General features: G+C 57.4%; 55 protein-coding genes and 2 tRNA genes (2 of these 57 cut by a window edge). 29 read left to right on the top strand and 28 right to left on the bottom strand.

Annotated elements, in window-relative coordinates; all coding sequences use genetic code 11:
* Positions 1-323 carry the end of a 1-deoxy-D-xylulose-5-phosphate synthase gene (dxs, locus tag ACR0EZ_RS07200; protein ID WP_480611973.1) on the top strand. The gene continues 1,606 nt to the left of window position 1, outside the view, so 323 of the gene's 1,929 nt are visible here — the last part of the coding sequence; the start codon falls outside the window, past its left edge; its stop codon occupies positions 321-323.
* Between the two features lie 145 nt (positions 324-468).
* A complete protein-coding gene (locus ACR0EZ_RS07195) occupies positions 469-681 on the top strand; it encodes a hypothetical protein (RefSeq protein ID WP_480611972.1) in 213 nt (70 codons plus the stop codon).
* Between the two features lie 531 nt (positions 682-1,212).
* Here the strand turns inward: ACR0EZ_RS07195 and ACR0EZ_RS07190 are convergent.
* Positions 1,213-1,851: a DedA family protein gene (locus tag ACR0EZ_RS07190; protein WP_480611971.1), complete on the bottom strand. Its 639-nt coding sequence runs from the start codon at positions 1,849-1,851 to the stop codon at positions 1,213-1,215.
* 213 nt (positions 1,852-2,064) lie between these two features.
* Here ACR0EZ_RS07190 and ACR0EZ_RS07185 point away from each other — a divergent pair, with 213 nt between their 5' ends.
* The 3 genes from ACR0EZ_RS07185 to ACR0EZ_RS07175 all read left to right on the top strand — a co-directional run bounded on the left by ACR0EZ_RS07185 (position 2,065) and on the right by ACR0EZ_RS07175 (position 5,395).
* Positions 2,065-2,643 (top strand): SH3 domain-containing protein, encoded by a 579-nt coding sequence (locus ACR0EZ_RS07185; RefSeq protein WP_480611970.1) that lies wholly within the window; start codon positions 2,065-2,067, stop codon positions 2,641-2,643.
* A 178-nt stretch (positions 2,644-2,821) separates the two neighbouring features.
* Positions 2,822-3,406 carry a hypothetical protein gene (locus tag ACR0EZ_RS07180; protein WP_480611969.1) on the top strand — a complete coding sequence of 195 codons (585 nt, stop codon included), beginning with the start codon at positions 2,822-2,824 and terminating at the stop codon, positions 3,404-3,406.
* Positions 3,407-3,556: 150 nt separating this feature from the next.
* On the top strand, positions 3,557-5,395 hold the full coding sequence (locus ACR0EZ_RS07175; protein ID WP_480611968.1) for a hypothetical protein: 1,839 nt from the start codon (positions 3,557-3,559) through the stop codon (positions 5,393-5,395).
* A 374-nt stretch (positions 5,396-5,769) separates the two neighbouring features.
* Here the strand turns inward: ACR0EZ_RS07175 and ACR0EZ_RS07170 are convergent, their stop codons facing one another.
* Positions 5,770-6,300: a hypothetical protein gene (locus tag ACR0EZ_RS07170; protein ID WP_480611967.1), complete on the bottom strand. Its 531-nt coding sequence runs from the start codon at positions 6,298-6,300 to the stop codon at positions 5,770-5,772.
* Between the two features lie 41 nt (positions 6,301-6,341).
* Between ACR0EZ_RS07170 and ACR0EZ_RS07165 the strand changes: the two genes are divergently transcribed.
* Positions 6,342-6,575 (top strand): hypothetical protein, encoded by a 234-nt coding sequence (locus ACR0EZ_RS07165; protein WP_480611966.1) that lies wholly within the window; start codon positions 6,342-6,344, stop codon positions 6,573-6,575.
* A gap of 7 nt (positions 6,576-6,582) precedes the next feature.
* Here the strand turns inward: ACR0EZ_RS07165 and ACR0EZ_RS07160 are convergent, their stop codons facing one another.
* Positions 6,583-7,578: a helix-turn-helix transcriptional regulator gene (locus ACR0EZ_RS07160; RefSeq protein ID WP_480611965.1), complete on the bottom strand. Its 996-nt coding sequence runs from the start codon at positions 7,576-7,578 to the stop codon at positions 6,583-6,585.
* 361 nt (positions 7,579-7,939) lie between these two features.
* On the opposite strand from ACR0EZ_RS07160, the gene ACR0EZ_RS07155 reads away from it, so the two are divergent.
* Together ACR0EZ_RS07155 and ACR0EZ_RS07150 are read left to right on the top strand one after the other, a co-directional pair.
* Entirely contained in the window at positions 7,940-9,274 is a 1,335-nt protein-coding gene (locus tag ACR0EZ_RS07155) for an HNH endonuclease (protein ID WP_480611964.1), read from the top strand.
* Between the two features lie 181 nt (positions 9,275-9,455).
* A complete protein-coding gene (locus ACR0EZ_RS07150; protein ID WP_480611963.1) occupies positions 9,456-10,880 on the top strand; it encodes a tetratricopeptide repeat protein in 1,425 nt (474 codons plus the stop codon).
* A gap of 421 nt (positions 10,881-11,301) precedes the next feature.
* Here ACR0EZ_RS07150 and ACR0EZ_RS07145 read toward each other — a convergent pair whose 3' ends face one another.
* On the bottom strand, positions 11,302-12,234 hold the full coding sequence (locus tag ACR0EZ_RS07145; RefSeq protein ID WP_480611962.1) for a DUF2971 domain-containing protein: 933 nt from the start codon (positions 12,232-12,234) through the stop codon (positions 11,302-11,304).
* Between the two features lie 539 nt (positions 12,235-12,773).
* Here ACR0EZ_RS07145 and ACR0EZ_RS07140 point away from each other — a divergent pair.
* From ACR0EZ_RS07140 to ACR0EZ_RS07100, 9 genes are all read left to right on the top strand, one after another.
* Positions 12,774-13,193: a hypothetical protein gene (locus ACR0EZ_RS07140; RefSeq protein WP_480611961.1), complete on the top strand. Its 420-nt coding sequence runs from the start codon at positions 12,774-12,776 to the stop codon at positions 13,191-13,193.
* Between the two features lie 31 nt (positions 13,194-13,224).
* On the top strand, positions 13,225-13,878 hold the full coding sequence (locus tag ACR0EZ_RS07135) for a DUF7255 family protein (protein WP_480611960.1): 654 nt from the start codon (positions 13,225-13,227) through the stop codon (positions 13,876-13,878).
* 207 nt (positions 13,879-14,085) lie between these two features.
* Positions 14,086-15,267, top strand: coding sequence for a tyrosine-type recombinase/integrase (locus tag ACR0EZ_RS07130; protein WP_480611959.1), 1,182 nt, complete (start codon positions 14,086-14,088; stop codon positions 15,265-15,267).
* Positions 15,264-15,929, top strand: coding sequence for a hypothetical protein (locus ACR0EZ_RS07125; protein ID WP_480611958.1), 666 nt, complete (start codon positions 15,264-15,266; stop codon positions 15,927-15,929). The genes ACR0EZ_RS07130 and ACR0EZ_RS07125 overlap by 4 nt, the downstream gene beginning before the upstream one ends.
* Positions 15,930-15,995: 66 nt before the next feature.
* Positions 15,996-16,190, top strand: a complete 195-nt coding sequence (locus ACR0EZ_RS07120; protein ID WP_480611957.1) for a helix-turn-helix transcriptional regulator — start codon at positions 15,996-15,998, stop codon at positions 16,188-16,190.
* Positions 16,180-16,443 carry a hypothetical protein gene (locus tag ACR0EZ_RS07115; RefSeq protein WP_480611956.1) on the top strand — a complete coding sequence of 88 codons (264 nt, stop codon included), beginning with the start codon at positions 16,180-16,182 and terminating at the stop codon, positions 16,441-16,443. Before ACR0EZ_RS07120 ends, ACR0EZ_RS07115 begins: the two co-directional genes overlap by 11 nt.
* Entirely contained in the window at positions 16,436-18,868 is a 2,433-nt protein-coding gene (locus ACR0EZ_RS07110) for a bifunctional DNA primase/polymerase (RefSeq protein WP_480611955.1), read from the top strand. The genes ACR0EZ_RS07115 and ACR0EZ_RS07110 overlap by 8 nt, the downstream gene beginning before the upstream one ends.
* 102 nt (positions 18,869-18,970) lie before the next feature.
* Positions 18,971-21,187, top strand: a complete 2,217-nt coding sequence (locus tag ACR0EZ_RS07105; RefSeq protein WP_480611954.1) for a DNA/RNA helicase domain-containing protein — start codon at positions 18,971-18,973, stop codon at positions 21,185-21,187.
* Positions 21,188-22,246: 1,059 nt separating this feature from the next.
* Positions 22,247-23,173, top strand: a complete 927-nt coding sequence (locus tag ACR0EZ_RS07100) for a DUF2971 domain-containing protein (RefSeq protein WP_480611953.1) — start codon at positions 22,247-22,249, stop codon at positions 23,171-23,173.
* A 90-nt stretch (positions 23,174-23,263) separates the two neighbouring features.
* On the opposite strand, the gene ACR0EZ_RS07095 is transcribed toward ACR0EZ_RS07100, so the two are convergent.
* From ACR0EZ_RS07095 to ACR0EZ_RS07080, 4 genes are read right to left on the bottom strand one after another with little or no spacing between them, the layout of a single operon-like run.
* A complete protein-coding gene (locus ACR0EZ_RS07095) occupies positions 23,264-23,980 on the bottom strand; it encodes a competence protein CoiA (RefSeq protein WP_480611952.1) in 717 nt (238 codons plus the stop codon).
* Positions 23,965-24,417, bottom strand: a complete 453-nt coding sequence (locus tag ACR0EZ_RS07090) for a ubiquitination-like system serine protease family protein (protein WP_480611951.1) — start codon at positions 24,415-24,417, stop codon at positions 23,965-23,967. The genes ACR0EZ_RS07095 and ACR0EZ_RS07090 overlap by 16 nt, the downstream gene beginning before the upstream one ends.
* Complete coding sequence (locus ACR0EZ_RS07085) at positions 24,396-25,592, bottom strand: ThiF family adenylyltransferase (RefSeq protein ID WP_480611950.1); 1,197 nt, start codon at positions 25,590-25,592, stop codon at positions 24,396-24,398. The genes ACR0EZ_RS07090 and ACR0EZ_RS07085 overlap by 22 nt, the downstream gene beginning before the upstream one ends.
* Positions 25,567-26,244, bottom strand: coding sequence for a multiubiquitin domain-containing protein (locus ACR0EZ_RS07080; protein WP_480611949.1), 678 nt, complete (start codon positions 26,242-26,244; stop codon positions 25,567-25,569). The genes ACR0EZ_RS07085 and ACR0EZ_RS07080 overlap by 26 nt, the downstream gene beginning before the upstream one ends.
* 169 nt (positions 26,245-26,413) lie before the next feature.
* Here ACR0EZ_RS07080 and ACR0EZ_RS07075 point away from each other — a divergent pair, with 169 nt between their 5' ends.
* Together ACR0EZ_RS07075 and ACR0EZ_RS07070 are read left to right on the top strand one after the other, a co-directional pair.
* Positions 26,414-26,803 (top strand): MbcA/ParS/Xre antitoxin family protein, encoded by a 390-nt coding sequence (locus ACR0EZ_RS07075; protein WP_480611948.1) that lies wholly within the window; start codon positions 26,414-26,416, stop codon positions 26,801-26,803.
* The gene (locus ACR0EZ_RS07070) at positions 26,784-27,500 is read left to right on the top strand and encodes an RES family NAD+ phosphorylase (RefSeq protein ID WP_480611947.1); all 717 of its coding nucleotides are present in this window, start codon (positions 26,784-26,786) and stop codon (positions 27,498-27,500) included. The genes ACR0EZ_RS07075 and ACR0EZ_RS07070 overlap by 20 nt, the downstream gene beginning before the upstream one ends.
* A gap of 280 nt (positions 27,501-27,780) precedes the next feature.
* Here the strand turns inward: ACR0EZ_RS07070 and ACR0EZ_RS07065 are convergent.
* Positions 27,781-27,856, bottom strand: a tRNA-Thr gene (locus ACR0EZ_RS07065).
* Positions 27,857-28,204: 348 nt separating this feature from the next.
* Between ACR0EZ_RS07065 and ACR0EZ_RS07060 the strand changes: the two genes are divergently transcribed.
* From ACR0EZ_RS07060 to arsB, 4 genes are read left to right on the top strand one after another with little or no spacing between them, the layout of a single operon-like run.
* Positions 28,205-29,038: an arsenate reductase/protein-tyrosine-phosphatase family protein gene (locus ACR0EZ_RS07060; protein ID WP_480611946.1), complete on the top strand. Its 834-nt coding sequence runs from the start codon at positions 28,205-28,207 to the stop codon at positions 29,036-29,038.
* A complete protein-coding gene (locus ACR0EZ_RS07055; protein WP_480611945.1) occupies positions 29,035-30,033 on the top strand; it encodes an ArsJ-associated glyceraldehyde-3-phosphate dehydrogenase in 999 nt (332 codons plus the stop codon). The genes ACR0EZ_RS07060 and ACR0EZ_RS07055 overlap by 4 nt, the downstream gene beginning before the upstream one ends.
* Positions 30,030-31,295 (top strand): organoarsenical effux MFS transporter ArsJ, encoded by a 1,266-nt coding sequence (gene arsJ, locus ACR0EZ_RS07050; protein WP_480611944.1) that lies wholly within the window; start codon positions 30,030-30,032, stop codon positions 31,293-31,295. The genes ACR0EZ_RS07055 and arsJ overlap by 4 nt, the downstream gene beginning before the upstream one ends.
* Positions 31,292-32,335: an ACR3 family arsenite efflux transporter gene (gene arsB / locus ACR0EZ_RS07045; RefSeq protein ID WP_480611943.1), complete on the top strand. Its 1,044-nt coding sequence runs from the start codon at positions 31,292-31,294 to the stop codon at positions 32,333-32,335. The genes arsJ and arsB overlap by 4 nt, the downstream gene beginning before the upstream one ends.
* Before the next feature lie 18 nt (positions 32,336-32,353).
* Here arsB and ACR0EZ_RS07040 read toward each other — a convergent pair whose 3' ends face one another.
* The 3 genes from ACR0EZ_RS07040 to ACR0EZ_RS07030 form a co-directional block, all read right to left on the bottom strand.
* Positions 32,354-33,271, bottom strand: a complete 918-nt coding sequence (locus tag ACR0EZ_RS07040) for an endonuclease/exonuclease/phosphatase family protein (protein WP_480611942.1) — start codon at positions 33,269-33,271, stop codon at positions 32,354-32,356.
* 116 nt (positions 33,272-33,387) lie between these two features.
* The gene (locus tag ACR0EZ_RS07035) at positions 33,388-34,410 is read right to left on the bottom strand and encodes an aspartate-semialdehyde dehydrogenase (RefSeq protein ID WP_480611941.1); all 1,023 of its coding nucleotides are present in this window, start codon (positions 34,408-34,410) and stop codon (positions 33,388-33,390) included.
* Positions 34,411-34,522: 112 nt separating this feature from the next.
* On the bottom strand, positions 34,523-35,560 hold the full coding sequence (locus ACR0EZ_RS07030) for a glycosyltransferase family 4 protein (RefSeq protein ID WP_480611940.1): 1,038 nt from the start codon (positions 35,558-35,560) through the stop codon (positions 34,523-34,525).
* A gap of 171 nt (positions 35,561-35,731) precedes the next feature.
* Here ACR0EZ_RS07030 and ACR0EZ_RS07025 point away from each other — a divergent pair, with 171 nt between their 5' ends.
* Positions 35,732-36,874, top strand: coding sequence for a DUF3095 domain-containing protein (locus tag ACR0EZ_RS07025; RefSeq protein WP_480611939.1), 1,143 nt, complete (start codon positions 35,732-35,734; stop codon positions 36,872-36,874).
* Between the two features lie 4 nt (positions 36,875-36,878).
* Here ACR0EZ_RS07025 and ACR0EZ_RS07020 read toward each other — a convergent pair whose 3' ends face one another.
* Positions 36,879-37,649 carry an HpcH/HpaI aldolase family protein gene (locus ACR0EZ_RS07020; protein ID WP_480611938.1) on the bottom strand — a complete coding sequence of 257 codons (771 nt, stop codon included), beginning with the start codon at positions 37,647-37,649 and terminating at the stop codon, positions 36,879-36,881.
* 213 nt (positions 37,650-37,862) lie between these two features.
* Here ACR0EZ_RS07020 and hpaR point away from each other — a divergent pair, with 213 nt between their 5' ends.
* Positions 37,863-38,297 (top strand): homoprotocatechuate degradation operon regulator HpaR, encoded by a 435-nt coding sequence (gene hpaR, locus ACR0EZ_RS07015; RefSeq protein WP_480611937.1) that lies wholly within the window; start codon positions 37,863-37,865, stop codon positions 38,295-38,297.
* Between the two features lie 688 nt (positions 38,298-38,985).
* Here hpaR and ACR0EZ_RS07010 read toward each other — a convergent pair.
* Positions 38,986-40,200 carry a winged helix-turn-helix domain-containing protein gene (locus ACR0EZ_RS07010; RefSeq protein ID WP_480611936.1) on the bottom strand — a complete coding sequence of 405 codons (1,215 nt, stop codon included), beginning with the start codon at positions 40,198-40,200 and terminating at the stop codon, positions 38,986-38,988.
* Between the two features lie 4 nt (positions 40,201-40,204).
* Entirely contained in the window at positions 40,205-41,230 is a 1,026-nt protein-coding gene (locus ACR0EZ_RS07005; RefSeq protein WP_480611935.1) for a LacI family DNA-binding transcriptional regulator, read from the bottom strand.
* A gap of 115 nt (positions 41,231-41,345) precedes the next feature.
* Here ACR0EZ_RS07005 and ACR0EZ_RS07000 point away from each other — a divergent pair.
* Positions 41,346-41,422: transfer RNA gene (locus ACR0EZ_RS07000), tRNA-Arg, on the top strand.
* Positions 41,423-41,552: 130 nt separating this feature from the next.
* On the opposite strand, the gene ACR0EZ_RS06995 is transcribed toward ACR0EZ_RS07000, so the two are convergent.
* Complete coding sequence (locus tag ACR0EZ_RS06995) at positions 41,553-42,089, bottom strand: SRPBCC family protein (protein WP_480611934.1); 537 nt, start codon at positions 42,087-42,089, stop codon at positions 41,553-41,555.
* A 76-nt stretch (positions 42,090-42,165) separates the two neighbouring features.
* Complete coding sequence (locus ACR0EZ_RS06990; RefSeq protein ID WP_480611933.1) at positions 42,166-42,816, bottom strand: carbonic anhydrase; 651 nt, start codon at positions 42,814-42,816, stop codon at positions 42,166-42,168.
* 143 nt (positions 42,817-42,959) lie between these two features.
* Between ACR0EZ_RS06990 and ACR0EZ_RS06985 the strand changes: the two genes are divergently transcribed.
* From ACR0EZ_RS06985 to ACR0EZ_RS06975, 3 genes are all read left to right on the top strand, one after another.
* Entirely contained in the window at positions 42,960-43,349 is a 390-nt protein-coding gene (locus ACR0EZ_RS06985) for a hypothetical protein (protein ID WP_480612396.1), read from the top strand.
* 64 nt (positions 43,350-43,413) lie between these two features.
* Positions 43,414-44,793 (top strand): leucyl aminopeptidase family protein, encoded by a 1,380-nt coding sequence (locus tag ACR0EZ_RS06980; protein ID WP_480611932.1) that lies wholly within the window; start codon positions 43,414-43,416, stop codon positions 44,791-44,793.
* On the top strand, positions 44,790-45,527 hold the full coding sequence (locus tag ACR0EZ_RS06975) for a C40 family peptidase (RefSeq protein WP_480611931.1): 738 nt from the start codon (positions 44,790-44,792) through the stop codon (positions 45,525-45,527). Before ACR0EZ_RS06980 ends, ACR0EZ_RS06975 begins: the two co-directional genes overlap by 4 nt.
* Here the strand turns inward: ACR0EZ_RS06975 and ACR0EZ_RS06970 are convergent.
* From ACR0EZ_RS06970 to ACR0EZ_RS06920, 11 genes are all read right to left on the bottom strand, one after another.
* The gene (locus ACR0EZ_RS06970) at positions 45,524-45,874 is read right to left on the bottom strand and encodes a DUF2794 domain-containing protein (RefSeq protein WP_480611930.1); all 351 of its coding nucleotides are present in this window, start codon (positions 45,872-45,874) and stop codon (positions 45,524-45,526) included. The two genes, ACR0EZ_RS06975 and ACR0EZ_RS06970, sit on opposite strands and share 4 nt — an antisense overlap.
* Positions 45,875-45,947: 73 nt before the next feature.
* Positions 45,948-47,612 (bottom strand): ABC transporter permease, encoded by a 1,665-nt coding sequence (locus ACR0EZ_RS06965; protein ID WP_480611929.1) that lies wholly within the window; start codon positions 47,610-47,612, stop codon positions 45,948-45,950.
* Positions 47,613-47,732: 120 nt separating this feature from the next.
* The gene (locus ACR0EZ_RS06960; protein ID WP_480611928.1) at positions 47,733-48,953 is read right to left on the bottom strand and encodes a phenylacetate--CoA ligase family protein; all 1,221 of its coding nucleotides are present in this window, start codon (positions 48,951-48,953) and stop codon (positions 47,733-47,735) included.
* A gap of 19 nt (positions 48,954-48,972) precedes the next feature.
* Complete coding sequence (locus ACR0EZ_RS06955) at positions 48,973-49,806, bottom strand: ABC transporter ATP-binding protein (RefSeq protein ID WP_480611927.1); 834 nt, start codon at positions 49,804-49,806, stop codon at positions 48,973-48,975.
* Positions 49,807-49,877: 71 nt separating this feature from the next.
* Positions 49,878-51,161, bottom strand: a complete 1,284-nt coding sequence (locus tag ACR0EZ_RS06950; protein WP_480611926.1) for an ABC transporter substrate-binding protein — start codon at positions 51,159-51,161, stop codon at positions 49,878-49,880.
* A gap of 72 nt (positions 51,162-51,233) precedes the next feature.
* On the bottom strand, positions 51,234-52,310 hold the full coding sequence (locus tag ACR0EZ_RS06945; RefSeq protein WP_480611925.1) for a branched-chain amino acid ABC transporter permease: 1,077 nt from the start codon (positions 52,308-52,310) through the stop codon (positions 51,234-51,236).
* Positions 52,311-52,313: 3 nt separating this feature from the next.
* Positions 52,314-52,571 (bottom strand): hypothetical protein, encoded by a 258-nt coding sequence (locus ACR0EZ_RS06940; RefSeq protein ID WP_480611924.1) that lies wholly within the window; start codon positions 52,569-52,571, stop codon positions 52,314-52,316.
* Positions 52,572-52,574: 3 nt separating this feature from the next.
* The gene (locus tag ACR0EZ_RS06935; RefSeq protein WP_480611923.1) at positions 52,575-53,561 is read right to left on the bottom strand and encodes a branched-chain amino acid ABC transporter permease; all 987 of its coding nucleotides are present in this window, start codon (positions 53,559-53,561) and stop codon (positions 52,575-52,577) included.
* Between the two features lie 29 nt (positions 53,562-53,590).
* Positions 53,591-54,409, bottom strand: a complete 819-nt coding sequence (locus tag ACR0EZ_RS06930) for an ABC transporter ATP-binding protein (RefSeq protein ID WP_480611922.1) — start codon at positions 54,407-54,409, stop codon at positions 53,591-53,593.
* A 4-nt stretch (positions 54,410-54,413) separates the two neighbouring features.
* A complete protein-coding gene (locus ACR0EZ_RS06925) occupies positions 54,414-54,965 on the bottom strand; it encodes a hypothetical protein (protein ID WP_480611921.1) in 552 nt (183 codons plus the stop codon).
* 65 nt (positions 54,966-55,030) lie between these two features.
* Positions 55,031-56,331, bottom strand: the 3' portion of a protein-coding gene (locus ACR0EZ_RS06920; protein ID WP_480611920.1) for an AMP-binding protein. Its footprint extends 643 nt past the window's final position; the window shows 1,301 of its 1,944 coding nt (coding positions 644-1,944); its start codon lies off the right edge, out of view; its stop codon occupies positions 55,031-55,033.

The following is a 56,331-nucleotide window of genomic DNA, read 5'->3' as shown; positions in this document are numbered from 1 at the left end:
TAACGCCGACCATCGCCGATGCCCGCTTTGCCAAACCGCTGGACCGCGACCTGATTCTGGATCTGGCCGCGCACCACGAGGCGCTGATCACCATCGAAGAAGGCGCCATTGGCGGTTTCGGCAGCCATGTCGCGCAGCTATTGGCGGAAGAAGGCGTGTTCGATTCCGGGCTGAAGTATCGCTCGATGGTGTTGCCGGATATCTTCATCGACCAAGCCAGCCCCGCCGATATGTACGCGGTGGCCGGCATGAATGCGGAACAGATCGAAGCCAGAGTGCTGGATGTTCTGGGCGTCACCTCGATCGGCGAAAAACGCGCTTAAGGGCCGTCAAACGTCGGGTAGATCCCAGCGCACCGGGACCGTTTTTGGCCAAGCGGACACCGGACGAAAAAGTAACCGACATTTTGGCAAAATTTCACAATCCCAATTTACCCTGCGCCACGACAATCCGCGCAGGAGAAATTGAATGCCCGGACAGAAAAAGCCAAAAGGATACTGGAACAAGAAGCGCTGCCACGCAGTCGCTCTGACCTACGCCACCCGGGCAGAATTCGCGCGGGGCGACAAGACCGCCTACAACGTCGCAGCCGACGCCAGCTGGCTGGACGAGATTTGCTCTCACATGCCCAAAAACGTCAAACGCAGCGGCAATGCCGATCAGGGAACCCAACGCGGTTGAGGCAAAGCCGGAAATGGCGGGTTCTTGGCAAACCGGGCCTGCGATGCGCTGAACGCATACGCCTCACTCACGAACGTATTGATGTCGGATTGCTGCAGTCTCGTCGGACAAGGCCCCGAGACGATGCAGCGTTTACGCCCCGGATTCAGAGCGCATTCATATGACAGAAATCAGGACGCTTGCAGCCCCGGCAAACCCGGCCAGCGCCACAGCGCCGGCTATGGTGATGCAAAATACTTCCAGTGCGCTCATCTTCATTTTGACCCCCACCAAAATGGTCAGAACGCCTTATAGCAATCCCGATCAGCCGCATAGAGAACGCGTTGGCGCTTTGCGGAAACTCGCTGTGCAACTGGCGCGAATTCGCTCAGGCTATGGGGCGGGCCGCTCGGGCAAGGTCATGACGGAATGGTTTGGGCCTTGACCCGTGTCTGCCTTGCATCACTTCGCGGGCGCATCCGGCACCATCTGTCTTCCTATGGCGGCACGAACATAAGCCGGGGCTTCTGCGCGCACTGGTTTCACAGGAAGTCAGTCTTGGTCAGATTGCCCTTGTGCCAACGCGCTGAGCTTTTTCATCGCGCTGCGCCCGAAGACAAACACCAGCACCACGGCCACAGGTATCAACACCGCGCCTATCAGCGAGACCTGATGCAGAACCTGATGCAGCTGGGAAACGTGCTGCCCGAACTGATAGGCAAGTGTCGTCCAGATCAGAACCCAAAGCGCTGAACCTACCACGTTTGCGATAAAGAACTTTGCCCATGGCATGTTCGCCGAGCCCGCGACCAGCCCGTTGAGCTGCCGCAGCAAGACGAAGAAGCGCGCGCATACCACCACATAGGCACCATATGTCTCGGTCGCGCGTTCTGCGGCCTGATACTTAGACTCGGTGATGCCGAAACGCGCCCCATAGGCCAGAATGACCGCCCGGCCATATCTGCGCCCGATCAGGTAGGCAACGTTGTCGCCCGCAATTGCCGCAAGGGTTGCAACCACCGCAACCGCGATGATGTTCAACGACCCTTTCGCCGCAAGCGCCGAAGTTGCGACCAAGGCGCTTTCACCGGGGAGCGGCAGGCCAAATGTCTCAAGGAAAATCGTGGGAAACAAAATGATCAGCCCATAGGTCTGGACGAGACTTTCGAAATGTTCTGTGAGGGTATGCATCCTGAAAACAGACCCTAACAAAAACGACCGCAAGTTCCAGATGGTTGACCGGACCCTGATGCGGTTCAGAAACCCGAAAAGCTTCGGAAGGTTCGTCAATCGGCTGAGCCCGCGCCGATTGAAAACAGGCGTAAGGGCGGATTAGGGAGCCTTGACTGAAATCGCCCGGAGCGATCTAGTTTTCACAAAACCCAAACAAAGACAGGGAAGCCAATGAAACAGTTACTGTTCATCATCAAGATCGCTTTGTTCGTGCCGCTGCTGGCAACCGCCGCCCTTTCCCAGACACAGGGTTTCACAACCACATCCGTCCACATGCGCGCCGGACCGGGCACCAATTACCCGGTGGTCGCGACATTGCCACAAGATGCGACGATCGAGATTTACGGCTGCCAGACGGGCTATAGCTGGTGCGACACAGGATGGAACAGTGCCCGGGGTTGGATTTCATCCAACTACATTCTGACAGAAAGCGACGGCACGAAGAAAGTCATGAACCCGGTTGTGGCCGCTGCTTTGGGCATTGCCATTGTGGAATTCAGCCAGGCCTATTGGGAAAACCACTATCAGGCTTACCCGTGGTTCGCCTATTGGAACCAATATTACCACCCGTATCACCCCTACCATCCGGTTCCGGGACCCTATTGCTATCACGCGCCTCAGGACCCGGCCTGCCACTATGGCCCGTATTACCCCAATCGCCTCTATCAAGCTGCGCCCCATCAATATCCGCAGGGCAACGGCCACGGGCATCCGCACCATCACGGAGGGCACGGCCATCATCACCATTGATGCAAGGCACTGGATTCCGCAAAGCCCAACGGCTTTCTGGCCGTATCGCTCTTCCCGGCCAATGCGCCCAAAAACAAGGGCGCGCTCAACCACCAGCGCGCCCTGTCTTAGGGTAGGGAGATGAAAAAAACCTGCGCTCGAAACCGAACAAGAGCGCCAACTCTTTAATACACCCAATATGGCCGATTCTGGTGGGGCGGTCAGTGACGTTGGTTACATAGGGTCGCTGAATTTCGCCGGTCGGGGCCGTGGTCTGGTGCAGCTATCCGTCAGTCCTGAAGTCAACGTGAATGTGGTTGCCGTCACTGTCGTGGAGATTGACCTGCACAATCGCCATCCCCGGAACCGCATCAACCGTGTGGGCTATGCCCATCCCATCCAATTTGCCGACAAACTCGTCGAAACCCTCAGCCTTGAAGGCGAAATGCTCCAGCGAGGGATTTCCACCAACGGCGGGCTCATCACTGACGCCGACCAAATGCACCACCGCTACGTCATTCAGGTAAAGCCACGCTCCGGGGAAGGTAAAATCCGGTCGTTTCCCCGGCTTCAAGCCCAGAACCTCTCCATACCACTCAACCATGTCATCCAGATTCGAGGTACGTATGTTTACGTGGTCAAAAGCTGTCAGTGCCATGGCGGGTTTCTAGCAGGTCACCGGGTCGAAATACACCGGGACTACGCTCTTGGGTTTTCCAAAACCATTAGCTGTATCGTCTTCGTCCAGAAACTGGACTCTTTGAGCATCGAGAAGACATTCTGAACGGTTGAAGCTATTCTGCGGCCCTTGCCACTTTGTTCGTTCTGTTTCGGTGCAGCCCGGCCATTTCAGCTTTCAGCCAATCGCACTCAAATCCCGCATTCCGGCTTTTGTTGACCTTGGGTCATCCCGCGTGCACTCTATCGAAACTGAATGTTTGATAGTGTTGAGGTTGACGTGCAGTTTCTGTTTCTGATTGCAGCCATATTCATTGGTCTTCCGGCAGTAGCTTCCGCTCAAATGGATAATGAAAGCGAAGCGCAGCTGCATTTCATAAGGGATCAAAACATCCCGGTCATTGCAAAGGAATTGTATCGATTCAGACCGGACGGTTGGATCAAAGGGCGCACAAGGGAAGGCAACACAGCGTATTGGGCTCTGACGGCTCCGCAATCTATCGACAACATCGCGTTTCTCGAACCGGAACTGGCGGAAGATCTCGGGAAAATGGCGCAGCTGCTTGGGCCAGATGGCGCGTATCGAAAGCAAACACTGGCTCTGCTGGCCCAAGCGGGGTTTGCGGGCAGTGACCTGGACAGCGCCCTGGAAGCCGGAAACTTCGTTTGGAGCACCAAAATGGGGCCGGACAATGCCCTTCAGGTGGGTCTTAAGGATGGTCACGTATTTTTTGTGATCTTTTACGGCAAGCATTGCTGTCCGACCGAGGCAACGAATGTGCCCGTTGATGGCGCGATTGTCGTTCATCCGGACTATGCGCGTCCGGAACCAGATCCCATGTTTGTGTCTTCTCCTGAGGCTTTGGAATTCAAAGCAAGCAGAGAGTATGCGCGTTGCGGGCAGCAGGCACTGCTTGATGCCGGGTTCGATCCGAACGGAGTTGACGGTGCTCCGGGCGGGGGCGCGACACGCGCCATTTCCAAATGGGCCGAAGATGTCGGGATCTTCCCGGCACCCGTTTTCACGCGAAGCACCGCATCGCAAGTGTGCCATGTGCTGACCGCAGCAGAGCATAGGTTCACAGGCAGTAAACGGTACGCGGAATGGACACTTTGGCCGCTTTGGTCAGGAGATATAGTCTACAATGAAAACTCTGTGAAAATGACGGCCTTGGAGGATGGCCTCACAGACGCCAAAGCCAACGTCGTTCAGTTTTCTCGTGTCGATTTTGGTGACGGACCACGGTTTGGAGACCGAAACAACGCTGATTTGCCCGCACCGTGGACGCCGGTTGGCAGCACCATCTTACATGGTCAGGATGGAATCGACGGAATTGGCGGCGACCCGGAAGCCTATACGCTTTATGCGACAGAAATGCTTCGGCTGGTTGACGCCGCGTCTGACACTGCCGGTATGAACAGTCTCGAACAGATGTTTTCGACCAGAGGTGACCACTTTCCAAACCTGCGAAAGGCTCTGGGCGCAACGGATATTGGTCGCCCGCTCTCACCGGAATCGCAGGTTTTGTGGACCATCGTAGACGAGACGCCAAACGGAGAGGTTGTGGCGGCAGATGTTCGGTTACATTCGACACAACCAGACAGGCGCCACCTTATCTTCATGGAGTTTGATCCTTCTGGTGAGATGTCGCGCCTTCTGTACGCCTCGGTCGGAGCATTCAGAAACCCCCAGGTTAAGCCCGGAAATCAGTTTCCAACCTTTGACTTGCGCGACCAAATCGTTGTCGGCCTCTTTGACGCCGATTGCCGGGCAACAACAGCTTCGATAAGAAGTCAGGCGATCAGAGCGCACGATGGATTTTCTGGATTCCCTGTTCGGCTCTGCTTCAACGATGCGCAAGTTTTAGAGGTCATTGTCTGGACAAAAACCAGCGAGGGCGGAGATCAGCTGTTCACAACAATTACACTCCCCAATGGCGATCCGCTTCCAGTATTGAGTTCTTACTTTGACGAACAAGACGGTTCGAATGTGATTGAAGTTGGCGGAATCGCGATTGATGGCGTGGACAGGACATGTGTGGTCGTCAAACCCAGCGGGGGAATAGCTGTTTTGGGTGAGGCGCAGTGCAGTTAGGGTATGTTCCCCAAACGATGAACCGCTGACAGTTATCACATAGGTGAAACTTGGTGGTGCCGCTGAAGGGACTCGAACCCCCGACCCCATCATTACGAATTTTGCCGTCTATGACTTGGACCTGACCAGACAAAGCCCTCTGAAGTAGCATAAATCATTACGATTAAATCACTATTTTCGTTGGCCTTCTTGGACGGCGCCGGACCTAGCCAGAGAACGTTTGACGTACATTCCCTACTAATCCCCTACTAGGTCGACAGCCGTCACCTTAGTATTCCGTGAGCGGGTTCCTGGGATTTCCTGCGATCCCAGCCTGCCGAACAGAGGTAGGATGGGCTGGAGGCTGCGACACGCGCTGCCTGTATCGGCGTTGCTCATCCCGCACGAAGTTGCGCTGAGAAACTGACGTCTACACCGAACTTAAGCCCGCTGGCTCGACACAAAGCCTTCATTGCGCGCTTTAGGTCATCCTGGCCGATGTTCTTGCTGATCCACCAACCGGAGGATGTTAGTTTGACTGGAAGTCCTGGGCTGCCCGGGTGGATCGCCTCTGGCTTTCTGGCAATGTAGCGTCTGGAGTAGGCGCGCATGTCAGCCAGCGCCTCAAGGGCTTCCGGGGCGAGCTCGTTGGTGAGGTCAACCAACTGGGCGAAGACCTCGGGCAATGTGTTGCCGCCAACCGGCGCGCCTAGGTATTCGGCGTGGTATTTTTGGCGGTGCGATGGCGTCCGGACACGTGGTTGCGTTACGGCGACTTCTCCCATTTCCTTCTGTTGTGGGGATAAGCTAGCCTTCAGGAGCTCAGTCAGATCTCCGTTTAGGCTATCCCGCACCTGAAGTAGTGCGTTCACAAAGTGAACGGGAACACGCACGGATACCGTTGGTTCTTTCATGGAGCGGTTCATTGGGACCTCTTTGACCTGTGGGAGCTTTGTTGTGGGCGCCGTTGCGTTACGCGGTACACGGTTATGAGCGTTTCGCCCTCGACGATGACTTTGCTGCCGCGCAAACGTTCCAACTGCTGGATTTCGTGCTTGAGCTTCCGGATTGCTCGTGCGGCGTCCTTGTCGGTGAGCAGAAAAGCGTCATCGGCAACGCGCGTACCGACACGGAAAACAAGATCGACGTCGTCTTCGCGATACCCCCGTTGCCGTATCCGCGCCGTCGCATGGTGTGTTAGCTGTAGTTCAGGCATCTTGACCTCCCGAACTCGACGTGTTGGGTCCCGCACTGTGATCTTCGTTGATACGTATCAGGGACATGAGATTTTCACGCTCTGCTCGGCGTTCGGCCAGTTCCTTTGCGGGGATTTGGTCTATCATCCAAGCAGCCCGCTCGGCGGCTTTATCGTCGCCCAAGAGTGCTTCTGGTATATCGCCGATCCGGACGTGACCGCGTAGCAGTGCATACTCCGCGTCAGGATCTTCCCCAGTCAGCCGAGAAATATTCTCGGCTCCGATGCGATAGCTTGGCAGCCCTTCACTAGTCTTCCAGCCAAAATCTCCGTCGAAGCTGACAGACGCTGCGCCCACCTTTTGGGCGAACTCTGCAAGGTAGTCTGCAAAGGGATTGTTAGCCGATCGATCATAGCCACAATCGAATGCTTGCTCAGAGGCATCGACCCCGAAGAGGTCTTTCTTCTCGATAGACTCGCGTTCAGCTGCGATGCCTTCATCTACGCGCCAGGCAGTATAGACATAGGAGGAATGTCCCCCGCCAAAGCTCTGCAGCGCATCCGAGGCTTCTTCAATTTCAGCCACCCGCGCTCGGCGCCAAGAGAGACTCCCTTCAGCAAGCAACGTCATAAACAAGGGCGCCATCTCGATCTGAGATCGGATTGGAATTCCGTAGATGTTCTGCACCATGTTGAAGGCCAGGGCGGTTTCGGCTTCAATCATTGCCCGCAGGGGCCGGTAACCAACCTTCCGCAGCGACTCTTCAAGTTGTTCGCGTTCAGTGGGCGCTTTACCCAGCTCTTCGGCGCTAACGCCAAGGGCCTTTGCCAAGGTCTGTGCCACACGGTCATTCGCCTGATACGGGCCTTCTTTGGCGCTTTCGATGCGTTTGATCGTTGGCAAGCTCACTTTGTTGGGGCCAAGCGTTGCTTCGCACAGATCGTCTTGTGTCCAGCGCTTATGGGCTCGAGCGGCCTTAAGGGCTTCAGGGTGTATCGGAGTAGTCATATCGTCCTCCCAAGGTATCGTATGTACAATATGATACTGTTTTTTTATCTTATATAGTATCAACTTTACTCAACTAAGGGGCAATTTGCTCGCACAAGGTGCCAACGGAGCGTTTTTGAGGATCAAGACCCGACACTTTCGCCAGGCTCTGGCGGTAACAGGCTTCTGTGTGACCTTCCTAGTGATACCAAAGGGTCTCAAATACACTATTCGCAAAAGGAGCTGCAGGCAGTCACCTTTCACCCCGCTCGACTTCTCTGTTGACCCATTCTAGAGTTGGGGCTTGCCGACCGGCACCTGCTTGCAGAACGAGAGGTTCACGGCAATCCTCATTTGGAGAGCAATCAGGTAATCAGGTTTTATGAACGAATTTCAGTTTGAGTTAGCCCGCTTCCTCGCTTCCAGGGCAAAGCAAGGACAGCGCACCACCTATCAAGAGCTGGCAGCTGCGGTCGGCTGGGCACATCCAACGGGGCGAGGACTGGGCAATAACCTTTATGCAGTACTTCACTACATGCATGATACAAAGTTGCCGCCTCTAACGACGATCCTTGTGAGAAAAGGACATCGCCACCCAGATAACGATGCGCTGGAATACATTCGTGAGGTCATTGGCGACGTGGACATTGATGACGCCCAAAACGAGGTGTTTGCCTACGATTGGAGCAAGGTACCGGAACTACGTTCGGTCTCAGACGGGCTTCCCGGTGGACAGCAAATCTGGCAGGCATCGCTCAAGGGCCCCTCGGTTGCCGACGGCGATACTGGGCGGAACGCATTTCTACTGAAGTTCAACGGAGAGCTTCACGGTCCCGACGGCATCGCTCGGCCACAACGACTGGCAGACTGGAACGACAAGGTCCTGCGCATGCCGTGGGAGAGCTCTAGAGCAAGCTCACGCAGCGACAAGTCGCCCGGCCCAAAAGTTAATGTCGGCGATCACCTTTATCTTTGGGCCCACGAAGATGAGGCTTTCGGGTCCGGTTTGGGTCTAACTGGTGTCGCGAACGCGAAGCGCGTCACTGAAGAAGAAGGTATTTTGCAGATTCAACTTGGTGACCTTGCATTACTTAAGCATCCGTTTGGCTTCAGGATCCTCGGCAATGAAGGTTGGCGTTCAACGGTTCTCGACCGAATAAATGAGGATCGCAGCCCGAGGGCTTGGGCTATGACCTCTGACGAGCAGGCGGAAATTGACAAGGTTATTTTGGCCTACGGCTCAAGGAAGACTGAAGCACTTTCGCGCGTTGAGAATGTGCATTTGTCGCGTTTGGATCGCGCGCTTGCCGAAGACCGTGACGCCGTCCTGGCCGCCGAAAACGAGCGAAAAACCACGACCGTCAAAGCCAGACCCGAGCAACAGAAATTCCGGGAGGAAGCAATGAATCGTCACGCAGGGCGTTGCGTGGTTACCGGCTTCAACGTCCCTGTCGTCCTAGAGGCTGCGCATGTCATACCCCACACCGGAAACCCGGCATTCGAAGTTCCGGAGAATAGCCTGATCCTCAGGCGAGATATCCACGCGTTGTTTGACGCAGGCATGATCGCAATCAACCCAAAATCGGGGATGCTAATGATTTCTTCCACCCTACGGGCCACGGCATACAGGAAGCTTGAAGGCAAGCCTATCGATCACAAGTTGGAGTCGGTTTCCTTGTCGTACCAGTATGCGCGTTTCAAGAAATCAACGCGGTAGACTTGTAACGCATCGGACGGCGTTTGAGCGGACGCATCGCGCAAGCGCCTCTGTTTTCACGCTGGTTCCAGTAGCAGCAACGGCCGCCGAAAATCTGAGAGCGTTCGCCCGGACACGGGCTTGACGCCTCACCAACTTCGTTCAATCATCAAAGGCGTTGTAAGATTGGAGTTTTCTGGAAATGAGCGATACGCAAGTCGCCGAGTATCGAACCTGCAGGCAAAACTTCGATCAGTTTTGTACCGAAGTTAAACGAATACTCGTCAGCTCTTTCTCGCAAAACAGCCTGAGGACCCACTCAATAGAAGCGCGCGCTAAGTCCATCGACAGCTTTGCACGGAAAGTTGAGAAGACAAACGAGGACGGAACGCCCAAGTACACTCAACCTCTAACCGAGATTACTGATCTAGCGGCTGTAAGGGTGATTACGTACACAATTGATGACATCCGAGAAATTACAAATTTCATAGATAACCATTTTGACATTATCGAGAAGAGAGATGTGGGTGAAGAAAGAGCTGAAAAGGGCCAGTTCGGCTACCAGAGTATTCACTATCTTGTCAAATTAACTGACGATCGATTGGCGTTGCCGGAAAATTCCATTTACCAAAATTTGGTCTGTGAAATTCAAGTTCGAACTGTGCTTCAACATGCATGGGCAGAGATGGAGCACGACATCCAATACAAGGGAAGTGCAAACATCCCCAAATCAGTAAGGCGAAAGTTTTTGGCTCTTGCGGGTTTGCTGGAAATTGCAGATCGAGAATTTGCTTCGATTCAGCGTGAGGACAAGAGTCTAAAGTTGAATGTCCTATCTGACTTGCAACGAGACCTGACGCTAGATCAGATTGAGAGTACCAGTGGAAGCAAACCAAAGGCCAAAAAATCTGTCTCTTCTCAGCCAGAAGCCGACTCAGGACTGCAAGTCAGAGATCTATTGGCAGCCGGAAGGCTTAAGGAAGCAATCGAAGTCTACAACAAAAAGATAGAGTTTGAGCCTACGAGCTATACGCTTTTTATTGGTCGAGCCAGAGCGCTCTTCCTCTCCGGAGAAACTGAGCAGGCCTTGAAGGATATTAATCGCGCGGATGAGCTACAGCCAAATAACCCCATGATTGAAGGACTTCGATCCAAAATCATGGAAGGCAGTCTGACTGCGCCAAAGCCAGGGAACGTTGAGGACTATAAGTCAAAGATGGACCTTGGCGATACTTCACTAGTCAAAGGTAGACCAGAAGCAGCATATCGACTGTATCTAGAAGCGCAATCAATGGGGGCTTCGTGGCCATTTACGACGTTTAGGTTGGCGCTTGCCAGTATGGTGGCCGGCGATCTGACTGGATCTGAACTTCACTTAAATGAGCTAAGGATTCACCGTGGAACGCCGATGGAGATTAACATTGCAGCGCTAAGGGCAATCTTGTCCGCAATCAAAGGCGCTGATGATCTTACGGAAAAGACCGAACATCTTGTATCGCTTAGGAAGGCCATGGAGGATTTTAACGTTGAGTATTCTCCTTTGAGCCTACTACAAAAAATAAACGGAAAGCGTTTCTGGGGTGAAAGAAACGCGCAGGTTGAGCAGGTACTTGAGATCTTGAGATAATACCTGAATTGGCCGTTGGGTCGGCGGTGGGCATTAGAAGTAGAACTAGCCAAACAAAACTCTACCTGGGCTCAATAGGGGTGCATACGCAGCGTCAAAGGAGATGAGACACGCCTATCCTGTTATTCCAAGATTCTTGAGTAAATAGAACTGCCCCTGCAAAAAATCGCTCCGCCATGATCATTGGTGACATACACCTATGAGCGCGGGATATTGCAGAAGGCAACAATGAACACGCTTCCCACATTCGAAGATGACGGTATATTCGGCTCCCCGACCAACTGCTACTATTTGGGACTAATGGCTGCCGTTTGAGCGATCGCATTGGATGTCCGAGAGTACCATCGTTCAAACTGAGTCGAGGCCGGCGATGACTGGTGACCAAAACCTATCTAGACAGATTGGTTGTCCAAATTTTTGTTCAAGGATTAAAGTCGATTGAGTCCTTTGTACGTTCGTATTTGATGTTTGGGTCCAAGAGTTCCATCGCGGTGTAGAGTTTTGCTTCCGACACATATTGATGAAAGTCTTTTGTGCCAGGAAGAAATTTGGAATCAAAAGCGTAGTCAGCTTGTCTTAACATCTCACCCACGGCGGTATCGATGTCCATGGTGAACGCATCAGCGTCAAGGGTTGCTGCGAGCTGATGCACAACTCCATAATCTCTTAGGACCTCGAAGACTTCATCACGTAATTTGTCGGGTGTTCTTGCACCCAGAACAACGCATCGAACGGACTGTTTTTCGAAGGGTGCAACAAATACTGTTTCCGAAGCTTGTTGGAGGTTTCCGAGCCGCCTTATGACACGCCATTCTTCTTCATAAGACCAGCAATTATCCTTGGTGTTTAGTGCTGAAAAGAAGCCATAATCGTTTGGAATCGATGCTTTTTCAGTGGAATAAATAATAGGTGCGGAAGAACAGATCAGATCTGACTTCTTTTCTTCATGAGTTGGTCCAATCCCGTGATCCAAATTGAAGCCAATAGCCAATCCAGTGTGATTTTCCGCGTAGTGAGACCACATAAGGGGTACATCGCTTTCGTGGCTCAAGCTCAGTACACCGTACTCTTCGGTGGTTCTCGCAAATTCTTCAACATATCGCCTTACGACTTCCCCAAACTGCTGCTTCAAAATCTCCCTGCGTTTTTCTGGGGAGATCTTCCTGCTTCTCGTAATCTTACCGAGGTACTCTTTTTTCAGCCTTTCGACATCGATTGATGGGAAGAATTCGAATGGATCATTAAAATACTTGGGCTGAGTGAACCGAATTGTCTGATCGCGCAGCACTTGCAGAGCCCGTTCCCCTGTCAGGTACTTAAAGAGCGGTCGAGGGGGTACGGGATGTTTTTCCAAGAAATATTCCTTGATTTGATGGGTTAGAAAATCTGTCTCGCCCCGGCGAATAGATCGACGCGAGAACACCGTGAGCTTGATTCAGAAGCTTGTCGCATGCAAGAGGAGCCGAGAAGACAGCCACGATATTTAGGACTACTGCGACTGGCATAGAGGGCCTTGAAACCCTTTGTTGCCTAAGTCAGAGCTCCTCACAGTTGCCGAAAAGCTGGCCCGAACGACAGTAGACGCACGTAAGCGCCCTTATGTATAGACTGGTATGTAGTGCTGTTTGGCTACCCCGTAGCGCCGGCGCCAGGGCAGCGCCAAACCCGGTAAACGCTGCAAACCCGGGCAACCCCACCCCATCGACGGCTCTATAGAAGACCAGCCTGCAGGGCTATCCCGTTCCGACGGAATTGGCGAGTAATTTTGAACTGACCAAGCGGCCAGTTGAGCCAGATATTCCACATTGTTAAAGTCACACCATCTGACCGAGGTTTTGATCATTGGATATCCAAAGAATTGCGCGAAAACACCCGAAGCTTTTAGAAAGAATTATGGCAAAGTCGACTGGTGCCATTGGTGAGATCCTTGTGGCAGACCGGCTGACAGAGCTCGGCTACAGTGTCATTCCGACCAACAATAATGCTCGCCAATGTGATCTGATCGTACGCAGTCCAAGTGGCGCCACCTTTGGCGTGGAGGTGAAGGCGGACCGCCAAAGACGACCAACTTGGTTCGTTCGCACCCAGCCTAGCATAGATCGAAGTGCTATTTGGGTGCTTGTCTCGGCACCAAGAGATCCCACCCAACTTCCTGATCCAGAAGACGTAGAAATGTACGTGCTTACTTCTGTGGAGATTCGCGAACTGTGGGATGCCTCCGAGTGGAACCAAAAGAACCCAAGTAATGGAGATATTCGTAGATGGCAGGTTCCTGACTCTGCCCTGAACAGCTGGGAGAAACTTCCAAAGTAGCGTTTTCAATTGAAATTGCTTGAGGTCAAATATGCCGGCAAGGGAAGATGCTCTGAAGGAAGCGCTTTCACGCCAAGGTTCTGTTGGTGGGCGCAAGCTGCGACGCCTAACTGAGCACGACATACGTGGGTCGACCTACTTTGGGGCCGCACAAGAAGTCTATCGAAGACTGGGCGGTATCAAATCCGATTTCCCGGTCAACCCAAGGGCTACCTGGGATATTGAATTTGAAGGCATCGCAGTCGAGTTAGATGAACAGCTGCATTTCAATAGGTACCGTGCCATTACCCTCTCTGCACAAGCCTATGAGGCTTTGAAGTGCTTTCCTTTGAACTCCTACCGTTCATACTGCTCGCGCCATGAAGATGCATGCCTGCGTGCTGGTAAACATGGTAAGAAATGGACAAACCCGAGCTGCGAAAGGCAATTTGGAGCCTCACCAATCAGAGGTCAGCTGGATGGGGCCGGGCCCGCAAGATGGCGACAACGCGCTTTCTACGATTTTTTGAAGGAAGTTTCGTCACTAATCATTGGGTTTCCGATTGTTCGCCTAGCGATATGGGATGAAGTCGATCTCGCAGGAAAAACGCAGACGATTGATTGGATACTCCGCAATCCCAGCGAACAAGGAAGTCGGGCGATTTTGTCCCTCGTTGAGAGCCGCCTTCCAATGAAGAACAATTGATTTCGTTTCAGACTGGCAGTTACGGCGGTCAAAGCGAGAAAACATACCCATCGTCGCTTGCCACATCTGTTTATCGGGTGATCCTGTGCCTCTTTGCTCGTGCGTGCGCGTGCGCGAACACGCCGCCTTAAACAAGATAAGTATCTGATAATGATTGTAATTTCGAGATTTTATGCCTAAGTTGAGTTGAGGCCATAGGAGGTCTCAATGCCAACACTTAGATTTACGAAACGCGCGATCGAAGCGCTTCCACATACTCACAAAGGTCAGATTCTTTACCGCGATGAAATGTTGCGCGGGTTCGGGTTGCGGGTTGGCTCCAACTCCAAAGTTTACTTTGCTGAAGGGCAAGTACAGAACCGTACCCGGCGTGTGACCATTGGGCGGGCTGATGTGCTCGGCGTCGATTCAGCTCGCAAACGAGCATTGGGCATTCTTAGCGACATGGCCGCGGGCATCGATCCAAATGCCGAAAAGCGGCGCATAGCTCAAGAGGGCGTTACGCTAGGCCAAGCATTTGACAACTTTTTCGAAACTAGGCCCAACCTCGCGGACAGCACACGTGACAGGTATCAACGTAGCATCAACCTTTATCTGAAAGATTGGAAACGTAAGCCTGTTACTGGAATTAGCCGTCAATCGGTTCTGAAGCGTCATCAGCGTATCGCCAAGAACCATGGTGAAGTCACTGCAAACAACGTTATGCGTCACTTCCGGTCAGTCTACAACGTCACGGCCGCCGCACACGAGGAGTTCCCTCCCAACCCTGTAAATATCCTGACGCAAGCGCGCGCGTGGTTCCCGGAGAAACGACGGCGTACTGTAGTCTCCGCGTCTGATCTCCCATCATGGTGGCTGGGCGTCATGGCAGAGCCTGACTGCTCACGCGACTTTCTTTTGGTCGCTCTTTTCACTGGTATGCGCCGCAACGAAATTGCTTCGCTTCGATGGGAATACATCGATCTGGAAGAAAGGGCCTTGCATATCCCAAAGACCAAAAACGGAGACCCGCTGGACCTTCCGTTGTCAGACTATCTCGTGAGTTTGTTGCGGGACCGGCGAATGCATACCAAAAAGTCGCCCTGGGTTTTTCCTAGCACGAGCCGTAAGGGCCACGTCGTTGAAACCAAGAAGTTCACTGCGCGCGTGAGTGAGCGTAGCGGCGTTAAGTTCACCCTGCACGACCTGCGTCGCACCTTCATCACCATCGCGGAAAGCCTCGACATCCCGCACTACGCTTTGAAGCGTCTTCTGAACCATCGGCTGTCCGGAGATGTCACAGCCGGCTATATTGTTAGTGATATTGAGCGCCTGCGCGGCCCTGCCGAGGCAGTCGCGTCGAGGATATTGGAAATGAATGATTGGGAAAATTTGGAGGTGGCATCATGAGCATTACCCCAAGCGACGACGAGTGGTGGATATTTGGCGATCACATTGACAACGGAGACTGGCGAGGCAGCCCCCTTACCAACGCGTTTATCGATGTTGTTCTTCTCGCGTTTATTCGAGCGCACCCGATGCAAGAAGTCGACGAACCGGAGCAGGCAGCCCAAACAGAAAACGCGCCCCATGTTCGCAGTCATTATGGCGAAGCAAAACGCCTCAGCGCAGCGAAGGAAGCGTTGTTCGGGATAAAGCCTAGCACCGGCAGTTACAAAAAATACTTTGATCTACCGGAGCTCGTTTGGATGGGCAAAGCCTACCTCGAAGACCGAAACGGTAGCGTTCCCACAGACAATGAGGGCCATTTTCTCTACATTGCGTTGGATGATCCTAAACACCGCACGGTCCAAACTCTGGCTGAACTTGCCCTTCAAATTAAACAGGAAAGCGGCGGTCCAAAGGAAGTCGCAGCAGACCGTAGCGCGGCCACACGCCTTAGCGTCAAGTTCAGGGAAGGATTTCACGAAATAATTCGATTCGCCTACGAAGGCGGTGATCTTCCCATGCTTGTCGAGAGGTTTAGAAAACTACGTGCGGTTCTTGGACCAGTGGGAATACCAATGTCGGAACCAGCTGATTTTATTAGAGATTTATCTCGGGCCCCTTAGATCTTTTCCCTTCGAGGAAACGTCTGACTAATAGGTAGGCCTCCACACTAATAAAGGAGGTTTACTGTGGTACACGATCATGAAGAACTGCTGTCGACTAAGTTGGCAGCTCGTTATTTGGGCCTGAGTCCTGCAACGCTTGAAAAGTGGCGCAGCCAGGGTAAGGGCCCGAAATACGTCAAACTCGGCAACAAGGCGGTGCGTTATCGCAAGTCTGGTCTCAATTCCTTTCTGACAGATGGGGGTTGTGATGGCTGCTGAGACTCCCTGCGTCACTTGGGACTTTTTTGTCCTATGCGTCGAAGCATACCATTTTCGTGAAACGACGCTGCTGCACACCAGCGCGCTCGCGAAACTGACCGCAACCAGCGCAATTTACTGGGAAACCAAGCGTGTCATGGGCATCGGTCCCAAGTACACCGAAAAACTCGGTGAATTTTGGTACACGCTCAAGGACGTCCAAGACTGGCTTGAAGACAATGTTTTCGCCAAACAGGGGGGTGGTGATGACTGAGCAAAAAGCACAGAACCTTCCGGCAAACTTCAACCCTGCTATTGCAGCGAAGGCATATGTAAAAATGGGATGGGAGCCTTTGCGGCTCCTCCCGAATTCCAAGAAACCCGCCGGCAACTGGAGTGAAACACGCAAGTGGGAAGAAGCGGATATTGAAGCCGAGTTCTCGCCCGACAGCAATATTGGCATCGCGACGGGCACACGCTCGGGCGGCCTGGCAGACATTGACCTGGACATTCCCGAAGCAATCCCTATTGCCGATCAAATCCTTGGTGATTTCATCGCATTTGGGCGCATGAGTTCCCCGCGCAGTCACCGCGTGGTGGTGACCACGCCGATGAAAAGCACCCGGTTTCAGCTTCCCCCGAACGCAGCAAAAAACCTGAGTTTTGGCCGCAGCGTCGTTCTCGAAATCCGCAGCGACGGTACACAGACCATGTTTCCCCCTTCCACGCACCCCGAAGGTGAACAGGTGCAATGGATGGGCGATCCCACAAAGATCCCGACCGTACCGGCCGAGGAATTGAAAAAACGGTGCGGGATTTGCGCCGCGTTGGCCGTGGTGTTGCGGTTCTATCCGCGTCATCAAGGAGATCGGGACAACATCTGCTTGGCTCTCACCGGCGCCCTGATCCGCACCGAACTGAGCGACGAAGAAGTTGATCGTCTTGTTGTCGCTGTAGCGTTTGCAGCCGGAGACGACGAGGCCGAAAACCGCGGCGGAAAATCTTTGGCATCTCGGGAGAAGCTGCAGGCAGGGGATCCCATCTGGGGCTTGCCGGAGCTCTGTGACCGCTTGGATATTCAGGAGCTCGAAAACACTTTGCGCAAGTGGATTGGTCTCAAAAGTGAAGGATTTTCTCGTCCGAAAAACAACGCCAATCCAACCATTCTCGTGGAAGCTGGTAACTTGCCTGCAGAAGTCGATCAAGCCGAGGATGCGCTGATCGAGGTGAAGGCAGATGTTTATCAACGTGGAGAACAGCTCGTTCGGGTGAGCCGCATTCCGAAGCAAATCAGTGCCGAGGGTATCGAACGCCCAGGCGGTGCGTTGGTGCTGACTAGGGTCGTTTCGCCCTGGCTGCGTGAGACATTTGCACGCGTGGCAAACTGGGAAAAGGCAACTAAAGACGGTAGCGTTCCTGTGCATCCGCCTTATGAACATGCCGCTGCTTATCTGGCTCGCGTCGGTGAATGGCGTGTACCTGTTCTGACCGGGATGATTTCCACGCCTACGTTGCGTGCTGATGGCTCGATCCTGCAGCAACCTGGCTTCGATTATGAATCAGGGCTGCTCTACAATCCTCAGGGTTTTGAATTCGAACCGGTCCCTGACGCCCCGTCGCGTGACGATGCTCTGAACAGCCTCCCGACACTCTTGATGCCCTTTCGCGAATTCCCTTTCGCGGAACCTGTCGACAAAAGCGTTCTTCTGGCAGCCACCTTGACCGCCCTTATGCGTAGATCGCTTCGTACGGCACCGTTGTTTGCTGTCGATGCGCCCACCGCCGGTAGCGGGAAAACCTATATAGCCCAGACAATCGGCATCATCGCTTCAGGTCACACACCCACTATTATTTCGCAGGGGAAAAGCGACGAAGAAGACGAAAAGCGCATTGCAACGGTGTTGATCGCTGGCGATCCGATCGTAGTAATCGACAACTGCGAACGCCCCATCGGAGGCGATACGCTCTGCGCCGTACTTACCACTGATATTTGGGCGGCTCGCATTCTTGGTAAATCGGAACTCGCTCGCACCCCTACGAATGCGCTTTTCATGGCAACTGGGAACAACCTCGTGATTGCAGGGGATATGGCTCGCCGCACCTTGGTTTGCCGCCTCGATCCTCGGACCGAGCATCCCGAATTGGCGGAACACGACTTTGACCCCAGAGTTGAGGCAGAACAGAACCGTGCAGCCTTGGTTTCTGCTGGATTGACGATCTTGCGGGCTTTCATCGCGGCTGGCCAACCGAAGCAATCGGCGCCTCTCGGCTCATTTCGCGAATGGAACTTGATCCGGGACGCAATCATCTGGCTCGGTTTACCTGACCCGGTGATTACTGTGGAGCGCAACAAAATCGACGATCCCCAGAAATCGGAATTGGCAAATCTTCTTCACACTTGGGAAGCCGCGCTCGGGCAGCAAGCAAAAAGTTTGGCGGAAATCGGGGTGATGGCCGAAGAGAACAAATCCCAGGAGATTGGCGACCTCTACCGGGCTCTAGCCTCCATGACACGAGGCGGGCAGTTCAACGCTAAGAGTATCGGCCGTTTGTTGATGAAACACAAAGACCGGATCGTAAATGGCCGTGTTCTTCGGGCGGAATCGGATTCAGCTGGATCGAAGCTCTACCGTGTCGAAGTGGTTGGGCGTTCTGAAACAACGTATGAACCGCCACCGCCAGATAATTTTCCGTTCTGAATTTTGGAGGACATCAGACACGAGCTAGCGGCGCGGGAAGCAACACCCGCGCCGGCTTTGTATGGTTTGCCGGGTTTGTTTAAGCACCGCCACCGGTTGCAAATGCCCTACCACTTGGTCCGTATATGCTCCAAAATCAGAAAACCGTTCTCAGCCGAATTTTTGCGTGGCACGAGGACACGCAAGGGCTCCACTTCCGAAACAATTGTCTTCGAATTTGCACGTTTTTGGTTGTGTTCAGTCGACGATGGGCAAACATTACAAACCATGAAAGACTCTTACTTTTTTTCTTCTGTAGCCGGTTTTCTTTGTGCCTCTGACGACGCAATCCTTGGTGAACTTACCCGCGCCCATCACCACGCGTTGGAGCACCAGCAACGCGACGCCTGGATCAAGCAAATCACGATACTTAAGGATCAACTGAAGGCTGACCGCACCGGTTACATTTTCTTGGAATTTTCCATTCCTCGCGTGGGTAAGCGAGCTGATGTCGTTCTGGTCCGGAACGGCATAGTCTTCGTGATCGAGTTCAAAGTAGGCTCCGCAACCTTTGATCGCTACGCGATTGACCAAGTTCACGACTACGCCCTGGACTTAAAGAATTTCCACCTCGGTAGTCACGCTTTGGCGATCTTACCTATACTTGTGGCAACACGGGGCCAAGCGACGACGACAGAGGCGCGCTGGGCAGACGACCTGGTGGCCGTCCCAGTTTTGGTAGGGGGTACGGGTTTGGGTGCCGCACTGACCCTGGAAGGACCCCAGGGCGCCCCCGGGGAAGATGTAGATGTTTCATCCTGGCGCGCATCGGGGTACCGCCCGACGCCCACTATCATCGAAGCAGCTGAGGCCCTGTACCGGGATCATTCCGTCGATGAGATATCGCGTTCTGACGCCGGCGCAAAAAACCTTAAGGCCACGTCTAACCGTATTGCTGAAATCATCGACTCCTCCAAACGAGCCAAACGAAAATCCATTTGCTTCGTTACCGGAGTACCGGGAGCTGGAAAAACATTAGCTGGTTTGAACATCGCCTCCAAACGCGCCCAACGTCACAAAGATGAACACGCCGTGTTTTTGTCGGGTAACGGCCCGCTGGTTGACGTATTGAGAGAAGCGCTCGCTCGGGATCAGGTCACCCGAGATGGCATCAAGAAAAGCGATGCGCTGCGCTCGGTTCGACAGTTCATCCAAAATATTCATCATTTCCGCGATCACTATGTCGGTTCAGATGAAGTACCATTTGAAAAGGTGGTCGTATTCGATGAGGCCCAACGCGCTTGGACAAGTGACCAAGCCTCAAAATTCATGCAAACCAAACGAGGGCAAACCGACTTTGACATGTCAGAGCCCGAATTTCTGATTAGTGTGATGGATCGCCATCAGGATTGGTGCACGATCGTTTGCTTGATTGGCGGTGGGCAAGAAATCAACACCGGCGAGGCAGGACTTTCAGAATGGCTAAATGCGCTAAAAAAGCGTTTTTCCAATTGGAACGTTCATGCTTCCGATTTGCTCAGTGATCGCCACTATACGGCTGATCGAACGGCCATAGAGATGTTGTCGGCACCTCATATTCAGAAACACCATGACCTTCATCTATCAGTTTCAATGCGCTCGTTTCGGGCTGAGCAGCTCTCGGCGTTTGTCAGCTATATCCTAGATGGTAATGCCGATGGAGCGCGTGCTACGCTAGACCAACTCCGAGACCGCTACCCAGTTGCGATCACACGCGATCTAAACCTGGCGCGCAATTGGCTGCGAAGTCACGCTCGAGGAACAGAACGCTATGGTCTTGTCGCCTCGTCCGGGGCCCTAAGACTTCGCCCTGAAGGGATTCACGTCAAATCAAGCATCGACCCAGCAAGCTGGTTTCTAAATGAAAAGACTGATGTGCGATCCTCGTACTATTTGGAAGAGGTTGCCACGCAATTCGATGTTCAGGGGCTCGAACTCGATTGGGCAGGTGTCTGTTGGGATGCAGACCTGCGTAGGGTTGAAGATGAATGGCAATTCCATGCCTTTAAAGGAACAAAATGGCAAAACGTGCGAGATCAAACAAAGCGCAGCTACCTATTGAATGCATATCGCGTCTTATTGACGAGGGCGCGGCAGGGGTTTGTGATCTTTGTTCCCTACGGCGAACTTACAGACCTTACTCGTCCACCAGCCTTTTACGACAAAACCTACGCGTATCTGCTGCAGTGTGGGATTCCCGAAATCAGTAACGAAACTGAGGTTCTTATCGGTAGCGACAGAGGTATCGTTTCGCCTGAAAAGCACCATTCTGGTCTGGCGCGACAGACGGCGGCAATTTGATATGAACACGCAATATGGAGCATTTCATATCGGAGCTCGAGCGTCCCATTTAGAGAGAAGTTGATAGCATGGCTGAGATTTCAAGCGATGTGGTTGCATTGGGATTGTTGGTCGGCGTCTGTTTTCTGGTTGTTTTCGCTATGCGCCAAGTCATGGTCCGTTTTCGCCGCCGAAGACATCATAGCTCGTCGGGTTCGGGCAATGTCGTAAAATTTCAGAAGCCCAGGCATAAACGCCAAAGGCGACCGGCACTGAAACAGGTTCGAGTTAGTCCTCTGTGGCTTGTTGCTTTGGCAATAGGTCTGGCAATCTACTGGGCAAACCCAGAGCTACAAGTTTTCAGCACCCAAGAAACACTCGTGGGCTCGGTCACACGTGTCCGCGACGGAGATACCATTGAGGTCGCAGGCCGGCCCATTCGATTGAATGGTCTAACTTGTGATGAAAGAGGTTCCTCTCTGGGAAACCAGGCGACAGCGGCGATGCGAACGCTCGTTTCAGGCCGAACGCTGAAATGCATCTTAAACGGTGATAGGACCTATGACCGGGAAGTAGGGCGCTGCGAACTTCCCAACGGCCAAGACATCGGCGCGGTTATGATTTCAAAAGGGCTGTGTGGCAGGTGCGCGAGGTATGATCTTTTTCGGACATATGCGGCGGTTCAAGCAGCGGCGGGTCCGTTCCAGGGTACCTATCCGGGATATTGCTCCTGGGCATGGTAATATGGGCGGAAAGTAGAAGTTCGCTGTGGTTAATGCGCTTCCAAAAAAGTCGTCCGAGAGCAGACGTTCAGAAGCCAATCTGCCAAGTTTATGGAAGTATTATTTGCTAGGTAAAATCTGACATGAGAGTGCCTTCATCAGGAAGGCTGACATATTCAGCAAAGAGATCAGTCACCACTTGATCTCAAGTCTTAAGTACCAAAGCTGGTTTCCAACGGCACACGTGCGCCTCGGCCTGGTGTGCCTCATACATTGGTGACATAGTCAGAATTTCTTGCGATGTTTGACCTGCAGAGCTTAAGGACCTTACGGGCTTGGACATCGAACTGATCTACGAATGAAAACACCAAAACGCCTTTATAAGTACCGATCATTTTCAGAACGCTCGCTGAGCAACCTGGTTGAGGATAGGCTCTACTTTGCGGACCCAAGTACTTTCAACGATCCTCTTGATACAAAACCGTCACTCAAGGTCGATGTGCCGGTAGGGCAGCTCGAAACGATGCTCACCCAACTTGTTGAGCAGCGAGTGTCCGGCGAAATGGCGGCGGCCGCAAATACCATTCGCTACAAAGGTCCAAAGACTAAGGAGCACATTTTCAGGCAAAGCCGAAGGCAGGCAGAGCGTATCCTTGAAGACATTCGATATAATTCGAGCGATCCCGATTTAGGTGCAGATGATCCATTATCGTTTCTCTTGAAGCAAGCCATTCAAGGGGAACTTCTTAGGCGGTACGATGGCGGGATTGTTTCCTTAGCGACGCGAAGTAACTGTCCTTTGATGTGGAGTCACTACGGCGACCAACATAAAGGAATGGCCATCGGCTATTCGGCACCTGAGAGCAGTCTGAACCAAGTTTTCAAAGTGAAGTACGGAGGCGACAGTTTGGTCTATGCCAGCAAAGTCGCGGCCATGTTGAACAACGACCAATCTGCTCGGCGAGAAGTTGATGAAGCAATCCTGCTCAAAAAGGCCCGTGACTGGCAATATGAAAAAGAATGGCGCTTGATCGGCAAGCGAGGTGCACAAGACTCTCCGATTGAACTCGAAGAGGTTGTTTTTGGTATGCGTTGCCCAATCTCTGTCATGTATGCGGTTGTGCGAGCGCTTGAAGACCGAGAGCGACCGGTCAAATTTTACGAAATACGCCGTCAGCCAGACACTTTTCTGCTTAAACGGTACGCGCTTGATTTTGACGATATTGCCGTCAGCCTGCCGAGACGTTCACTAGCGGTGCAGGAAGGTTTTGACAATCTAGACTAAATTTGTCGTGGAGGACCGCAACTGGAGCTTGGTCGCCTCGTACTGCCCCCTATGATTGTAGGCGTTACAGCATCCGTTAACTGATGCCACTTAGAACCTTGCGCGCCGTCCATATCCCTTCCTTGACCTCACAGGCACGCCAAACAAAACGTCTGGTATTGGAGTACTATTTGTGATGTCCTCGACAAGTTTCGGCTTTGGATATTCAAAACCATAGACCCAATCATTCCGAACCCGCCTCAGCATCCAGACCGTATCCCGGCCAAAATCAAAGGCGACAATCACACCGACATGTACCCATTCTTTTAAAAGCCGAGCGTCATGGACCCAAATTTGGTGAACAACTCCATCCTTCGTCGGATGTCTAACGCCGTCACGCAAGGCCTGTTCGAACTGCTTTTGATCCGTTTTCCGACGCATACCATCGACAACCCAAAACATCGGATTGTGGAACTTTGTTCGGGTCCGGGCTTCTACCGGCTTGATGTAGGAATGTTGAAACTCGACGACCAGCCCATCGGGCGTTTTGACGTCTGCGATGTGGAGTTCTCCACGCTCGTCGCGCGCTGCGATTTCCTGCCAGGCGCAGGGGAAGTGGTTCTTCCATTCCCGATGCCATCGGGTCTCGTTCTCCCACCAATGATCGCAATGGCGTTTGCCTTTATGCGCCCAGTGCCAAACTTTCTTGGTCCCACACCGGGCTATCAGATCCGCGCCGCAACCCGGACATGTGCCAGAAGCACCCGGCGAGGCCTCTATGCGCTTGCTTTCGGATAACGCAAAACGCATCGTTACCTCCAGATCCATGCAAGGATTTTCGACATGAGGCCATGCGTCGTCTCAAGTGCCTGAACGGCGGGTGGCGAAGCCTTGGTGGCGACGGACGCAGGTTCAGCATCGCGCGAATAATATCGACCCTTTGCGAGCCGATCATTTCGGCGACCGCGTGCGACTTTCTCTTCGCTCCACTCGTTCGCCCACCTAATGTTACCGATTCTGATGACGTAATGGGAGCGGCACGCGAGACTCCAATTTCCAATTGAGGGGTGCAGCGAGACATTCAGCCCGTCATAGGTCAACTTCCAGTCGGTGGGGGACAGCGGGGCAACGACTTCAGATTGGCAACCACAGCAGCAAAGATGTGCTGTTGACGCAAAGTCGATTGACACATAAAGCCGCCCCGGCTCTAGGATGTCTGGCAAGTGCTGAACGAAGACAGGCTCTAAGCGACGGATTGGATGCATTGCAGCCCCTCGTTCAGAAGATGGTTCCCATCCACATTGAAAATCGTGGAGGTCTCCCGCTCCAAATCGCAATAGAACCCTCGCAGCTTTTTCCACTTTATGATAGCTAGCATCGCCCCCAATGCGTTCATTTCCGCGACCTGAATATTGCGATCGTAAAGGTTGTCGCCGCCGAGCCCCCCAAACGGGATGCGTTGAATGCTGGCCTCCCGGTTTCCGGCGTGGCTTGTGGTGACACGAACCGTTCCGATCATGCCGCCGTCTACCAGGTCCAAGCCTAGTCCGATGTCGATAAAAGTGGTCCCCCATTGTGTCAGGGCGTCGATGATCGCCCGTTTGTCAGGGCTTGCATCCATGCACAGAAAGACGAAATCCATCGGACGCAGCGCTTCAACATTGTCTTTGGTGATGCGGATTGCATTTGGTCGAATGCCACCATGCATATTGCCGTAAATCGCCGCGTAGTAATCTACCTTCTTTGGCAGATCTCGCAGCTCCTCGAGTGATGCGGCACCCGGAGCGCGGAACGCATTATGTTGCAAATACGTATCGTCGTCGAAGGTGTGAATGCGTCTAATCGGGCATTTTGCCAGCCCGTCGTGGACATACGACCCGGTGCCCCCGAGGCCGACGATTGCCACATCTTCGACCTCCAGCCTTTTGGACAACGCGGTGATGCCCGCCCGGCTTGAAGCTGTGTCCATATAGAGAAACGGGCTTTCGCGATCCTTGGTTTCAATGACACGGAATGTCCGGGCCGTCACGTCCTGATCGATTGCCTGTGCCTGGCTGACCAAGATATTGGCATAAGCTGTCAGCTTCGCAAAATAGTCCTCGTAGAAACCACATTGCGGCTTGCTGGAGAAGCTGAAATTGACCGTGAGATCATCACCGATCTTTCTTGCCGCCTCGGAGTTTATGATCTTTGCCAAAGGACGCCCAAACCTGTCACAGGGCCGCGTACCGGCAAACATGACCACATGCGTCGAAGGCCGCGTTGTGCGGTCGCCCGCCATGGTCAGCTCCGAGACAATTTTACCACGGCGAATATCCCGGTTTTCGGTCACGTAGGGCACCCCATGTAGGATGAGGTGCCCATGTTTCAGCTCGATCTCGTAGCCATCGGCAATCAAGCGGTTCAAATCAGGACTAGGACTTGTCGGTTGAGCTGACATTGAAGACCATCCCTTTCTTGAGCCGGATACGGTCGCCTTCGACGAGGGAGCCCTCCGGGCGGTTACGAGGTCCGTTGCGATAGGTGACGGTGAAGCAGATGTTCGCTCCTGTCGGCGGGTTTGGAAACGCGATCTCGATCAGCTTTTCAAACGTCAACCTACGGACGGATACCAATTTTTGCCGGGCGTTCACGATGATGCAAATCTCAAGGTCTTCAGCTGGCTGAGAGATGACCCGTTCAACGCCTTTCCGGTTCAGCTTGATCACATCGTCAGGCTCCAGGACCCGGTCGCCACCTGAATCCAGGACAAGATCATGGTTATCGGGGATCTCGCCATACTGACGCAACTCGGGTTCCGAAATTTCCGGAGCGCCCCATTCAAAACCACGTTCGTTCAACGTCATGCGGAAGACACGATCGCTTTTGAAACTTCTGAATACGGTCTCGCCAAGCGCGTTAAGATCAACCTCGCGGTCCAACCCGATCGATTGCGCGCCGAGATCCGTGATCATGATCAGCACGTAGGAGGATGCCGGGTTCAAACCCGCAGCAGCCCGGATCTGCCGTCCGGTCACTTTCGGGTCATCGAGGGAAACTTCGCGCCCATCTACATCGAGTGCAAATGACGCTTCACATACAATATCGGCCATGGGTTTCTCCCTTCAAAAGCCAAGCCAGAAAACGGTCTGGCGCCGTCAGACTCTTGAAGTGCCATTCATTTTGGACTAAAATCACTTCAGAGTCCCGATGGAGACCAGTCTATATCGAGACTTGTTGTGACTTCAAGTCCAAAAATGGACTTTCAGGAGGATAAAATGCATGACCTATGACATCCCTGCGGCCGAGGCGGTCGCGGGAGAGGTTTCGATTCCCGCCGCCATGGAGGCATTTTCAAATCTCGCCGAGCTATGGGAGCTAACAACAGACGAACAAATCAAACTTCTTGGCTCGCCAGGACGATCAACCTTCTTCAAGTGGAAAAAATCCGGGGGTAATCTTCCCCAAGATACAGTGGAGCGAATTTCCCATCTTCTGGGTATCTTCAAAGCCCTGCAGATCCTTGTCCCGGACGAGGTCCAGGCCGATGGTTGGATCAGGCAACCCAACAAATTCTTCAAGAACCGAACAGCACTGGACGTCATGCTCGATGGACAGTTCTATAACATCTATCAAGTAAGGCAGTATCTCGATGCCCAACGCGGTGGCTAACGCCCCTATCCTGCAGATTACGGAAAAGACCTACCTGCTGATACCCTCGCGGTTTCCACCGATTCGGCTCTATGAGCGGATCGCGGGGAATTTTCATGATGCCGTCACCGACATAGAGGCTCTGACAAATCCCCGATTGAGGGAGAAAAATCAAATAATCAAATCCTCTGGTGTCGATGACTCTAGCCCGAGTTTACAGAACTGGAATCATGCTCCCTTTGCCTATTTCAATCCGGAAGGGAGTTGGTTTTTTGATCCGCAAACACCCTGCCTGGAACTGTCGGCAGACATCCAGACGGCCCTTGCCGTCTCTGTCGCGAAGCGTACAAATTTCTTGTCACAGACCGAACAGGGGCGGCTCAATCTGGACATGCGTGTTCTGTCGCGCCAAATCTCTGGTCGGTTCCTCGATGCCCGGACCGTGGATTGCGCTCTGGATCAGGACTCCAGATGGGCGCTTGGAGCGGAAATCCGGGACCGGGACGTGGACGGCGTCGTCTTCCATTCTCCCGAACGGCCAGCCGGGTGCAGATATGCGGTACTGAATGCCCAAAGCCTTGAGCGTGCGATCCAGGGCGATCACTACCGCTATGTTTGGGATGGTGGCCGAATTAATGAGCTCTATTCATTTAACCAGGGCGATGTGATTGATCCCGAAGACCTCCAGCGCGAGGAACGCATCCTGCCCGCGGCGTGAAGATCGAACTCCGTTTTCGCTCTCGACCTCCAGCGTCACGGCGATCGCAAATCGAATATCGTCAACCGGGCTCAGCATACCGCCTGAACCGTCCCAGCACTGAGCGCGTATCGCACAACTTTGTCGCCGTCGTAATTTGGAACGACAGGTCGGTTATGCAACCGCACTATGGGAATATAGGGTTCCGCGCTTGATGATGTTCTTGTTCAAATCGATTCAGTGTCAAGTCACCGGTTTGCACTGGAAACTACAACTCGGTCGGTAAACAATAGAAAAATGATGGTGCCTCAAGAGGGACTCGAACCCCCGACCTTGTCCTTACGAAGGACCTGCTCTACCAGCTGAGCTATTGAGGCTTTCAGGCCCTACTATGGCCCTACTAGTTCTATGTCTTTGCCGCGAACCCCTTGGTTTTGCAAGTCATTCTCGCGGGGACCCGCTAATTACGAATGACGTGCTCTACCAGCTGAGCTACAGCGGCACTGTTTGACACCCGGAACTGGCTCTGACCGGGTGCGATGGCTCGTTTAAACTGTCAATCCTGCGCCTGCAAGTCCAGATGCATTCATTTCGGCGCAGGAGAGTGCACCGCCTTCCCATGTCCAACACGTTCAGGTCGCTGTCAGAGCATCGGTCTGTGAATTTTTTGTAACAGCCTTCGGATCAAATTGACTCGGCAAATTTATTTCAATAATTCATGAAACATGATAGAACAGATAACCGATCAACTCGCCATTCTGGGCCATCCGCAGCGTATCACCGTGTTTCGCATGTTGATGCGACGGTTTCCTGACACTGTTCCGGCGGGTGAGCTGGCGTCAGAGCTGGGGATCAAGCCCAGCACGATGTCCAACTACCTGAACGCGCTGCAGCGGTCGGGATTGGTCAGCCAGACGCGGTCGGGGACGTCTCTGCTCTATGCGATTGAAATGAAGAACGTGCAGCAGATGCTCGATTTCCTGATCGTGGATTGCTGCCGTGGCCGCCCTGATCTTTGCATGCCTTTTGACCAAGGAAATGACACCATGACGGACCGGAAGTTCAATGTGCTGTTCATTTGCGTGGGCAACTCTGCCCGCTCGATTTTTGCCGAATCCCTGCTGCGCGAAATCGCCGGGGATCGGTTCAACGTGTATTCGGCGGGGACGAAACACATGTCCGAACTGAACCCCTTTGCACTGCAGGTGCTGAACGACAAGGGGCACGACATCTCGGTCCTGCGGTCCAAGAATGTGTCCGAGTTCTCGGGGCCGGATGCGCCCGATCTGGATTTTGTCTTCACCGTCTGCAATCAGGCCGCGAATGAGGACTGCCCGGCCTGGGAAGGCCAGCCGATCAGCGGACATTGGGGCATGGTCGATCCGGTCAAGGCAACGGGTACGGATGCCGAGAAAAGCCTTGCCTTCCAGAATGCCTATGGCGCGCTGAAGCGCCGGATTGAGGCGTTCACATCGCTGCCGGTCGAAAGCCTCGACCGGATTGCATTGCAAACTGCCGTGGATGACATCGGCAGAACGTCTGACGAGGATCTGACATGACAACATACGCCGTCAACGGGCTGGGCCGGATGGGCAAGCTGGCCCTGAAACCGCTATTGGAAAAGGGCGCGAAGATCGCCTGGATCAACGATGCGGTGGGCGACCCCGAGATGCACGCGCATCTGCTGGAATTCGACACGGTGCACGGGCGCTGGGATGCACGTTTTGAACATGATGCCGACAGCGTGACAATTGACGGCACTCGCCTGCCCTTTTTCGGCGCGCGGGATCTGTCCGATCTGCCGCTGGACCGTGTGGATGTGGTGATCGACTGCACCGGTGTCTTCAAGACCGAGGCCAGGCTGGCGCCCTATTTCGCTGCGGGTGTGAAGAAAGTTGTCGTCTCGGCCCCGGTCAAGGATGGCCCGACCGCCAATATCGTCATGGGCGTGAACGAAGAAACCTATGATCCGGCGGTGCATCAGATCGTGACGGCGGCGTCCTGCACCACCAACTGTCTGGCTCCGGTGGTGAAGGTGATCCATGAAAATCTGGGCATCCGCCACGGCTCGATGACCACGATCCATGATGTGACCAACACGCAAACCATCGTGGACCGTCCGGCTAAGGACCTGCGCCGGGCGCGGTCGGCGCTGAATTCGCTGATCCCGACCACAACCGGCTCGGCCACGGCGATCACGCTGATTTACCCCGAGCTCAAGGGGCGTCTGAACGGCCACGCGGTGCGGGTGCCGCTGCTGAACGCCTCACTGACCGATTGCGTGTTCGAAGTCGAGCGCGAAACCACCGCCGAAGAGGTCAACAGCTATTTCAAAGCCGCCGCCGAGGGCGAGTTGAAGGGCATTCTGGGCTATGAAACCCGGCCGCTGGTCTCGACCGATTACACCAATGACGAACGGTCCTCGATCGTCGATGCGCCCTCGACCATGGTGGTGAACGGGACGCAGGTGAAGATTTACGCGTGGTATGACAACGAGATGGGCTATGCCCACCGTCTGGTCGATGTGGCGCTGATGGTTGAACAATCGCTGTGACGGATCGGCCCGAGGGCCTGTCGGCCTATATCGCGGTCACGGCGGCCTATTGGGCGTTCATGCTGACCGACGGGGCCCTGCGGATGCTGGTGCTGTTGCACTTTCATACGCTGGGGTTCTCGCCGGTCCAGTTGGCTTACCTGTTTGTCCTGTACGAGATCGCGGGCATGGTCACCAATCTGGCCGCAGGCTGGATCGCGGCACGCTTCGGGCTGACCTCGACCCTCTATGCCGGGGTGGGGCTGCAGGTTCTGGCGTTGCTGGCCCTGACCCAACTCGATCCGAATTGGGCGATTGGCATGTCCGTGGCCTTTGTGATGATCGTGCAGGGGGCCAGCGGGGTGGCCAAGGATCTGGCCAAGATGTCGTCGAAATCCGCTGTCAAACTGCTGGCCCCCACGACGGGCGGCGGGCTGTTCCGCTGGGTTGCCGTCCTGACCGGGTCCAAGAACGCCGTCAAGGGTCTGGGCTTCCTGCTGGGTGCGGCCCTGCTGGCGACGCTTGGCTTTGTCTGGGCGGTTCTGGTCATGGCGGTCATACTGGCGGCGATCCTGATTGCCGTTGCCCTGTCGATGCCGCCGGGCCTGCCCAAGGGCCGCAAGGGCGCGAAGTTTTCCGAGGTGTTTTCGAAATCCGCCAATGTGAACTGGCTGTCGGCGGCGCGCGTCTTTCTGTTCGGCGCGCGGGATGTGTGGTTCGTGGTCGGCATCCCGATCTATTTCTACGCGGTCCTGTCTGACGGCACCGAAGACGGCAATCGCGCCGCGTTCTTCATGATCGGCACCTTCATGGCGGTCTGGGTGATCCTTTATGGCGCGGTTCAGGCCAGCGCGCCGAAAATCCTGCGCGCCCCGGACCGGGCCGAGGGCGATTTGATCCGCGCCGCCCGCAGTTGGGCCGCCGCCCTGTTCTGCGTGCCTGCGGCTCTGACACTGGCTGTTTTGCTGTCTTCCGGCCCCGAGACGTGGCTGACCGTTACGCTGGTTCTGGGCCTGCTGGTGTTCGGCGCGATCTTTGCGGTCAATTCCGCGCTGCATTCCTATCTGATTCTGGCCTTCACCAAATCCGAGCGCGTCACGATGGATGTGGGCTTTTACTACATGGCCAACGCGACCGGGCGGCTGGTTGGCACCGTCCTGTCCGGCCTGACCTATCAGCTTGGCGGGCTGGCGCTGGTGCTGGGCACGGCTGCCATCATGGTCGCGCTGGCGGCGCTGACCTCGGGCAAACTGACCGACCAGACGACCGAGGCTTATACATGAGCATTTTCGAACGCTACCTGACCCTCTGGGTCGCTCTTGCGATGATCGGCGGTGTGCTGATCGGCCTTGTCGCGCCCGGTTTGGTCGGACGGGTTGCCGGGGCCGAGATCGCCAGCGTCAATCTGGTGGTGGCGCTGCTGATCTGGGCGATGGTCTATCCGATGATGGTCGGCGTCGATTTCGGCGCAGTTGTGGGGGTGGCGCGCCAGCCGCGCGGGCTGATCGTGACGCTGGTGGTCAACTGGCTGATCAAGCCTTTCACCATGGCGCTGCTGGCGGTGCTGTTCTTCGACTATGTCTTCGCCCCGTGGATTCAGCCCGAGGATGCGGCGCAATACACCGCCGGTCTGATCCTGCTGGGGGCCGCGCCCTGTACGGCGATGGTGTTCGTCTGGTCTCAGCTCACGCGCGGGGACGCGACCTATACGCTGGTGCAGGTCTCGGTGAACGATCTGATCATGGTGGTGGCCTTCGCCCCTATCGTGGCGTTCCTGCTGGGGGTCACCGATATCGCGGTGCCGTGGCAGACACTGGTGCTGGCGACTGTATTGTACGTTGTGCTGCCCCTGATCGCCGGTCTGATCACCCGCCGCAGGCTTGGGTCGCAGCAGGCAATCGACGCCTTTTCCACCCGCGTCAAGCCATGGTCGATCATGGGCCTGATTGCCACGGTAGTCATCCTGTTCGGGCTGCAGGGTCAGACCATTCTGGCCAAGCCGCTGGTCATCGCGCTGATCGCGGTGCCGATCCTGATCCAAAGCTACGGTATCTTCGCGCTGGCCTATGGAGCGGCTTTCGCGCTGAAGGTTCCGCACCGCATCGCCGCCCCCTGCGCCATGATCGGCACCTCGAACTTCTTCGAACTCGCGGTTGCCGTCGCCATCAGCCTGTTTGGCCTGAATTCCGGCGCGGCCCTGGCGACCGTTGTGGGTGTTCTGGTCGAAGTTCCGGTAATGCTGTCGCTGGTCGCCTTTGCCAACCGGACCCGTGACCGGTTCCCGGGCCCGGCCAGACAATCGCCGCCCGTCGGAAATACCTGAGCCCGCGACACCCGCGCCTTACGGCAGGCTGATCCGCGCCACGATGCCCAGATGATCCGAGCCCATGAACGGGCGCAGCTCGGTCGTGCCGGTTGTGCCTTTGGGCAGCAAGAGGTTGTCGATGGGCATCGGCATCATCCAACTGCCCAGATTATGGGTGTTCAGGACCGAGCCAAAGACATGATTGCCCGCCGCCAGCCCGATGCGGCGCACGCTGGCGCCCCAGGACGCCATGTTGAAATCCCCGGCGATCACGACCGGGCCCTGCAATTGTTCGATACGTTCGGCGATGCGTTTGCTCTGCTCAAACTGGTTATAGGGATAGGGCCAGCGCAGGTGAACCGAGACGATCCAGACCGCCTCACCCTTGGGGGTGATCAGCTGAGCGCCGACCAGCCCGTCGCCCGGCGCACAGAACTCGGATCCTTGGACAACCGGCAGGGTGGTCAGAATAGCCACGTTCTGTTCGGGGCGGAACTCGCAGATCGCCGAGTTCGGGTAATGCGCGAACAGGTTGCTCATGTATTTCTGGTTGTGGCGCGAGACCTCTTGCAGCGTCACGATATCCGCGTCCGACAGCAGGATGTCATCCGCCAACCCATAGCGCGGCCAGGCCTGTGACATCAGGTTCTTCTGATAGAGCGTCAGGCACCCGTCCTCACACTCCTTCGGGGCCGAAACCAGCCCCGCAGCAACCGAGCCCACCGCAACCAGTGCAAAAACCAAGGAGGCCAGCGCAAACCCCCAGGCCCGCGCCACCAGCAGGATGAGCGCGAACAGAAGCAGCAACAAGCCGACCTGGGGCCGCAACAGGGCGATGGAATCACCGGGCGCAAAATAGTGGCCGGTGAACCCGAAGATCACCAATCCCATCAAAAGGGTCGCGCAAACCAGAATCGAGGTTCGCACAAGCCCACTGCCGGTCAGGTAACGCACGCTCTGCCTCTGTTCCTGTTTGGGGCGCATAATGTGAAATTAGGTGCAGGCCCGCAAGATACAAGAAAGGGCCGCTTCTTGCGAAACGGCCCCCGCAATATTCAGCACAAGGCCGATCAACCCTTTTTCAGAACCTCACGGCCCAGAAGCTCGGCGATCTGCACCGCGTTCAGCGCCGCACCCTTGCGCAGGTTGTCCGAGACGCACCACAGGTTCAGACCGTTTTCGAGGGTCGAATCCTGACGGATGCGGCTGATGAAAGTGGCGAAATCGCCGACGCATTCAACCGGCGTCACGTAACCCCCGGCTTCGCGCTTGTCGATCACCATGATACCGGGGCTTTCGCGCAGGATATCGCGGGCCTCGTCTTCGTCGAGGAACTCTTCGAACTCGATGTTCACCGCTTCGGAATGGCCGACAAAGACCGGAACGCGGACGCAGGTGGCCGTGACCTTGATCGACGGATCGACGATCTTCTTGGTCTCGGCGACCATCTTCCATTCCTCCTTGGTCGAGCCGTCTTCCATGAAGACGTCGATATGCGGAATGACGTTAAAGGCGATCTGCTTCTGGAACTTCTTCGGCTCAACCTCGTTGATCGGGTTGTAAACCGCCTTGGTCTGATCCCAGAGCTCGTCCATGCCTTCCTTGCCTGCGCCCGACACCGACTGGTAGGTCGAGACGACAACGCGCTTGATTTTCGCACGGTCATGCAGCGGCTTCAGCGCCACCACCATCTGCGCGGTCGAGCAGTTGGGGTTGGCGATGATGTTCTTGTTCTTGTAGTCGTGGATCGCCTGCGGATTGCACTCGGGCACGATCAGCGGGATCTCGGGATCATAGCGGTAGAGCGACGAGTTATCGATCACCACACAGCCCGCGGCGGCTGCCTTGGGCGCGTAATCCTTGGTCGCGGCGGACCCCACGGCAAACAGTGCCATGTCCCAGCCGGTGAAATCGAAGGTGGCCAGATCCTGGGTCGTCAGTGTCTTATCGCCAAAGCTGACTTCTGTGCCCAGCGAACGACGGCTTGCCAGCACGGCAAGTTCATCGACGGGGAACTGGCGTTCAGCCAGAATGTTCAGCATTTCGCGGCCCACGTTACCCGTGGCGCCGACGACAACGACGCGATAGCCCATTTCCTGGTCTCCTGAATAAAGGACGCGCGTTCATAGCCGCGTTGCAGAAAAGAAAAAAGAGCTTTCGGGGCCGAATATGCCGATTGGCACGAAATTGATGCGGTTCGGTGCGCTAGTTCCGGTTCAACAGCCTTCGGTAGACCCTGACGATGGCCTGCGCCTCGCCTTCGATTCGAAAATTCTGTTCCACATGGGCGCGCGCGGCCTGCCCTGCGGCGGCCAACGCGGCGCGGTCCTGCAGCATGCCGTCCAGCGCTTCGGCCAGCGCGGCGGCGTTGTCCTTTTCGACCAGACGCCCGGTTTCCCCATCCCTGATCTGCGCACTGAACGCCCCGACCCCGTGGCAGGCAATGGCCGGCACGCCCGAGGCCATCGCCTCGAGCGGGGTCAGCCCGAAGCCTTCGTGCCGCGCCGGGGCGACGAACAGATCAAGCGCGCGGTAGGTCTCGACGATTTCCTCCCACGGGCGTTCGCCAAGGAACTGCACCCGATCCGCCAGCCCCGCCTCTTGCAGCTTCTGTTCCTGCTCGCGCTGGAACGCTTCGAACTCAGCCGTCGCGCGGCCGGTAAAGATGATGCTGGCATCGGGATGCGCGGGCAGCACCTTGATCGCGGCATCCACAAGCAGATCAACGCCTTTCTGCGGGCGGATGCGGCCAAAACAGCCAATCAATACACCACCGGGCAGGCCCAGCTTTTGCCGCAGCGCGGATTTGTCTTTTGCGGGATGAAACAACCCGGTGTTCACGCCATGCATGATAACGGTCGACGGATGTTCAAGGAACGAGGCCGCCTGCGGCGTCGTGGCGATCAACGCGTCCATTTGCGAGATCAGCCATTTCGTGAACCCCGAATGATCCCGCTGCGCAGCCGAGGTGAACAGCAGCCGGAAATTCCGCCGCAGGATCTTGCGCAGAAACAGCCCCATCAGCATCTCGGTGTTGCGGCGCGCATGCCAGACGCGACGGGTGCGGTTCGGCAGGAAAGGGACCCGGATCAGCGGGATATGCGGCAGATCATCCGGCAGGCCGGGGCCGGTGGCCACGATCCCGATCATCTGCTTCTGAATCGGCAACAGGCGGATGACCGTAGTGGTCACGCCGGACAGGCTGTGTTTCAGGTTGGGTGCGATCACCTCGATCTCCGGCACGGCGCTCTCCGTTGTCCAAGTCAGTCCACGCTGAATAGATAGATCACCCCGTCGATGGCAAGAGTTCGTCCAGTACCGCCCGGCATGGCACAACGCAAAAGCGCGTGTGGATCGTTGCAGAGCGCACCTTTTGGGCTATCGTTTTCATAAGCAGATTTTTTGAGAGAGATAATGAAAGACCTTCATTCCGGGTTTTACGAAAACCTGCCCCTGCTGACCGAGTTCAACCGGCTGGCAAATCCGGCGGAATTTGCCGCCGTGCCGGATGACTGGTTGCTGGGCGTGGCCGATATCGTCGATTCCACCGGACAGATCGCGCAGGGCCGCTACAAGACCGTGAACACGGTGGGCGCGGCGGTGATCTCGGCCATGATCAACACGCTGGACGGCACGCTGTTTCCCTATGTGTTCGGCGGGGACGGGGCGGGGTTTGCCGTGCCCCCAAGCGCCGCCGATGCCGCCCGCACGTCGCTTGCGGATTTGCGGCGCTGGGCGGAAGAGGAATTCGCGATGCCCCTGCGCGCGGCGCTGGTTCCGGTGGCCGAGATTCGCAAGGCAGGCAAGGATCTGCGCGTTGCGCGCTATGCGCCCTCAAAGGGCGTGGACTACGCCATGTTCTCGGGCGGCGGCCTGGCCTGGGCCGAGGCGCAGATGAAAGCAGGCACGTTCGAAATACCTATATCCGCCCCCGGCGCGCAGCCGGACCTGACCGGCCTGTCCTGCCGCTGGTCCAACAGCAAGGCGCAGTTGGGCCGGATCGTGTCGGTCGTGGTGCAGCCGACATCGACTGCGACCGAAAGCGACTTTGCCGATCTTGCGCAATCGGTCCTGTCCGCCTCGGACGGGTTGGATCGTGGGGGCCATCCGGTACCAGATAACGGCCCGCCGATGACATGGCCGCCGCCGGGCATCGACATCGACGCCCATGTGTCGCGCGGCGGGCGCGGGCTGTGGCTGCAAAAGCTGCTGCTTCTGGGCCAGAACCTAATGATCGCGCTGCTGTTCAAAACGGGCAAGCGGCTGGGACAGTTCGAGCCCGAGCATTACCGGCGCATGGTCAGCCGCAACGCCGATTTCCGGAAATTCGACGACGGGTTGAAAATGACGCTGGATTGCGACCCGGCGACCCAGTCGCAGATCGAACAGATTCTGGAAGGGGCCCGCACGCGCGGCAAAATCCGCTATGGGCTGCACGCGCAGGACGAGGCGATGATGACCTGTTTCGTTCCCTCCGCCATGCGCGACGATCACGTGCATTTCGTCGATGGGGCGTCGGGCGGCTACGCGCAGGCGGCAGCCGCCATGCGCGGCTGACGGGTCACGTCGATTTCCATTTGGCAGACAACGCCCGGGCAGCGTTGACCAGCACCATTACATCGATGCCAACCGCCAGAAACTGCGCGTCCATATCCAGATAGGCCTGAATCGCTTCGTCACTTGTGCCCAGAATCCCCGGCGCCTTGCCCGCCGCGCGGATCCGCGCCAGCGCGTCGGCGATCACGCTGCGCACCTCGGGCGCGGCGCTGTTGCCCTGAAACCCCATATCGGTGGACAGGTCCGCAGGGCCAATAAAGACGCCATCAACCCCGCCGACACTCAGAATGTCATCCAGCGCCGCCATCCCGGCGCGGTTTTCGACCTGAAGCAACAGGCAGATTTCCTGATCTGCGGTCTGGATGTATTCACTTGCCGTTCCGTACATCGTCGCCCGCGAGGCGGCTGCCCCGACCCCGCGCACGCCCTCGGGCGGGTAACGGCAGGCGCGCACAAGCTCCCGCGCCTGATCGGCGGTTTCGACCATGGGCACCAGGATGGTCTGCGCCCCGGCGTCCAGCACCATCTTGATCAGCGAGGTCTCACCCACGGGAACCCGCACCACCGGATGCGACGCGCTGGCCGCCAGCGCCGTCAGCTGATCGCGGATCGAGCGGATGTCGTTCGGCGCATGTTCCCCATCGATCACCAGCCAGTCGAACCCGGCGGTGCCCATGGCCTCGGCCGTGACCGCCTCGGCAAAGCTCAACCAGCAACCGATCTGCCGTTTGCCCTGTTTCAGAGCCTGTTTGAACGTGTTTGTCGGGGCGGGCATGGGCGGTCTCCTGTGCTGGTGCGTCGGCGGGCGGATGAAATCGCTGCCTGCACCCAACAGTGATAGGTAAACCGCCGGTGGGGTCAATTCTGTTTGTTTCGGTCAGCCCGGCGCGACCGGAAGACAGGTCTTTAACATGTAACAAACCGGCGTAACCGATAACTAATCCGTGCGTTTGCTTGCACAAAACCTTGTTTTGAGCGAAGATTCCCTATGTCTGAGGACCTTCCCCTGACGTCGCGATCTTTACCCATTGCGCTGTTAAGGGCGCGGGAAAAGGTAATGGGACCCATACGTGCGCTGCTTGCCGATGCCGGCGTGACCGAGCAGCAGTGGCGTGTTTTGCGCGTTCTGGACGAAGAAGGCCCCCAGGAACCCACCCATATCGCCGAGCGTGCCTGCCTGCTGCTGCCAAGCCTGACGCGCATTCTGCAAAAGCTGGAACAAAAAGGGTTGATCGTGCGGCAACTCCACCCGGCGGACCGGCGGCGTCAGATCGTGAAAATCAACCAGCAGGGCGTGCAGATCATCCAGAACAATCTGACGGTCAGCCTGGAACTGGCCGAAGGGATCAAAACCCGCCTGGGTGCCGAAAAGCACGAGCTTCTGCTGGATCTTCTGAACGAGTTGAGCGAACGAGAAGGCTGATACCAACCATCTGATAGCCTTTTGCGCAGGGTCCCGCCGGAGGGTTCCGGGGGAACCTCCGGCGGGATGGCCAGACTGAAAACTGAATTATGCGCCTGGCCCGGGGCCGGTTGCGCCTCGTCTCTTCAGACGGTCCGACCCACGCTTCGGAGCATTGCGGAACCCGAAATTGGGTTAACGATCAGATCGGAACGGTCCAAGGGGGATGGGCCCTTCCGTCTGCGCACTCCGAACTTGCCGCGACCCGTTGCCCGGCAGGGGGTGTCGTTGCAGAGGCCGGGTTCAGGTCAATATGATCTTGCTGTTCTGTCCCGGCGATCCGTCGCGCCGGGCGGGTGTTTCCGGCCCAAGTCACCGCGTCGCGCGGCGGGCCTGTCTGTTCACGTACCGCAGGACATAGCGCAACCTGCGATTAAGCCAAGGCGGCCCGATGCAATATTTGCGAGTGGCCCGGTCCGGCTCTGCCCCTGCTGACGGTATTTATGCGGACCAGGGCGCTGCAGAAAACGGGCCATGCCCGCGCCAACGGAATTCAGCGACTTCGCGCCGAAACACGGCGGGGACATTGGCAGAAACTGGCGTGGAGGGGATGCGTGTGGACAGTGCAGGGTTCACCAAGACGCACCCGGTCAATACCATTGTCGGGCCGGACCCGATCCGACTGACGCTGACAGGGGTGGATTAGACCCTATTTAGGGTCTTTCAGCCAGTCCTGGGCAAATTCCACCCGGTCCAGACCGGCAAAGCGGCACACCCGGTCCAGTTCGGTCTGCAATCGGCGACTGCGCGCGTCCGACCAGCGCGTGGACCGTTCCGGCCACAGCGCCCGGACCCGCAAGGCACCGCTGTCGCGATGCGCTTTCATGTCGATGCGCCCGATCAGCTTGTCGCCTTCCAGCAGAGGGAACACGTAATAGCCATAGGTCCGCTTGGCCTCGGGGACAAACACCTCGATCCGGTAGTGGAAGCCGAACAGCCGCTCGGCCCGCTTGCGGTCGCGCAGCATCGGGTCAAACGGGCTGAGCACCCGGATACGTCCGGGCGCAGGGGCCAGTGCCTGCGCCTGATCCGCCAGACCGGGGCGGGCCATGACCTTGCGCGCGCGCCCATCGGCGCAGGTGACTTCGATTTCCCCGACGTCGCCGCGATCCAAAGCCCGCACGCACCACGCTTTTGCCTCAGCCGGGCTGACCGTGTCCCAGAACGCCGCCAGCTCGCCCGAGGTGGCAAAGCCCAGACGGTCCAGCGCGGCGTTGCACAGCCAATCCACCGTCACCTCTGCATCGCAGGAGGACTGGCCGGGGCACAGATGTGCCTCGATCACCCGTTCGGTCAGGTCATAGCGTTTCTGAAACCCGTCACGTCCCGTCACCGTCAGGGCACCGGAGCGCCACAGAAACTCCAGCGCGGTTTTGGACGGGTGCCAGTCCCACCAGCCGCCCGACCCCTTCTTTTCGTCCTTGCCCACATCCGAAGACGACACCGGGCCATGATCGCGGATATGCTGCAAAACGGTGGCAAACCGCTGCTCGTACCCGTCGCGCCGCCAGTTCTTCCACCGCGCTTTCAGCAGGTCAGCGTCGCGCAAAAAGCGCAGATGCCAGTGGTGGTAGAACTCCATCGGGATGACCGCTGCGTCATGGGTCCAGTGTTCGAACAGCGCCCGGTCGCGTTCATACAGACGTTTCAGGTTCTGACTGCGGTACGAGGGCCTGCGCGCAAACAGGATCATGTCATGGGCGCGGGCGACGGTGTTGATGCTGTCGAGCTGCACAAACCCCAGCCGCCGGATCAGGTCCAGAAGATCTACGCCCCTGGCCCCGCCCGCAGGCGGTTCACCCAGCGCATGGCGGTGCATGAACACCGCCCTTGCCGCGCGGTTGTCAAGCTGCGGCAGCGCCACCTGTTCAGCGCCGTTTCAGCGTGTCGCCAAAGCTGATTTTCGGGGTCAGAGTGACCCGGGTTTCGATCTCGGAACTGGGGTCATTCAACCGGTCGGTGATGATCTCGGCAGCCTTGCGGCCGATCTCGAGCCGGCAGGCATCCATCGTGGCCAGTTTGCGCGGCAGGCCCTGCAGAAGTTCGACATTGTTGAACCCGGCCAGGCCGATCTGGCCCGGAACGTCGATACCCTGTTCCAGCAGGTAGAGCAGCCCGCCCGCCCCGATCATATCGTTGGAATAATACAGAAAATCCAGCTCAGGCGAGCGTTCCAGCATTGTCTGCGTCATCTCGCGGCCCTTGGCCAGCGCTGATCCGCCCGAATAAAACTCGCGGTCTTCGATTTCGATACCTTGTTTGCCCAGCACTTCCGTGAAGCCTTCGAACCGCTTCCGCGCGCGGTGATCCAGCGGCATTTTGGTACCCATGAACCCGATATGTTCGTACCCCGCCTTCAGGATCGCCTGTGCCATCTCGCGCCCGGCGCGGCGGTGCGAGATCCCCACCATCGCATCCACCGGCTTGCCGTCGGTGTCCATGATCTCGACCACCGGAATCCCCGCCGAATCCAGCATGGCGCGGGCCGCATCCGTATGTTCGAGCCCCGCAATGATCACGCCCGAGGGCCGCCAAGAGAGCATCTCGTACAGAACCTTTTCTTCCTTTTCAGGCAGATAGTCGGTGACGCCAACAACCGGCTGCAGCTCGGTATCTTCCAGAACCTGATTGACGCCTGTCAGAACCTCGGGGAAGACCATGTTCGACAGCGACGGGATGATCACCGCCACCAGATTCACCCGGCTCGACGCCAGGGCGCCCGCAATCTTGTTGGGCACATATCCAAGCTCTTTCGCCGCCGCCAGAACACGGGTGCGGGTCGCGTCTGACACATCACCCCGGTTGCGCAGGACCCGGCTGACCGTCATCTCGGACACTCCGGACGCTTCTGAGACATCGCGGAGGGTAAGCGGGCGTTTGGTATCAGTATTCACGAAGGGCACCTGCGTTGTTGTTTTGCCCGATGGTAGCGTGAACAGGGCGGCGTGTACAACAATTGTGCAAAGGTCATGACAACCCGAAAAATCCACGGTACAGAGAGCCTTGCGCGGCCCCGTGGCTCAACTGGATAGAGCAGCCCCCTCCTAAGGGGCAGGTTGCAGGTTCGAATCCTGCCGGGGTCGCCAGAAAAACCTTTTAAAGTTAAAGGTTGCGCGATCCCGATCCAGAATCAAAACAGCGTAACTTGCAGAACTTTGCAGGAACATACGCCCCAAAACGCAAACTGTCCGTACAAATCCCGTACACGTCCTGCTGTCACCCCTGCGCTTCGACCACGGTTTTCAGATTGTCCAGCCCGCGCTCATAATCGCCGCCGACCCAGCTGTCCATCATCAGCCCCATCCAGCGGGCCATCGGGTTGAGCCCGAGGTCCGAGTCAAACCCCCATGTGACCTCTGTCTGCGCGCCCTCGGGCTGCAAGGTAAAAAACGCGGTTGCGGTGCCCATCGAACCGAAATCCAGTGCGGTTTTGACGGATTGGTTTTCGACGCTGTCGATGATTTCCTGCGTGCCGGACCCGACCTGATCGTTATCGGAACTCCAGCTCAGCGTATTGCCGACACCCGCGTCGGGGCCGGAATAGCTGAGCTTGGTTTCGGGATCACGCTCCAGCCAGGGCGACCATTTTTCGGTCTCCTGCATCGAGTTCACATAGGGAAAGATGGCCTCGGGCGGGGCGTCGATCAGGACGCTGCGCGAGACCTCGGCCTTGCCGGGCAGCAGGTAGGAGACGCCGACCAGAATCAGAACAATGACGATCAGGCCGCCGAAAATGCGTTTTAGAAAAGTCATGGGGTGCTCCGAACATAAACGAATGTTCAGAGCTTACACCAAAACGGCAGGGCACAAGACCCCAAATGGCGCGGGTTCAGACCGGGACGAACTTCTTTTGATGCGGGTCGTAACATTCCAGCCCGCCCTCGCCGATATCCGTCCACAGCCCATGCACGCTAAGCGCATCCTGTTCCACCGCCGCCGAAACGAATGGAAAGCTCATCAGGTTCTCAAGCGAGGCCACAACCGCCTGACGCTCGAACAGGCGCGCCTGTTCCACGCTGTCTTCGACATCCGCGACCAGTTCGTATTTGGGTTTCAGGATGTCCATCCAGCGGCCCACAAAACTTTCTTTTGCTTCCAGTTGCGGCGCCTGACCCTTGCACATGTCGATACAGCCCTGCACGCCGCCGCATTGCGAATGCCCCAGCACGATCAGATGCGCCACTTTCAGCGCGGTGACGGCATATTCGATCGCGGCGCTGGTGCCGTGGTGGTCGCCATCGGGCGCATAAGGCGGCACCAGGTTCGCGATATTGCGGTGAATGAAGAAATCGCCCTGATCCGCGCCGAACATCGATGTCACATGCACCCGGCTGTCGCAGCACGAAATCACCATTGCGCGCGGGCGCTGGCCTTCGGTCGCAAGCCGCCGGTACCAGACCTGATTTTCTGAATAAGTGGTGGCCTTCCAGCCGTGATAGCGCTTTACCAGATAGGTCGGTAGAGGTTTGGCTAAGTCCATTTCGGCGTCCCTGTTCTTTATGCTGCCGGTTGCTCTATACCGAATTCGCGAAAAATTCGAGCCATTATCCAAACTCGGCGCAAGGTTTTGCAAAGGAATTGCACCGCAGTATCTGACTGCGCCGTGGGGGCGTGACGATTGGGGTGAATGTGGTGGATAAGATACTTACACTGGAACACACGGAATCCGTGCGTCTGGATTCCGAGCGGCTGAATGGGCTTTACCGGCAACTGGGCGACAAGAACGCGCTGGACGTCTTGTGCCGCACGGTCGAAGAACTGGCGGTGCGCCTGTCAAACTGCGAACGCTTCTGGCGGCAGCGCGACTGGGTTGACCTGCGCAAATGCGCCAGATCGCTGGTGGCGATATCGGACCAGATCGGCATGACCGCGCTGGCCCGCGTGGCAGGCGACGTGGCGCAGACGGTGGATGCCGGTGACGTGGTGGCCACGGGCGCAACGCTGGGTCGGCTGATCCGCGTGGGCGAACGGTCGCTGACGGCGGTCTGGGATCAGCAGGACATGTCAGTCTGACGGGGGTTGCGGGCAGATGGTGGGCCGCTAGTCTGGGGACGAATTGACCAAGCCCGAGACGCCTATGCCCCTGACCTTTGCCTCGCCCTCTGACCCGTCCTTGCCGCTTTATGTGATCGCGCAGCCCGATCTGGACGGGTGGCTGCAGGATCAGCCGAACCGCGTGCAAAGTTGGGTGGGCAGCAACGGGTTTACCGGCGCGATGGGTCAAACGCTGTTGGTGCCCGGCACGGATGGCACGCCGCAGATGGCGTTGGCCGGATACGGGACCACGACCAAACGGGCGCGCAAGCGGTTCCCGCTGGCCGCAGCGGCCGAGGCTTTGCCCAAGGCCACCTATCACATCGCGTCAGGCATTCCCGCCGATCGGTTGGAGGTGGAGTGTCTCGGCTGGCTGATGACCGGCTATGCCTATGACCGTTATGCCAGCCAATCGCCCGCCAAGGCCGCTCTGATCGCGCCCGACGGCGTCGATGCCGCCCGGATCGAGGTCATGGCGCAGGCCGAGGCGCTGACCCGCGATCTGGTCAACACGCCTGCTTCGGATATGGGGCCGGACCAGTTGCAGGCGGCGGCGGAAGAGCTTGCACAGGAATATGGTGCGTACTGCGAGGTGGTGCGCGGCGATGCGCTACAACAGGATTTCCCCATGATCCACGCGGTCGGGCGCGCGGCGGCGCAAGCGCCTCGGCTGATCGACATGAACTGGGGCGAAAGCGGGCCGAAGCTGACGCTGGTGGGCAAGGGGGTTTGCTTTGACACCGGTGGCCTGAACCTGAAGCCCGGCAATTCGATGGGCCTGATGAAAAAGGACATGGGCGGGGCCGCTAACGTGCTGGGGCTGGCACGGATGATCATGGCGCTGGACCTACCGCTGCAATTGCGGGTGCTGATCCCGGCGGTTGAAAACGCGGTCGCAGGCAACGCCTTCCGGCCCGGCGATATCCTGACCTCGCGCAAGGGTCTGGTGGTCGAGATCAACAATACCGATGCCGAGGGGCGGCTGGTGCTGGCCGACGCACTGGCGCTGGCGGATGAGGGGCAGCCCGATCTGGTGATCTCGATGGCCACCCTGACCGGCGCCGCGCGGGTGGCCGTGGGCCCCGATCTGGCCCCGTTCTACACCGATGACGACACCACCGCCGCAGCGTTGGCGGCAAGCGCCCCTCAGGCCGCCGATCCGGTCTGGCGGATGCCGTTTCACGAACCCTATGAGGCGATGATCGAACCCGGCATCGCCGATCTGGACAACGCGCCCTCTGGCGCGTTTGCCGGGTCGATCACCGCAGCGCTGTTCCTGCGCCGTTTTGTGGAAACCAGCGCCTACATGCATTTCGACATCTACTCCTGGCAGCCCAGCAAAGCTCCCGGGCGCAGCAAAGGCGGCCTCGGGCAAGGGCCACGCGCGATCCTGACTGCATTGCCCAAGGTATTGGGCCTGTGACCCGCAAGCGCATCATCCAACCGGTCGTTGACCTGCTGCGCAGCCCGGACGGGCCGCGTGACCGGCAATTGATCTTTGGGGATACGGTGCAGGTCACGCAGGACAACGAGGGGTGGAGCCGGATCACCGCAGACAAGGATGGCTATCCCGGTTGGGTATCCTCCGCGCATCTGGGTGAAGACGCCGAGGCGACACACTGGATCACCGCGCCATCAACCCATGCTTACACGCAGGCGAATATAAAAAGCCCCGATCTGGCCGCGCTGAGTTTTGGCAGCAGGGTCCGGGCCACCTCGGAACAGGGCAAGTTTCTGGAAACCGAACTGGGGTTCGTTCCAACCATTCACACCGCGCCCATCGCAGACAAAATGAACGATCCGGTCGCGGTGGCCGAATTGTTTCTGGGCACGCCCTACCTGTGGGGCGGCAACAGCCGCTTTGGAATCGACTGTTCCGGTATCGTGCAGGCCGGGCTGTTGGCCTGTGGCATCCCCTGCCCCGGCGACAGCGACGATCAGGAACGCGCATTAGGCACGGCCCTGCCCGAACGGGCAAAAGCCGAACGGGGTGATCTTCTGTTCTGGAAAGGGCATGTGGCGTGGGTCTATGGCGACAACCTGATCCTGCATGCCAATGCCCATGACATGGCCGTTGCATTTGAACCGATGGATCAGGCCATCGCGCGCATTGAGGCGCAGGGCGACGGGCCCGTGACCGCGCATAAGCGGCTCTAATCCGGGTTGACCGCCCGGATCAGCTTGCGTTCCAGCACCCGCAGCACCGTGCGCAGGTCCTGCCCGCGTTTCAGGATGCGCCCGTCCATGCCCACCACCGAGTACATGCCCTGTTTCGACCGCAGCCGCGGGTCTTTTTCGACCCGGTAGATCGGGTGTTCCGCGGTCCGTCGGAAAATGGAAAACACCGCCATGTCGCGCAGGTTGGAAATGCCGTAATCGCGCCATTCTCCGGCGGCGACCATCCGGCCGTAAACGGACATGATCTGGGACATCTCGCGCCGGTCGAACGCGACGGGCATCTGGGCCGAGTTTGCAGAGAACCGGCTGGGAGGCTGCATGTTCATACCCCAAGCCTTGCCGGAAATCGCATTCGAATCAAGCCCGATGCGCGTTTGCACACGAATTGCGGCGCGAGTGTTACCTGCGCCCGACCTGACGGCAGATCAGGATCACCGGCAGCAATCCAACCGCCAGAATGACCAAGGACGGCACTGCAGCCCCCTCCAACCGCTCGTCCGAGGCCAGCCGATAGGCCTGCACCGCCAGCGTGTCAAAATTGAAGGGCCGCATGATCAGCGTCGCGGGCAGTTCTTTCATCACATCGACAAACACGATCAGCAACGCGGTCAGCAGCGATGGGGTCAGGATCGGCAGATGCACCCGCCGCAACGTCCCAAGCGGGGTCTGCCCCAATGACCGCGCGGCAGCGTCCATATTGGCGTGCACCGTGCTCTGCCCGCCCTCGTAAGCGCTGAGGGCGGCGGCCAGAAACCGCACCATGTAAGCCGCCACCAACAGCCAGATCGAACCCGTCACCAGCAGCCCGGTCGAGACATCGAAGGTCTCGCGCATCCACGCGTCCAGCGCGTTGTCGAACCCGGCGAAGGGTACGATCAGCCCCACGGCGATCACCCCGCCCGGCACCGCATAGCCCAGCCGCGCGATATAGGCGGTGGCAGACGAGGCGCGACCGGGCCGCAGCCGCTGGAAAAACCCGACGCTGATGGCGGCGCAGACCGTGATCACCGCCGCCGTGCCCGCAAGGATCAGCGAATTCTGGATGAAGTCCAGATATCGCTGCGACAGCAGGTTCTGTTCCGACTCCAGCCCCATCTCGACCAGAATGATCACCGGCAACAGGAACCCGAACAGCACCGGAATAGCGCAGAGCAGGAACGCGCCAAGCGCCTTCCAGCCGGATAAATTCGCCGCCGGTTGTGCCGCATGTTGCTTGCCCGCCTGATAGTACTTCGCCTTGCCGCGCTGGGTGCGTTCGGCTACGGCCATGACCAGTGCAAAGACCAGCAGGCACAGCGCCAGCTGCGCCGCCGCAGCCCGGTCCGCCATGGAAAACCAGCTGGTATAGATGCCGGTGGCAAAGGTCTGCACGCCGAAATAGGACACGGTGCCGAAATCGGCGATGGTCTCCATGATCGCCAGCAGCACCCCTCCGGCAATCGCCGGGCGCGCCATCGGCAGCGAGACGCGCCGGAAGGCCAGCCACGGGTTGTTGCCCAGCGCCCGCGCGGCCAGAAAGGCCGTGGCGCTTTGCTGCAGGAACGCCGCCCGCGCCAGCAGGTAGACATAGGGGTAGAGGACAAGGATCAACATCACCGCCGCGCCCTCGGTCGAGCGGATTTCCGGGAACCAGTAGTCGCGCGGCCCCCACCCGGTCACGTCGCGCAGGGTGGACTGAACGATGCCGGGGTGATCCAGAATGAACGTATAGGCATAGGCCAGCACATAGGCCGGAAAGGCCAGCGGCAGGACCAGCGCAATCTCCAGCAGCCGCACGCCGGGAAAGCGGGTCATCGTCACCAGCCAGGCGGCCCCTGTTCCGATGGAAAACGTGCCCGCCGCCACCAGCACCACAAGGATCAGCGTGGTCGCGGTGTAGCGCGGCAGTACCGTATCCATCAGATGAGCGATCGTATCCGTCCCGCCGGTCAGCGCCGCCAGCACAACCGCCACCATCGGCAACAGGCAGGCCGCCGAGACAAAATACGCCACCCCGGCCAGCAGCCGGGTGCCCCGCACGCCGCGATTTCGCGATCCGTTCTGAGAATAGTCGATCTGGGCCATCATCCCGGCTTGTGACTGGCAAAGGCGAAAATGCCCGCCTTTAATCGACCAAAACGCTAAGAAACACCAGTGGGCCGGGCAACAAATCTGCGGCACTTCCTGCCGCAGGAAGGGGTTTTGTCACTCGTAAACCCGCTGATCCTCGATCACCAGACCGTCCTTGGGCAGGGACCCGGGGGCGACAATCTCGATCGCGCCTTTCAGTTTCAGCACCTCGGCCACCGACCGGGCATAAGTCATGTCATCCCCGCCCCGGCTTTCGATCTGAACGGTCATCGTGTCCATCTCGCCCTGACGGGCGGCGATGACGCGGGCCTTGACGATCTCATCATGCTTGTCGACCAGCGCGGCCACCTGTTCGGGGCGTACGAACATGCCCTTGATCTTGGTGGTCTGATCGGCGCGACCCATCCAACCTTTGATCCGCAGGTTGGTACGGCCACAGGGCGAAACGCCCGGCATGATCGCCGACAGATCGCCGGTGGCGAAACGGATCAGCGGATAGTCGGGGTTCAGCGAGGTTACAACGACCTCGCCCACCTCACCCGGCGCAACCGGGGTCCCGGTGCCGGGGGTAACGATCTCGACAATCACGTGCTCGTCGATGATCATCCCCTCCATCGCCGGGCTTTCATAAGCGATATTGCCCAGATCGGCGGTGGCATAGCATTGCAGGCAGGAAATCCCCCGATCCGCGTAGTCCTGACGCAGCGAGGGGAACAGCGCGCCGCCGCCCACAACAGCCGAGGTGAAGCCCAGCGCAACGCCCATCTCATCCGCCTTGTCCAGAATCACCTTCAGATAGTCGGGCGTCCCGGCATAGGCGGTGCAGCCCACATCGCGCGCGGCGGTCACCTGCAGCTCGGTCTGGCCGGTGCCTGCCGGCAGGACCGAAGCCCCAACGGCCCGCGCGCCGCTTTCAAAGATCATGCCCGCGGGGGTCAGATGGTACCCGAAACAATTGTGCACGATGTCACCCGGACAAACCCCCGCCGCATGCAGGAACCGCCCCATGCGCCACCAGTCGGGATCGGTGCTGCCGGGTTCATAGATCGGCCCCGGAGACTGAAACACATGCTGAAAATGCCGCGCCGGTTTCACGGTGAAGCCGCCAAAGGGCGGGCGCGATGCCTGCGCCTGTGCCAGATCGGATTTGCGCAGCACCGGCAGTTGCACCAGATCCTCGACCGAGGTAACGGCGCCCGCCTCGACCCCGGCCAGATGCGCCTGAAACCCCGGGGCAGATCTGGCCCGGTCAAGCTGTACGCGCAATGCCTGCGCCTGATCTGCGGCGCGCTGGTCGGCGGACCGGGTTTCGAGCGTATCGTAATATTTGGTCATCACCTGATCCTCCTTCCGCTTACAGCCACCGTTTGCGGCGGCGGTACGAGCGCACGTCCCGGAAGCTTTTGCGCCCCTCTTCGGACATGCCGAGATAGAATTCCTTGACGTCCGGGTTCTCGCGCAGTTCGGCGGCGGGGCCGTCCATCACCACACGGCCCGATTCCAGAATATAGCCGTAATGGGCAAACCTTAGAGCCACATTTGTGTTCTGCTCGGCCAGCAGGAACGAGACGCCCTCTTTCTCGTTCAAATCCTTCACGATGCCGAAAATCTCTTCGACCAGCTGCGGCGCCAGCCCCATCGAAGGCTCATCCAGCAGGATCGTCTCGGGCCGCGACATCAGCGCCCGGCCCATCGCCACCATCTGCTGTTCCCCGCCCGAGGTATAGCCCGCCTGGCTCCGGCGGCGTTCCTTCAGACGCGGGAAATAATTGTAGACCAGTTCCAGATCCTGCTGAATCGCGGCTGAGCCATCCTTGCGGGTATAGGCTCCGGTCAGCAGGTTTTCCTCGACCGTCAGATGTTCGAAACAGTGGCGGCCTTCCATCACCTGAATGACGCCTTTTTCCACCAGATCGGCGGGGTCGCTTTCATGCACGCTGGTGCCGCGATACTTGATCGAGCCTTTGGTGACCTCGCCCCGTTCCGAATGCAGCAGGTTCGACACCGCCTTGAGCGTGGTGGTCTTGCCCGCCCCGTTGCCGCCCAGCAGCGCGGTGATGCCGCCCTTGGGCACCGTCAGGCTGACACCTTTCAGCACGAGGATGACGTGGTTATAGATCACCTCGATATTGTTCACTTCAAGCAGGGTTTCGGCCTGCACGTCGGTGGTTTGTGCCGCATCCAGCATCAGCGCGTGTCCTCATGCCTTGTGTTTGGGTCGGGGCGGCAACGCACCACCGCCCCGGATATCAAAGCGCCTTAGCTGCAGCGCCCTTCGATGTTGTTTTCTGCGGCATAGGCTGCAGAATCCTCGGCGATCAGCGCCCCGATAACTTCGGTGTCAGTCGGTTTGAAATCCGAAATGACATTCCACTCTTGCGCGGTTGCGTCCCATTGGGTGACGGCAACCAGTCCCGGACCGCCGTGGTTTTCACAGCTGACATCGAATGTCGGACCAAACCCGCTCATCCCCAGCTCGGCCATGCGCTCATCGGTGATGCTCAGAGCTTCCATACCGTCGCGCATCATGGCAGGCGTGATATCTGCAACGCCGTGGATTTCCTGCGCTTTCCGTATGGCCTCGGCAGCAAGCATCGCCGAATAGACGGCGCGGTTATACTGCACCGTTCCAACCTTGTCGCCCGCACCGGCGGCTTTGTCGGCATCGTGGACATATTTCTTGATGTCCTCAAAGACAGGGAAGTTGTCCCCGGTCGCTGTAAAGGCCAGCGCCTTGTAGCCATTCGATGCTTCGCCAGACGGCAACACGTCCGGCTCGGCCCCGGACCACCAGACACCGATGAAGTTCTCCATCGGGAAGCGGATGTTGGCAGCCTCCTGAATGGCGACCTGGTTCATCACGCCCCAGCCCCAGAGAACCACATAATCCGGCCGGTCACGTCGGATTTGCAGCCATTGCGACTTCTGTTCCTGACCGGGGGAATCGACAGGCAGCAAGGCAAGTTCGAACCCGTGTTTCTTGGACAGTTCTTCCAGCGTACGGATCGGCTCTTTGCCATAGGCCGAGTTGTGATAGACCAGCGCCACTTTCTTGCCGCTGATGTCACCGCCGTTTTCCTCAAGAATGTGGTTCACCGCACCCGACGCACCGTTCCAGTAATTCGCAGGGTAGTTGAATACCCATTTGAAAACGTCACCATTGGCCGCCGAGGTCCGTCCGTAGCCAACGGTCTGCAATGGAATGCCATCGGCAGAGACCTTTGGGATCAACTGATAGGTGATGCCCGTCGACAGCGGCTGATACACCAGTGAGCCTTCATTCTTGGTGGACTCGTAGCATTCAACACCCTTTTCCGTTGTATAGCCGGTCTCACATTCGATCAGACGGATCGGAACGCCACCGATGCCGCCATCCCGTTCATTCAGCATGGTGAAATAGTCCGCATACCCATCTGCAAACGGAATACCACCCGCTGCGAAAGGCCCGGTGCGATAGCTGAGCGACGGGATAACCAGATCCGCCAGTGCGGGACCTGCAGCCATCAGGGCGCCCAGCGCCATGGTTGCCAGTTTCTTCTTCATCGGGTGTCTCCTCCCTTGATTGATCCGATGTTGGGTTTCGGGCTTGCCACCCGTCTTTTGATTGGGCCGGCCCTAATGCGGGAACGGCCAGAGTCTGAGTTTCTCTTTCGCGACGCGCCACAGCTGCGCCAGCCCGTGCGGTTCCAGGATCAGGAACATCACGATCAACGCGCCGACGACTACAAGTTGCAGATGCGCCACGATATCGGTGGGCCAGCCCAGCACATCGACGCCGATCAGCTTCAGCACCACCGGCAGCAGCACCAGAAACGCCGCGCCGGCAAAGGACCCGAAAATAGACCCTAATCCGCCGATAATGATCATGAACAACACCAGGAACGATTTCTGGATGCCGAACACCTCGCCGACTTCGACCGCGCCCAGATAGACCGCAAAGAACAACGCGCCCGAGACGCCGACGAAGAAGGAGCTGACCGCAAAGGCCGTCAGCTTGGCCTTCAGCGGGTTCACCCCGATGATCTCGGCGGCGATGTCCATGTCGCGGATCGCCATCCATTTCCGGCCCGTGGTGCCGCGCGTCAGGTTGCGCGCAATCAGGGCGCAGAGGGTCAGGAAGATCAGGCAGAACAGGTAGGTGGCCCATGCGGGCGCGTTGGGGCCGGTGATGATGACGCCGAACACATCGCGCTCTGGCGCGTTGATTTGGCCCGAGGCCGAATAGTTGTAGAACCACGGCACCCGGTTGAACAGCCACACAAGGAAGAACTGCGCCGCAAGCGTCGCCACCGCCAGATAGAACCCCTTGATCCGCAGGGACGGCAGGCCGAACAACACGCCGACAATGGCCGTGATGCCTCCGGCAAGGATGATATGGATGAACATGCTGACATCCGGAAAGGCAGTCATCAGCTTATAACAGGCATAGGCCCCCACGGCCATGAACCCGCCGGTGCCCAAGGACACCTGCCCGCAATAGCCCACCAGAATGTTCAGCCCGATCGCGGCGATGGCATAGATCAGGAACGGCAGCAGCAGGGCGTTGGCCCAGTAATCGTTGATGATGAAGGGGATGATCCCGAACGCCACCGCCAGAACGACATAATAACGATACCGGTCAAATTTGATCGGGAAGGTCTGGCTGTCATCCACGTAAGAGACTTTGAAGTCCCCGGCCTCACGATAGAACATGTCTTACTTTCCCCATTCTTCCTGCGCCCGGTTGCGGGCCTCAGTGTCGAGTTGGTTGGAGCCTTTGGCGTATCCGGTGGCCTCGGACGCGCGCACCAGTTTCAGATAGGCCAGAACCCCCATGATCAGCCCGGCAAAGGCCAGAACCGCCGCGACGGTCAGTTGGCCTGCGCTCAGATCATCCGAGGTGAGCGCGATATAGCCAAAGGCCCAGAACCCCGCCCATGCGATCACGTTGATGATGGCGAGCAGCTTGGTCATGCCCTACACCCTCTCAATGATCTTCTCGCCGAACAGGCCCTGCGGCCGGAACACCAGAAAGATCAGCGCCAGCACGTAGGCAAACCAGTTCTCGGTCGCGCCGCCGACCATCGGGCCGATGGCAAACTCGAACAGCTTCTCGCCCACACCGATGATCAGCCCGCCGACGATGGCGCCGGGGATCGAGGTGAACCCGCCCAGCATCAGCACCGGCAACGCCTTGAGCGCGATCAGCGACAGCGAAAACTGCACGCCCGATTTGGTGCCCCACATGATGCCCGCGACCAGCGCGACAAACCCTGCCACCGACCAGACCATGATCCAGATGAAGTTCAGCGAGATTCCCACCGACAAAGCCGCCTGATGGTCATCGGCCACCGCGCGCATCGCCCGGCCCTGTTTGGTGTATTGGCTGAACGCCACCAGCGCCGCCACCAGAAGCGCCGCAATCACCGTCGCCACGATATCCAGATTGTCGATAAAGAAGCCGTAGCCGAAGATGTTGAACGTGCTTTCATCAATCCACAGGTTGATGCCCTGCGGCAGGCCCACATCCAGCGTCTTGATCTCGGACCCCCACATCAGATCGGCCACGCCCTCAAGGAAATAGGCCAGCCCGATGGTCGCCATGAACAGGATGATCGGCTCCTGCCCGACCAGATGCCGCATCACGAACCGCTGCACCGCCCAGGCCAGCAGAACCATCACCGCCATGGTCAGGATGATTGCCAGCAGCGCCGGAACGTTCCAGCCGAAATAATGCACATGGGTGCCGAAGATCGCGTTGATCAGATGCGCAAAGGGCACCTGTCCGTTCATGATCCCGACCAACGTCATCGCCGCAAACAGCGCCATAACCCCTTGGGCATAATTGAAAATCCCCGAGGCCTTGTAGATCAGCACAAAGCCCAGCGCGACCAGCGCATACAGCACCCCGGCCATCAGACCGTTGAGGATGACCTCCATCGCGAATACGAGTTGTTCAGGCATAGGTGCCTCCCCAGATTTCTGCCCGGATATCAGTCATTGCTGACCCCCAGATAGGCGTCGATGACTTCCTGGTTGCTGCGCACCTCATCCGGAGTGCCGTCACCGATCTTCTTGCCGTAGTCCATCACGACCACCCGGTCGCTCAGGTCCATGACCACGCCCATATCGTGTTCGATCAGGGCAATCGTCGTGCCGAATTCGTCATTCACGTCGAGGATAAAGCGGCTCATGTCCTCTTTCTCTTCGACATTCATCCCGGCCATCGGCTCGTCCAGCAGCAGCAGCTTGGGCTCCGCCGCCAAGGCCCGCGCCAGTTCGACGCGTTTTTTCAGGCCGTAGGGCAGGCGCGAGACAGGCGTCTTGCGGATGTGCTGGATTTCGAGAAAGTCGATGATCTTCTCGACCGCCTCACGGTTCTCGGTCTCTTCCGCCTCGGCTTTGCCCTTCCACCAGGCCTGCTGCAGGATGTTGGTCTTCATGAAACCCAACCGCCCGGTCATCACGTTGTCCAGAACGCTCATCCCTTCGAACAGGGCGATGTTTTGAAACGTCCGCGCAATGCCCTGCTGCGCCACCTCAAAGGGCCGCATCGGCGGGCGTTTGGCCCCGTGAAACCAGACCTCGCCTTCCTGCGGGACATAAAAGCCCGAGATCACGTTCAGCATCGAGGACTTGCCCGCCCCGTTCGGCCCGATAATGGCCCGAATTTCACCCTCGCGGATGTCGAACGAGATATCCTTGATCGCCACCACACCGCCGAACCGCAGGGTGATGTTCTTCATCTCCATCACCACACCGCCGATCTTGCGGCCGTCTTCGGTGACATATCCTTCGGAGTTATCCAGCATATCTTTAACGTCCCTCCTCGCAGGAATGGGGTGTCGGACCGGATTCTGCTGCTACAATGAAGAAGTTCCGGGGATCATCAAACACTGCCATGAAAACTTTCACATAGTTTCCGTCAGGATTCGGCACGCGTGTTTCCAACACCCTCTGATAGGCCGTCGGCGGTTCCGAACAGAGCGGCACGTCGGAAAAAACGCTCTGAGTCTTTTGCGCATCTGCCCATTCATCAAACCGATGCTGCAGCTCGGTTAGAACCCCGGGTGATGGTCGTTCAGGGGACGCAGCCGTGGGAACCGGCTCAATTTGACAGCCGCGATATCCGTTGGGCGTTTTCAGTTCTTTCAGAAGGCTGAACGGGCTGGCCCACCACGCATTGACGATCCGCTTCTGCGATGGATCATGTTCCGCCGGGTCAAGATCCGGGCGCAACCCGCCATCATTAACCAAGGCCGGAACGCAGTAGCGATCAAAAACGTCTACCGAGGTTTCAAGAGCAGCATCTTGTCCATTCTGCGTCTCCGCCGCGCAAGCCGCACCCGCCAATACTGTCGCAACCATCCCAGCCAAAAAACGGGACGGCGGGCGGGGCGATGACCGCGGGTCGAGCGGCGCTCGAACGGCCCTCATTCCGCTGCCACCTTATGCTGCGCCACCGACACAACCGGCGCATCGACAATCTCGAGCGTTGCGGAAATCGAGCCCTTGCGGCCATCCTCATAGGTCACTTCCGTGGTGGTAGAGACGCTGGGCGACCCATCATAAAGGGCATCGATAATGTCGTGGAACTTCTCCTCGACAAAGCCGCGCCGCACCTTGCGGGTCCGGGTCATCTCGCCATCATCGGCGTCCAACTCCTTGTGCAGAACCACAAAGCGGTGCACCTGACAGCCCGACAGCATCTCGTCCGCGGCAACCGACTTGTTCACCTCTTCCACATGGGCCCTGATCGTCTCTAACACACGCGGATTGGCCGTCAGCTCCTGATAAGACGCATAGGCCACATTGTTGCGCTCGGCCCAATTTCCCACCGCCGTCAGGTCGATATTGATGAAAGCTACGCAGCGATCCTTGCCGTTGCCGAACAGCACGACCTCAAGGATGTCAGGATAGAATTTCAGCTTGTTCTCGACATATTTCGGCGCAAACATCGAGCCATCGGCCATCTTGCCCACATCCTTGGCCCGGTCGATGATCCGCAGATGGCCCGAGCCTTCTTCGATGAACCCGGCATCGCCGGTGGCCACCCAACCCTCGGCATCCTTGGTCGAGGCGGTCGAGTCCGGGTTGTTGTAATACTCGACAAACACACCGGGCGAGCGGTAGTGAATCTCGCCCTTGTCGTCGATCCTCAGCTCAACATCCGGCGCCGGAACGCCAACCGTATCCGCGCGCACCTCACCATCGGGCTGCACGGTGATGAACACCGTGGCTTCGGTCTGGCCGTAAAGCTGTTTCAGGTTGATGCCCAGAGAGCGATAAAAGTCAAAGATTTCCGGGCCGATCGCCTCCCCCGCGGTATATCCCACGCGGAACCGTCCATAGCCCAGCGTGTCCTTGAGCGGACCGTAGACCAGCAGATTTCCCAGCGCGTATTTCAGCTTGTCGCCAAAGCCCACCGGCTTGCCATCCAGCAGCAACCCGCCGACCTTCTTGGCATGGGCCATGAAGTGGTGGAACATCCGCTGCTTCAGCTTGCCCGCATCCTCCATCCGGATCATCACATTGGTCAGCTGAGTCTCGAACACGCGCGGCGGCGCGAAAAAGTATGTCGGCCCGATCTCGCGCAGGTCGGTCATCATCGTGTCGGCGCTTTCGGGGCAGTTCACGCAGAAACCACACCAATAGGCCTGACCGATGGAAAAGATGAAGTCCCCCACCCAGGCCATCGGCAGGTAGGACAGGATATCCTCGTTCCGGGTCAGGT

Source organism: Ruegeria sp. AK4, assembly GCF_056541025.1.
Note: the sequence above shows the minus strand (reverse complement) of the source record. Positions and strands in the feature narration are given on the sequence as shown.

Excerpts from the sequence above, each read along its gene's own strand:
- ACR0EZ_RS06935 (WP_480611923.1), bottom strand. The coding sequence starts at position 53,561 with ATGCCTGAACAACTCGTATTCGCGATGGAGGTCATCCTCAACGGTCTG.
- ACR0EZ_RS07150 (WP_480611963.1), top strand. The coding sequence starts at position 9,456 with ATGAGCGATACGCAAGTCGCCGAGTATCGAACCTGCAGGCAAAACTTC.
- ACR0EZ_RS06940 (WP_480611924.1), bottom strand. The coding sequence starts at position 52,571 with ATGACCAAGCTGCTCGCCATCATCAACGTGATCGCATGGGCGGGGTTC.
- ACR0EZ_RS07125 (WP_480611958.1), top strand. The coding sequence starts at position 15,264 with ATGAGCATTACCCCAAGCGACGACGAGTGGTGGATATTTGGCGATCAC.
- ACR0EZ_RS07180 (WP_480611969.1), top strand. The coding sequence starts at position 2,822 with ATGGCCGATTCTGGTGGGGCGGTCAGTGACGTTGGTTACATAGGGTCG.
- ACR0EZ_RS06970 (WP_480611930.1), bottom strand. The coding sequence starts at position 45,874 with ATGAACATGCAGCCTCCCAGCCGGTTCTCTGCAAACTCGGCCCAGATG.
- ACR0EZ_RS07100 (WP_480611953.1), top strand. The coding sequence starts at position 22,247 with ATGAAAACACCAAAACGCCTTTATAAGTACCGATCATTTTCAGAACGC.
- ACR0EZ_RS07070 (WP_480611947.1), top strand. The coding sequence starts at position 26,784 with ATGCCCAACGCGGTGGCTAACGCCCCTATCCTGCAGATTACGGAAAAG.
- ACR0EZ_RS07055 (WP_480611945.1), top strand. The coding sequence starts at position 29,035 with ATGACAACATACGCCGTCAACGGGCTGGGCCGGATGGGCAAGCTGGCC.
- ACR0EZ_RS07080 (WP_480611949.1), bottom strand. The coding sequence starts at position 26,244 with ATGGCCGATATTGTATGTGAAGCGTCATTTGCACTCGATGTAGATGGG.
- ACR0EZ_RS07060 (WP_480611946.1), top strand. The coding sequence starts at position 28,205 with ATGATAGAACAGATAACCGATCAACTCGCCATTCTGGGCCATCCGCAG.
- ACR0EZ_RS07105 (WP_480611954.1), top strand. The coding sequence starts at position 18,971 with ATGCCCTACCACTTGGTCCGTATATGCTCCAAAATCAGAAAACCGTTC.
- ACR0EZ_RS06925 (WP_480611921.1), bottom strand. The coding sequence starts at position 54,965 with ATGGTTGCGACAGTATTGGCGGGTGCGGCTTGCGCGGCGGAGACGCAG.
- ACR0EZ_RS07020 (WP_480611938.1), bottom strand. The coding sequence starts at position 37,649 with ATGCCCGCCCCGACAAACACGTTCAAACAGGCTCTGAAACAGGGCAAA.
- ACR0EZ_RS07085 (WP_480611950.1), bottom strand. The coding sequence starts at position 25,592 with ATGTCAGCTCAACCGACAAGTCCTAGTCCTGATTTGAACCGCTTGATT.
- ACR0EZ_RS07035 (WP_480611941.1), bottom strand. The coding sequence starts at position 34,410 with ATGGGCTATCGCGTCGTTGTCGTCGGCGCCACGGGTAACGTGGGCCGC.
- ACR0EZ_RS07075 (WP_480611948.1), top strand. The coding sequence starts at position 26,414 with ATGACCTATGACATCCCTGCGGCCGAGGCGGTCGCGGGAGAGGTTTCG.
- ACR0EZ_RS06955 (WP_480611927.1), bottom strand. The coding sequence starts at position 49,806 with ATGCTGGATGCGGCACAAACCACCGACGTGCAGGCCGAAACCCTGCTT.
- ACR0EZ_RS06930 (WP_480611922.1), bottom strand. The coding sequence starts at position 54,409 with ATGCTGGATAACTCCGAAGGATATGTCACCGAAGACGGCCGCAAGATC.
- ACR0EZ_RS06990 (WP_480611933.1), bottom strand. The coding sequence starts at position 42,816 with ATGGACTTAGCCAAACCTCTACCGACCTATCTGGTAAAGCGCTATCAC.
- ACR0EZ_RS07115 (WP_480611956.1), top strand. The coding sequence starts at position 16,180 with ATGGCTGCTGAGACTCCCTGCGTCACTTGGGACTTTTTTGTCCTATGC.
- ACR0EZ_RS07190 (WP_480611971.1), bottom strand. The coding sequence starts at position 1,851 with ATGCATACCCTCACAGAACATTTCGAAAGTCTCGTCCAGACCTATGGG.
- ACR0EZ_RS07025 (WP_480611939.1), top strand. The coding sequence starts at position 35,732 with ATGAAAGACCTTCATTCCGGGTTTTACGAAAACCTGCCCCTGCTGACC.
- ACR0EZ_RS07140 (WP_480611961.1), top strand. The coding sequence starts at position 12,774 with ATGGCAAAGTCGACTGGTGCCATTGGTGAGATCCTTGTGGCAGACCGG.
- ACR0EZ_RS07195 (WP_480611972.1), top strand. The coding sequence starts at position 469 with ATGCCCGGACAGAAAAAGCCAAAAGGATACTGGAACAAGAAGCGCTGC.
- hpaR (WP_480611937.1), top strand. The coding sequence starts at position 37,863 with ATGTCTGAGGACCTTCCCCTGACGTCGCGATCTTTACCCATTGCGCTG.
- ACR0EZ_RS07160 (WP_480611965.1), bottom strand. The coding sequence starts at position 7,578 with ATGACTACTCCGATACACCCTGAAGCCCTTAAGGCCGCTCGAGCCCAT.
- ACR0EZ_RS06995 (WP_480611934.1), bottom strand. The coding sequence starts at position 42,089 with ATGACTTTTCTAAAACGCATTTTCGGCGGCCTGATCGTCATTGTTCTG.
- ACR0EZ_RS06965 (WP_480611929.1), bottom strand. The coding sequence starts at position 47,612 with ATGGCCCAGATCGACTATTCTCAGAACGGATCGCGAAATCGCGGCGTG.
- ACR0EZ_RS07090 (WP_480611951.1), bottom strand. The coding sequence starts at position 24,417 with ATGCATCCAATCCGTCGCTTAGAGCCTGTCTTCGTTCAGCACTTGCCA.
- ACR0EZ_RS07170 (WP_480611967.1), bottom strand. The coding sequence starts at position 6,300 with ATGAACCGCTCCATGAAAGAACCAACGGTATCCGTGCGTGTTCCCGTT.
- ACR0EZ_RS06980 (WP_480611932.1), top strand. The coding sequence starts at position 43,414 with ATGCCCCTGACCTTTGCCTCGCCCTCTGACCCGTCCTTGCCGCTTTAT.
- ACR0EZ_RS07175 (WP_480611968.1), top strand. The coding sequence starts at position 3,557 with ATGTTTGATAGTGTTGAGGTTGACGTGCAGTTTCTGTTTCTGATTGCA.
- ACR0EZ_RS07095 (WP_480611952.1), bottom strand. The coding sequence starts at position 23,980 with ATGGATCTGGAGGTAACGATGCGTTTTGCGTTATCCGAAAGCAAGCGC.
- ACR0EZ_RS07135 (WP_480611960.1), top strand. The coding sequence starts at position 13,225 with ATGCCGGCAAGGGAAGATGCTCTGAAGGAAGCGCTTTCACGCCAAGGT.
- ACR0EZ_RS07110 (WP_480611955.1), top strand. The coding sequence starts at position 16,436 with ATGACTGAGCAAAAAGCACAGAACCTTCCGGCAAACTTCAACCCTGCT.
- ACR0EZ_RS06950 (WP_480611926.1), bottom strand. The coding sequence starts at position 51,161 with ATGAAGAAGAAACTGGCAACCATGGCGCTGGGCGCCCTGATGGCTGCA.
- ACR0EZ_RS07155 (WP_480611964.1), top strand. The coding sequence starts at position 7,940 with ATGAACGAATTTCAGTTTGAGTTAGCCCGCTTCCTCGCTTCCAGGGCA.
- ACR0EZ_RS07185 (WP_480611970.1), top strand. The coding sequence starts at position 2,065 with ATGAAACAGTTACTGTTCATCATCAAGATCGCTTTGTTCGTGCCGCTG.
- ACR0EZ_RS06945 (WP_480611925.1), bottom strand. The coding sequence starts at position 52,310 with ATGTTCTATCGTGAGGCCGGGGACTTCAAAGTCTCTTACGTGGATGAC.
- ACR0EZ_RS06960 (WP_480611928.1), bottom strand. The coding sequence starts at position 48,953 with ATGACCAAATATTACGATACGCTCGAAACCCGGTCCGCCGACCAGCGC.
- ACR0EZ_RS07130 (WP_480611959.1), top strand. The coding sequence starts at position 14,086 with ATGCCAACACTTAGATTTACGAAACGCGCGATCGAAGCGCTTCCACAT.
- arsB (WP_480611943.1), top strand. The coding sequence starts at position 31,292 with ATGAGCATTTTCGAACGCTACCTGACCCTCTGGGTCGCTCTTGCGATG.